Genomic DNA, 57,671 nt, shown 5'->3' on the forward strand with positions numbered 1-57,671 from the left:
CACTATTGTTTATATGTCGCCCGATTGACAGAGATCGGAACACTCACCATAGCAGTTCTAGATCGTCGTGCGCGATGCCGGAACAGTCGAGACGTTCTGCGCCAGTGCCTCCGAATGCTCACGTTCGAGCGCTCGCAGAAACGCCGGACGTTCCTGCAGCCGGTTCCAGTACGCGCGCACAGCAGGCGGGAATCGCTCGGAGAGATCCAGATGCGAGGCGAGCAGCAACGCATATCCAACAGATATGTCGGCTGCGGTGAAGCGCCCGGCACATAGATACGGTTGTGAAGCTACAGCAGCCTCGACAGCGCGCAGCCGGGCAAGAAACCAACGGGTGTAATCCTCCACCACCTGCGGCGCACGCCGCTCGGGTGGCTCGAACCGGCTGTAGCGAAGAACGAGCGTCTGGGGGAAAGTAAGCGTCGCCTCGCCGAAGTGCAGCCAGTTCAGGAAGGCGCCGAAATCCGCTTCGGTGGCCTTCACCTCCAGAGGCGTCGGCCCATAGTGCGCAACGAGATAGTGGCAGATGGCGGCCGACTCGGTCATGAAAACATGCTCGTCGCGCAGCGCCGGGATGGTGCCGAGCGGATTGGTTTCCAGATAGCCCTTTTGATGCACGCGAGGCGGGAACGGCAGCATCCGCAGCTCGTACTCCAGGCCCAACTCCTCCAATGTCCACAACGGCCGGAAGGAACGCGCGCTGACACAGTGATGTAGAACGATCATGTTTTGGCCCCCGGCGTTCAGTGACTTTGCGACTCGACGCGCTCAAATGTGGATCGCGTGCCCCAATCCTAGCAGCGCGGCCTCGTGAAAAGCTTCACTCAGCGTCGGATGGGCATGAATCGTTCCGGCGATGTCTTCCAGCACCGCCCCCTGCTCGATGGCTTGGGTGAACTCGCCCGAGAGCTCGGCAACGTGATCGCCGACCGCATGAATGGCGATCAATCGATGATCGTCCTTGCGGGCGATCACACGAACGAAGCCGCCGTGCTCACCCGCATCGAGCGTCAACGCACGGCCATTGGCCTTGAACGGAAAGACCGAGACGCTCGTTTCTGTGTCGCTGATCTCGCGCAACGAGGGTCCGACCGTGACGATCTCCGGATCGGTGAAGCAGACGGCAGGAATGGCGACCGGATCGAAGCGGCGGCGCTTGCCGGCGATGATCTCCGCAACCATTTCGCCCTGCGCGGAAGCCTTGTGCGCCAGCATCGGTTCCCCGACCAGATCGCCAATGGCCCACACATTTCGGGTGGAGGTGGCGCAACGCTCGTCCACGCGCACGAAACGGCCGTTCATGGCGAGCGCCATTTCTTCGAGCCCCCAGCCCTCGGTACACGGCTTGCGCCCGATCGTCACCAACACACGATCGGCCTGCAGATCGAGCGTCTCTCCGCTCTTGGTTTGCACCTGCACGGCGCCCGTGCTGCTCAGTCCGAGTACCTTGGCATCCAGGTACAGTTTCACATCATTGCGTTCCAACCAGCGCCGCACGGGCTCGACCAACTTGGCGTCATAAGTCGGCAGAATCTGCGATTGCGCTTCCACGATGGCCACTTGCGATCCGAGCTTGCGTAGCGCGGTACCCAGTTCGAGTCCGATGTAGCCCGCGCCGACGATCAACAGCCGCCGTGGCAATTCTTGGAGCGCCAACGCCTCGGTGGAAGAGATCACCGGACCGCCGAACGGTAGTGTCGGCAACGGCGTGGCGACCGAGCCGGTCGCAAGGATCACGTGTTCGGCCGAGATCTCCATCTCCCCTTCGCCGGTCTGCACGCGGCAGGTCTTGGCATCCGAGAACCTGGCCCAGCCTTCGATGACCCGAACCCTGGCACGAGTCAGCAGCGCCCGGACACCGCCATTCAAGCGATCCACAATCGAATCTTTCCAACGCACGGTGGCGGCGATGTCCAGCTTGGGAGATGTTTCCAGCGAGATCCCGAAGCGCGGCGCCTTTGCCGCAGCCGTCATGGCCTCGAACTGCCCGGCGGCGTGAATGATCGCCTTGGAGGGAATGCATCCGCGGATCAGGCAAGTGCCGCCCAAGCGGTCGCCTTCCACCAGCACGGTGTCGAGGCCGAGCTGTCCACAGCGAATCGCCGCGACATAGCCGCCCGGACCCGCGCCCACGACCAGCACTTTGGTATTCAGCTTTCGCGTCATGCTCATCAATCCACGAACAAATGTACCGGCCGCTCGATGAGCCGCCGCATGCGTTGCACGAAGCGAGCCGCCTCGTGACCATCGATGATTCGATGATCGAACGCGCAGGAGACATTCATGAGCAGGCGGAACTCCAGCCGCCCGTTCCTGACCACCGGCCGCTCGACCAGCTTGTTCGGCCCGATGATCGCCACCTCCGGATGATTGATGACGGGTGTGGCCGAGATTCCGCCCAAAGCACCGAGACTGGTAAGCGTTATCGTGGAACCGCTCAGCTCATCGCGAGTCGCGGTGCCGTTACGCGCGGCCGATGTCACTCGCGCCAGCTCCCGCGCGCAATCCCAAAGATCGCGCGCTTCAGCGTGACGCACGACGGGAACCATCAATCCCTGGCTCGATTGAGTGGCGATGCCGATGTGCACACCGTCATGAGTCTGCAAGACGCCCGCCTCGTCGTCATAGCGAGCGTTGAAGTTCGGGAACTCGGGCACGAGGGCGACGACGGCGCGCATGAAGAACGGCAGCAGCGTGAGCTTCGGCCGACTCTCATCGCGCTGCTCGTTCAACTCTTTACGCAGTGCCTCCAGCTCAGTCATGTCGAATTCTTCGACATACCCGAAGTGCGGAATGCGTCGCTTGGACTCCTGCATCTTCTCGGCAATCCGACGTCGCAGGCCGATCAACTTAGTGTCGCGAACGCCCGTGCGCTTCTCGTAGCGACGATCGGTGGCCGGCACGGAGCTGCCACGATCGATATAGTCCTGCAGGTCCTGCTCGGTGATCCGGCCGGCCGCTGCCGTACCGGTGACAAACTGCAGTGGAATGCCCAGCTCGTAAGCACGCCGACGAACAGCCGGTGATGCAAGCGGCGTCGCTGTTGCGGTCGCTGGATGCGGCCGCGACTCAGTGGATCGAGCAGGTTTCTCGCGCTTCGGAACATCAACGGGCGCGGCGACTGGAGCTTTCGCTTCAGCAGGCTTCGATGCTGCAACCTTCGGTGTCTCCGGCTGCACCGGCGCGCTCTGCTCACCCTCGCCCTCGACTTCAAACTCCACCAGTGTTGCACCCACCGCAACAAGCTCGCCCGGCTCACCATGCGTGGCCACGACGACACCAGCCACCGGCGAGGTCATTTCCACGGTGGCCTTGTCGGTCATCACATCGAGCAGCGACTGATCCTCCGCGATGCGCTGGCCCGCCTTCACGTGCCACGTGACGATCTCGGCCTGCGTGATGCCTTCGCCGATATCCGGAAGACGAAACAGGAAACGCGCCATGCTCAAGGCTCCATCGAACGTTGCAGCGCTGCGAGAACGCGCGCCGGGCCGGGAAAGTAGTCCCACTCGAACGCATGCGGATACGGTGTATCCCAACCCGCGACGCGTTCGATCGGAGCACGCAGATAGTGAAAGCATCGCTCCTGGACCAGTGCCGAAAGCTCGCCACCGAAACCGCCGAAGCGCGATGCTTCGTGAACGATGACGCAACGGCCGGTGCGCCGCACGGAGGCAACGATCGTTTCGATATCCAGCGGCACGATACTGCGCAGATCGATCAACTCGGCGTCGATGCCACTGTCCTCGATCGCCGCCAGCGCGACATGAACCATGGTGCCGTACGCCAGCACCGTGACGGCGGAGCCTGGCCGCACGATATCCGCCTTGCCGAGCGGCACGGTGTAGTAACCCTCTGGAACTTCGCCGAGCGGATGATCGGACCAGGCTTTCAACGTTTGCCCGTGCCGCCCGTCGAACGGACCGTTGTAGAGCCGCTTGGGCTCCAGCACGATCACCGGGTCATCGTCCTCGATCGCTGCTAGCAGCAAGCCCTTGGCATCTCGCGGATTGGAGGGAATGACTGTTTTCAATCCGGACACGTGCGCAAAGATCGCTTCCGGACTCTGGCTGTGAGTCTGCCCACCGTAGATGCCGCCGCCATAAGGCGTGCGAACGGTGATAGGCGCCCAGAACTCGCCTGCCGAGCGATAACGCAGACGAGCGGCCTCCGAAACCAGTTGGTCGAAGGCCGGCAGGATGTAGTCGGCAAACTGGATTTCTACGATAGGGCGCAAGCCATACGCGCCCATCCCGATGGCCGTGGCGATGATGCCGCTTTCGGCGATCGGCGCATCGAAGCACCGCTTCGCGCCGTGCTTCTGTTGCAACTTGTCGGTCACGCGGAAGACGCCGCCGAAATAGCCGACATCCTGGCCGAAGATCAGCGTGTCGGGATCGCGTTGCAAGGCCAGGTCGAGCGCCGCGTTCAGCGCCTGCACCATGTTCATCGTCGCCATGATCAGACTCCCAGCTCGCGCCGCTGTTCGATGAGACGCCAGTCGGGCTCTTTGTAGACACCCTCGAACATCTCGCGCGCGCTCGGCCGGGACTTGCCGAACGTCCCGATGGCTTCGGCTTGCTTGCAGGCATCGCGCACCGCCTGGCTGAGCTCTGCAACCAGTGCGTCGTGGCGCTGCTCGGACCATTCTCCGATCGAGATCAAATGTCGCTTGAGCCGTTCGATGGGATCGCCGAGCGGCCAGGCCGCGGCCTCGTCGCCAGGGCGATACTTGGTCGGATCATCGCTGGTGGAATGCGCCGCCGCCCGATAGGTGAACAGCTCGATGAGCGTCGGGCCACAGTTGGACCTCGCGCGCTGCGCGGCCCAATCGGTGGCAGCATGCACGGCGAGAAAGTCGTTACCGTCCACACGTAGCCCGGGTATGCCATAGCCGATCGCCTTGGCCGCGAACGTCGTCTGCTCGCCGCCGGCAATGCCATGAAAACTCGAGATGGCCCATTGATTGTTCGAGACCGCCAGGATGACGGGCGCGCGATAAACCGAAGCGAAGGTCAGGGCTTCGTGAAAATCGCCCTCGGCGGTGGTGCCCTCGCCCACGTAGCCCAAGGCGATCTTGTCGTTCTCCTTGTATGCGGAAGCCATCGCCCAGCCGACCGCGTGCCCGATGCGAGTGCCGACATTTCCTGACAGCGAATAGAAGCCGTAGGCTCGTGCTGAATACAGGATGGGCAGTTGCTTGCCCTTCAGCGGATCGGCGGCGTTCGAGAAGATCTGGTTCACCAGGTCGAGCAACGGGTAGTCGCGCGCCATCAACCAGCTCAGAACACGATAGGTGGGAAAGCACATATCGCCGCAGCCCAAGGCCAGCGACTGCGCCGCGCCGATCGCTTCCTCCCCGGTCGACTTCATATAAAAGGTGGTCTTGCCCTGGCGGTGCGCCCGGAACAGCCGGTCGTCGAAGATGCGGGTGAGCAGCATCGCACGCAGGCCTCGGCGCAGATGGTCAGGACTGAGGCCGCAATCCCAGGGACCGACCACCCGGCCCTCCTCATCGAGGACTCGGATCAATCCAAACGGCAGATCACGCAGCTGATCTTCGGGTGCAGTGACGTCCGGTCGACGCAGCGCGCCCGCGGGCGGAATCCTCAGATGATCGAAACTCACGGGCTCGCCAGGCCGCGAACGCGGCGCCGGAATGTGCAGACTCAACTTCGCGGCGTTGGACATGAGCTCCCCATTCCACTTGTGCTGGCTGGTCTTCAATCGTCGCACCGGCTCGGGCGGACGTTCGACCTAATTTCACTCACTGGACCCGCTCGTCTTAGGATACGATTCCTGTTGAACCGCCATTTCTGGAAATTATTTCCCCACGCCATGAGCACGCTCGACACCATCGACTTGAAAATCCTGCGCCTGCTGCAGCAGTCGGCCGATCTCGGCGTAGTGCAGATCAGCGAGCAGGTCGGCCTGTCTCACACTCCGTGCTGGCGGCGCATTCAGCGCCTGCAGCAGTCGGGCGTGATTCGCGAACGCGTCGCCATCCTCGATCCGGCGAAGGTCGGCCTGCCGGTGAGCGTGTTCGCGCAGATCACCATGCTCTCGCACAAGAAGGCCGCCCTCGCCTCGTTCGAACGCGCGGTGCAAAGCGAGCCGGAAATCGTCGGCTGCTATTCGATCACGGGGATGTCGGATTACCTGATCCAAGTGGTAGTGGCCGATGTCGCCGCCTACGAGCGCTTCCTGAAGGAACGCATCACGCAGTTGCCCAATGTCAATCAGGTGCACTCCACCTTTGCATTGCGAGAGATCAAGAACACGAGCGCATTGCCGATCTGAACAGCGCTGCATGTCGTCGAACGCCCGGGTTGACGGGGTTCGACAACTATATGAGTATTTGCTCATATGAAAGCAGCCACCAGCGAGAAGGCCACAGCTCGGCGGCTTAGTCCGAGAAAGATGCCCGCTCAATCGCGAGCGGCGGCGACCGTAAACGTGATCCTCGAAGCCGCGGCCACCATCCTCGAACGCCAGGGCCTGGACGGATACACGACCAACGAGATTGCCGAGCGCGCCGGGGTCAGCATCGGCTCGCTCTACCAATACTTTCCGAACAAGGATGCAGTCACCATCGCGCTCATCGAGCGCGAAATGGAAGGCATGGTCGAGGAGATCCAGGCGGCGCTCACCCTGTCGCCGCCCCGGCGCGCGTTGCAGGAAACCATTCGAGCTGCCGTTCGCAATCAGGTGCGCCGTCCTCAGTTGGCCAGGATGCTGGATTTCGAGGAGTTTCGCCTGGCGCCGCTCATGCCGGCGTACCGTGCCGCCAAGGTCATTCGTGATTCGCTCGCGGCATTTCTTCGGGAGAACTACCACCTGTCGGCGGCGGACTCCGAGACGGCGGCCGTCGACGTAATAGAAATTGCGAAGGCGTTGGATTACGCCAGCAGCCGCCGAGGCGAGATCGACGCACCCGCCCTGACGCGCTCCATCGAATCGGCCGTGTTTGGTTACCTGGCCGCAAAGGGAGCAACCTGAGCGAGCCGCTCAATCTTCCGGCGCAATGGTGACGCGCAGGCCTTCGAGCCTGTCGCTCATCTGGATCTGACAAGAAAGGCGGGACGTAGCCGTGCGGTGATTCGAGCCCTCCAGCAGTGCGTCCTCCTCTTCTCCCGGGGCACCCACCTGGCTGCTCCAGTCATCGTCGACGATCACATGGCAAGTGGCGCACGAACAGCAGCCGCCGCACACCGCGAGCACCTCGTCGAAACCAGCATCGCGGATGTTCTCCATCACTGACAAGCCTGCGGTTGCATCGACTTCCTTCTCCGCGCCCGAGCGATCGACAACGATTAGTTTCGGCATGCAATGTCCATGATGAAAGAACTCTCAGCGCTCACAGAGCCATATCGAGAAATTCCACCAGGCGCGGCGCGAAGCTCGCGGCCACGGTGGTTTTGTCCTGCACCGGCTCGCCAAACCAGAAATGTGAAGCGCCGAGTGCTCTATGCGTGCGCACGTTGAAGCGAGCTTGCTGCAAGGCCCGCACGAAAGATTCGGACTGCGCAGGATCGACAACGTCGTCCGACGTACTCCAGCTCACAAGCACTGGCATCGCGTTTCTGTACGACAGATGCCGCAAGGGCGATGCGTCGAAGAACGCTTGCTGGTTCTCATACGGGTCCGCGCCGATGAGGTCCCGGGCGATATTCGACTGCGGGTCCGGGTTGCGGCCCAAATCGTCCTGCCAATGACGGAACAGGTCATATACACCGCAAACTGCGACCAGTGCCTTCACGTGAGCGGGGCTGGCAGCAATCGCCTCGTTGTGCATTTCCTCGAACACCGGCGAGCCACTGCCCAAGGCTGCCAGCGACGCAAGATGTGCTCCGGCAGACGCTCCGAGAAGGCCGATGCGCGTGGGATCGATCGACAGTTGGTCTGCCGAACTGCGAACGAAGCGAACTGCTGCGAGCACATCCTGAACCGCCTCCGGGAATGCTTTGCGTGCACTGGTCGCGAGCCGATAGTCGACGACGAACAGGCCATATCCGTGGGCTGCGAGATAAGCGCCCCAGTGACGAAGAGCGGCGCGCACGCAGATGCGCCAACCGCCGCCCGGCACGCCGATCAAGATCGGGAACGGTCCCCTGCCCTCGGGCAAATAAAGATCGCCCTTCAGCTGGGTTCCGCCACGATCGCAGTAGGTGACGCCCTCTTTATATGTGACGTCACACGACGACTCAGATGCGCTCATGCATGTGCCCGGCTTACGCGCGCTGCGCCGCCTGCTCCTTGCTCGCCGCCAACCGGCGACGGAACAGTTCCGGGATGCCCGCTGGCGCAATGTTCGAGATGAATACATCTCCGTCGGCAAGCGTTTCGGAGATCGCCGCGGCCATGCGGTCGAGCATGCGAGTCTCGTACGCACGCAGAGCCTCGTTGACATCGGAGAACTGGCCGGATGTCAGATTCTCGGCGAGCTCGAGCGCGTCCAGCATGGCGAGATTGACGCCCTTGCCGGTAAAGAACGGCATCACGTGCGCGGCATCCCCAAGCAAGGTCACGTTCTCCCGCCCGAGCCACGCCGCCTGCCTGGGTGGATGCGTATAGAGCGAGCGAGGAATGAAAACGTCCGCCGCCCTGAACATCTCGCACAGGTGCGGCGCCCAACCTTCGAACATCTTCAGCAGCCCCTGGCGCGCCGAATCGAGTTGATCGAAGCAAATGCCCGAGCGCTGCGTCCAGTCCTCCGGCACGCGGAAGGCCACGTACACTCGAATGTTGCCATCGCCGTTGCGCTGGGCGATCAACGCCTTGTTGTCGCTGGTCGCCAGGAAAATGCCGGGGCCGACCAGCTCGGCCAGGTCTGGATGGCGGGTATCCACCGACTTGATCCAGACTTCGACGATGGTCATGCCGCAATAGTAGGGCCGGGTCGTGGTCACGAACGGGCGTACCCTCGACCAGGCGCCGTCGCAGCCGAACAGCAGATCCGTCTCCGTTTGCTGCCCACCGGCGAAGTTCAAGCGAAGCTTACCCAGCTCGGTCCGCTCCACGCTTTCGATCTGCCGTCCCCAGGTGATCGTGTCGGGAGCCAGCGAATCGATCAGCAAGCCCCGCAGCTGTCCGCGATCGATCTCGGGACGGCTCTGCGCATCATCCTGCGGCCGCAGGTCGACGAACATCTTGCCGTGTTTGTCGACCACCCGGATGGCCTGGCCTTCGGGACGGCACGCAGCAAGAAACTTCTCGTACAGGCCCGCCCTGCGCAGCGCGAGCTGCCCGGACTCCTCGTGCAGATCGAGCGAGCCTCCTTGATTGCGCACCGACGTCGACGACTCCACCTCGAAGACACGCACGTCCGCACCCTTCAACTGCAACAGCCGCGCCAGTGTCAGGCCGCAAGGCCCCGCGCCAGCAATGGCAATCCGCTTGCCACGCAGCAGCGCTGGCACTTCGCTCTTATTCATGGTCTCCCCTACCGTCATGATCGCGCTCCGGAATCGTTGGTTTCATGTTCGATGCTGTCTGGCTGGCTAGAACGCGGCGCTTGGCCGCTGCTCGAACCGCTCGTACCAGGCAGACAGGCGCGGGTAGCCGTCGGTGAGATCGGTGCTCATCCGCACTTTGAATGCCTGGGTGAAAGAGAACAAAGTGATATCCGCAATGGTGGGCTGCTCGCCCGCCAGGAACGGCTTCGCGCCGATATGCGCCTCCAGAACCGCCAGTTGCTGATTCACATTGAGGCGCATGGCGTCGGCCACCGCTGGTACTTGTTTGATATGACTGGCAAAGCGCGGGTGAGAGTGCTGCAGCATGATGCCCGAGACGATGGCCAGGTCGCTGGCGATGCGCTCCAGTGCGCGAACCTTGCCGCGCATCTGCGGCGTCGTACCAATCATCGAAGGCTCTGGATGGATATCTTCCAGGTACTCGACGATCGCGGAGGACTCCGGAATGTAGCTGCCGTCATCCAGCTCCAGCACCGGGATCAGTCCCGCTGGATTCTTGCCGCGAAATTCCGCGGTTCTATGCGCACCCGAAGCTACGTCGACCTCGACGAGCTCGACGCGCAAGCCCTTCTCGGCGAGGTAGATGGTCACCCGGCGGCAGTTCGACCCAACCGTGTTGCCGTAGAGTTTCATGGGGATCTCCCGTCGACGTGAGCATGGGTCTTCAACTCGGCAAAATCTTCCCAGCGAAACTCGGTGCAGTCCGCCGTGTTGCCCGATGCGTAACGCTCGATCTCCAGCTTCTTCAGCTCCACCCGCCGGATCTTCCCAGAGATGGTCTTGGGCAGCGTGGCGAACTCGATGCGGCGTATGCGCTTGTATGGAGGCAGTGCCGTGGCGATGTGCCGGAAGATGTCGAGGGCCGTAGCCTCGTCCGGGCGCACATTCTCCACCAGAGCAATGAATGCCTTGGGCAGCGTGAGCTTCATCGGATCCGGCGTCGGAACGACCGCCGCTTCGAGAATCAACGGATGTTCGATCAGGACACTCTCCAGCTCGAACGGACTGATCCTGTAGTCGGAGGACTTGAAGACATCGTCGGCTCTGCCGACGTAAGTGATCCAGCCATCCTCATCGCGCGAGGCGATATCGCCCGTTCGATAGTAGGCACCGTCCGGCCGCTGCAGCGTGGAGTCGTTGATATAGCCGGCCATCAACCCGGCGGGCCGGCGTGCAAGCTTGACCGCAATCTCTCCTTCGGAAGCTTCGGCTCCGTCCGCATCGAGCAGCACGATGTCGTAACCCGGCAGCGGCCTGCCGACCGATCCCGGTTTGACTCGCTGGCCTGGCGAGTTGCCGATGAGCGCCGTCGTCTCGGTCTGTCCAAACCCATCGCGAATGGTGAGCCCCCAAGCCTCCTGGACTACGCTCACGACTTCCGGATTCAGGGGCTCCCCCGCCGCGCAGGCATTCGTGAGCGCCACGGGGTAGCGATTGAGATCCTCCTGGATGAGCATTCGCCAGACCGTGGGCGGCGCACAGATCGATGTGACTTTCTCCGCAACGAGCGTATCGAGCAGCGCTCTTGCATTGAAGCGCGGCTGGTTGGCGATGAACACCGTGGCGCCCGCCACCCAGGGCGTAAAGAAACAACTCCAGGCGTGCTTGGCCCAACCTGGCGAGGACACGTTCAGATGCACATCTGCCGGCTGCAGCCCCAGCCAATACATCGTCGAAAGACTGCCGATGCCATAAGTGCGATGCGTGTGAACGACGAGCTTCGGCCGTGCAGTCGTGCCTGATGTGAAGTAAAGGAGGATCGGCTCGTCAGCGCTGGTGTCCGCGTCTGGAGAAAATGCGGCGCTTTCCTCTAGAAGGTTCTCGAATGCGACGGCGCCTGGCGTCGCGGCGCCGGTGACGATCCTGACGACATCGTTCGGTATTAGCGCCAGCTTCTCGACGCAGTCGTCGGACGTCACGACATGGCTCGCACCAGCTTGCGCCACGCGCATGCGCACGTCCTCCGGCGTACTGAGGGTCGTGGTCGGAATCGTGATCGCGCCGAGCTTCATCGCGGCCAGCAATGTCTCCCAGAGACTGACGCGATTGCTCAGCATCAGGAGAATTCGATCGCCGCGTTTGACGCCCAGCTTGCGCAGCCCATTGGCCACGCTGTTCGAGGAACGGGAAAGCTCGGCGAACGTACGGTTGGCAGCAGCGTCCCCCACAATGCGCAGTGCCGTCTTGTTCGCTGACGAGCCCTGCGCAAGTTCCGCGTCGAACCAGTCCAAGGCCCAGTTGAAGCGATCGACCTGCGGCCACCGAAAAGTCGCCACCGCGCGATCGTAGTCGGCGCGCAGCGCCAACAGTTCATCTCTGGCCGTCCGGAAATTCTCGCGCGCCGGGTTGGACAAGCTCATGACACCTCCCCACTATGACTGTCTGCTTGCTGTTTTCCTTTTCGGCCGCGCGCCAACACCAGGAGGAATATGGGCAACGCGATGTATGGCGCCACTATCACCACCGCCACGGTGCTGGCCGGATCGGTTTCGCCACGCGCGCCGAAGTAAGCATTGAGAAATCCGACGAGGACGCTGCCGATCAAGTTGCCGGCTGCAAAGCTCTTGAACGGCATGCGCGTGAGCCCCGCAAGGCACGCGAGAATCTCCGGCACCGCCGGAATGAAGCGCGACACGGCGATCGCCCACATCCCTCTGCGTGCGAAAAACTCGCTCAGCAATTCGATCTGCCTGGGCCCGGTGATCCATGAGGCCGCTCGCGGGCCGATGAGACGGCACAATGTGTAGCCCACCAGCGCGGCGAGAAAGCTGCCCAGACTGGCAACCACTCCGCCGAGCAGGGGACCATAGATCAAACCCAACGCCGCCATGATCGCGGGCGACGGCAGTGGGATGACCAGGTCTGCAACGATCAGTCCGACTCCCACCACGCCACTCCACGCTCCTTGTGCACGCACGAACTCCAGCGCCTTGGCACCATCCAGCGCCTCCTCGAAGCGCTCGCCGAAAACAATGGCCGGCACCGCCAGGACGCCCAGCACGGTCAACACCAGCAAGGCGAGTCGCGCAGGTGAGCCTTTGCGAAAGGCCGTTTTCAACCAGTTCATGACGCGCTCCGCGAGCGACCTTGGTCGGCGACGTCCTCCTCAATACAGATCATTCTTGACGCCATGGTTGTAATGCTCATCCACGGCAGCCACGCTGTCCGGCGGCGTGCCGGCGAGATCGCGCATGATGACGCCCACGCTGGGCAATTCTTTCCGGTCGATGCGCGACTCGACCTTCCAAAGCGCGGCACGGTTGACCGCTTTGCCGCAGTGGAAAATCAATTCTTTGATCGAGACCACGATGGCGGTCTTCGGCAGTCGGCCACCCTCGGCGACGCTGCTCAGTAGCGCCGGGTCGGTGCTGATGCGTGCGGTGCCGTTGATGCGAAGAAATATCTCCAGGCCCGGAAAGATGAAGCACATGGCCACCCGCGGATCGTGCACCAGATTGCGCATCGACTCGATGCGGTTGTTACCGGGCCAATCGCCAAATGCGATCGTCTGCTCGTCGAGCACACGAACGAAACCGGCAGGCCCGCCCCTGGGCGTCACATCCAGTCCTGCATCTCTTACGGTCGCGAACGAAAAGAAAGTCGCCTTCGCCAGGTAGGCACGATGGTGAGGATGCAGGCGCTGCGCGATCGCTTTCAGGATGGTTTCCGAAGGACGCGCGTACAGCCCATCGAGATCCGCATCGCTGGTTACATCGGTTCCATTCATCTTCATCTACCCTCTTCCAAGCTCGACTCGGGCGGCGCGCGCAGGTCGTGCAGCTGATCTTTCGGTCCATTATCGAACCGCCGGGCGGCCTTGACAGCTCGCGTTGCCGTGACGCGCCAGGCGTGCTGTGTAGCCGCATAAACATCGGAAAAACCAAACAATAGGTCGAGCGCCGAGGTGTGTCTTGCGGACGTTATCGCAGCGGCGGCTCACATTCTGCGCAGCGCTGAGCCGCCAGCTCGGCCCTCGAGCCTTGGCCTATTGGCCACGAGCCGACGTCTTCTCCACCGCCAATTGATAGAGCATCGGATTGCCGCGCATCCACGGGCTGTGGAAGCGCCAGCGATGGACCTTCCAACCCTCCGGATAGCGGCGCGAGCTGACCTGGTAGCGGCCGCCCAGCGAAACGCTGCGATCGCCGCGATCGGTGTTCAGAAAATGCTCCGCATACAGGTAACAATCGGTCGTAGCCTGATCGCCATCAATCGCATGGACCATGTTGGTCACATGATGCTGGGCGGTGTCGAAGCCCTCGATCACGGCTCTCTGTAAGGCAATGATCGTGTCGAGCCCAACAATGAGCTGGCGCGCCTCCGGCGGCGCGGCGCCGTGCTCGCGAAAATCAAAGATGACATCCTGCACGAACGAGGTGCCATAGGCGTGCCAGTCGCGAGCGTCCAGTGCATGCATCGTGCGATAGATCAGCTCGTCCAGCGCGCGTTTGTCCAGCAGTTCTTTCAATGGATCGCTCATGTTTCCTCACAGCGAGCAGCGCACGATCTCGCCACCCTTCATGATGACCGGGATGTTGGTCTCTGGATTCGCGAACAGGCCGAGATCCGCGAACGGATCGCCTTGGAGAACCAGGATGTCGGCGAGCGCTCCGGGCCGGATACAACCGAGCTCGCCGCTCTTCTGCAGGATTTCCGCACCGATGGAGGTTGCCGAGCGCAGCACTTCGATGGGCGATGAAATCTCGCCGCGCAGCTGCAACTCGCCCCCTTGCAGGTGATGAAACTCGTCCCCGAACAGATCCGTGCCCATGCCCAGCTTCACGCCCGCCCGCGTCAGATTCTCGATCGAGCGCGCGGTGATCTCGGTAACGCCCCTCAATTTCTCCACGCCGGCCGGTGGCAGGCCAACACGTGCTCCATGTCGGGAAAGAACCGCGCCGGCCGATAACGTCGGCACGACATAGGTACCGCAATCGGCGAGAAAAGCTGCCGTTTGCTCGCCGATGTCAGTCCCATGCTCAACGGTGCGAATGCCCAGCGTGGCGCAGCGCCGGGCGGCATCGTCGGTATGTGCGTGCGCCATCACATATGTGCGGCGCGTAGCGGCTTCGTTGACCGCAGCCGATATTTCTTCGTCAGTGAACTGCGGCATCCACATCGGGTCGGTTGGCGATGTCACGCCGCCCGATAACATGAGCTTGATCTGAGTGGCACCCCTGCGCAACTCGTCTCGCACCACCCATCGAATCGCATCTGCACCGTCGACCACCAACCCGTTCGCACCCGCATAGCCCACGCAACCGCATTGGGCGACATGATCGGCCGCTCGGTTGTCGGAGTGGCCGCCAGTCTGCGATAGCGCCTTGCCCGAGAAAAAGAAGCGCGGCCCTTCGATTACACCCTGCTCGATCGCCAGAGCGAGTCCGATGTCGCCGCCGCCTGCGTCACGCACACTCGTGAAGCCACGATGCAGCGCGCCCCGCAGCCATCTCGTGGCGTGCGCGGCGAGCAACGATGCCGGCATGTGATCCGCGACCTGCAGATTGAAGGTCGGCGAATAGGCATGTACATGACAGTCGATCAGACCGGGCATGAGGTAGCGGCCGCCACAGTCGATGACGCGGGAGTTGCTAAACCGAACCGCGCCGGTTGCGACCTCGCGAATACGATCCCCTTCAATCACCACTGCGCCATTTTCAATGAGCTCTTCGGAGTCGCCGTCGAAGATCGTGGCGTTGGCCAGTACAGTGATCACGGTAACCTCACCATGCGGCTACTCCACCATCACTGCGCGGATCAACCGCCCCCTCGAGCGCACCGTCGGCGTGACGGACGATCGCGCCAGCATGTCCCATCCTGATATCGAACGGCGCGACCAGCTCGACTGAATGTCCGGCCGCGCGCAATTCATCGTAGAGCGTCGGATCGAATCGGTCTTCGAGCTTCAGTGTCGTGCTCGGGTCGCCCCAGGCGCGGCCGAGCAGCCAACGCGGCGAGGTTACCGCTTGCTGGAGCGACATGCCGAAGCGAGCGTAGCGAGTGAACACAGCTGCTTGAGTCTGCGGTTGTCCTTCGCCACCCATCGTTCCGTAGGCCATTACCCGGCCGTCATCGAAGCGAGCCAGCGCGGGATTCAATGTATGAAATGGCTTGCGGCGCGGCTTCAGCGCATTCCATCCGTCCTCGACCAGCCGGAAGCTCGCGCCTCGGTTCTGCCAGACGATGCCGGTTTGCGGCAGCACGACGCCCGAACCGAATTCGAAATAGAGACTTTGAATGACACTGGCCGCGCGGCCCTTGGCATCGATCGCAGCGAACCAGGTGGTGTCGCCAGCCGAAGGCGGTTGTGGCCAAGGCAGCGCCCGATGAAGATCGATGCGCGCCGCCATGGCATCGAGCGCGGCACTATCATTCAACAATGCCTGCGGATCCAACGTCATCCAGGCGGGATCGCCAACGTGCGCGTCGCGAACCAGGAAAGCCTGCTTGGTCGCTTCAACCAAGCCATGCACGTGCGCGAAACCTCCCTCTGCATTGCGCTGGTCGATGCCAAGCCGATCGAAAAGTGCAAGGATCAGCAATGAAGCGAGACCTTGTGTCGGCGGCGCTGTGTTGAAGAGGCGCACCCCCGCAAGGGCAATCGACAGCGGCTCGGGCCGCATGCGAATCGCCGCATGCTCATGAAAATCATCGAGCGTCAGCGGACTGCCGAGCATCGCGAGGTCCGCCGCGATAGTCTCCGCCAATCGGCCGCGATAGAAGCTGTCGAGGCCCTCGTCGGCCAATTGCTGCAACGTCGACGCCAGTGCTCGCTGTACTACCCGATCGCCTTCACGTACCGGACGCGCGCTTGGTTCGAAAATGTCGGCGTAGGCGCCGGGTTGCCCTCGAACTCCATTCGTGACAGCGGCGGCTTGCCAATTGTGAGTAACGAAAGTGCCCGCATCGGCGTAATGGATTGCATCGCGCAGCAAACGCCCGAGTGGCAGTCCGCCGCTGCAGGTTTCAAGCGCAGCCGCCCAACCTGAAATCGTTCCTGCAACCGTGTTGGTGGCAAGCGGCCCGCGCCAGGGAATCTCCTCGAGTCCCTGGTAAAGCGGTAACTGCGCCCGCAGGGCCGAACGTCCGCAAGCATCGATCGCTCGCGTTCGGCCATCGGGCTCGGCGATCAGCCAGAAACCATCGCCGCCGATGCCGGTCATGTGCGGATAAACAACCGCGAGGCAGGCAGCGACGGCAACCGCCGCCTCGACGGCATCGCCTCCTTCCTTGAGAACATCCAGACCGGCTTGGCTGGCGAGATGGTGGGGTGAAACCACCATCCCGCGCGCTGATCGTGCAGTGAACTGCATCTGGCGCTGCAATCCCTAGAACGAGAAGCCGAGCGTTGCGCCGATGGTGCGTGGCTGTATCCGCGACGCCGTGACCAGATTGCCGGGCCGGGTCTGGAATTCGCCGGCGTCGATCAAGCCGTCCGAGTCGGTGACGTTCTTGGCATACAGAGTCAGGATGAATCTGTTGAAGTCGACACCGGCTCGCAGCTCGAGCGTCTCGTAGCTGTCGATGACGAGCCTGCGCCCGAACGCCGCCCGGTACGCCGGATCGAAGTCGGTCTTCTGCTCGCTCACCCAGCGGACGCTGGCACCGACGAACGCCATGACGTTGCTCGCGAGGTTCCATTCGTAGTCCGCCGATGCAGACGCACTCCACTTCGGCGCAAACGGCAACTGATCGCCGTCGATGCCTGGCACCACTGGCGGTTCGCCGATCGGCGGCAGATCATCTTTCAACTGCGCATCGTTGTAAGCCGCGTTGAGGAGAAGGTTGAGCCCTCGCGTCGGCCGCCACGCCGCCGTCAACTCCGCACCGGTGCTGCGAGCCTTGCCGCCGTTGCCATCGAGGTCGATCGTGCCGAGATTGTCATCCTCGTAAGTGACGACGACCTGAACGTTGCGCCAATCGAGATAATAGATGGATGCGTCGTAGGAGAACGTCCGATCCTCCGTTTCTCCACGAATGCCGGCCTCGTAGCTGATGAGCGTATCGGATTCGAACTGGTTCGGAATGTTCGCGGGCGCGGATGGCGGCACCACATTGGGACCGCCGGGACGATAGCCCTTCGCGACACGCGCATACAGCGAGACTCGATCGGTCACCTCCCACAGCGGCGAGACCGACCACGTGGAGATGTTCTCCGAGGAACGGGCACTCAACACCGAGGTTCCGAAACTCAACAGGCCGTCCAATGTCTGCACGGTCGATACGTTGTTATGGCTGTACCGGGCTCCGGTGGTAATTTCGAACTGCGGCGTGATGTGCCAGGTGAATGAACCGAAGGCCGCATACTCCCGGTACTTCGAATCCACGTTGGCGACGATGAAGCGGTCGAACGTAGCCGCCTGCTCGAAAAGGGGCGGCCCGACGGTGATGGTCTGGTCGATGTAGCGATGAGACGCGATGTCGAACGGCACATAGGAAAGAGTGATCCGGCCGGGCTCGCGGGTGTAGTAAGCGCCGAACAGCCATTCGAGCTTGTCCGAGTCGGGCGATGACAGCCGAAACTCCTGGGTGAACTTCCTCTGGTTGACCCGCGCGGTCTGGGTGGCGCCCAGCGGATCGGTCACCCCGGCGAACACTCCATACAGCAATGAAGTCACGTTGCCGAGCAGCCCCAGCTCCGTGTTCTCATACGAGGCATCTACGTTCTCCTGCTGCACGGTCTCGCCATAGCTGGTCACCGACGTGAAATTGGCGAAACCCAGGTCCCAGTCGACGGTTGCGTTGTAGAGGCGATAGTCGACTTCCTGCTCGTCGGGCAGGGTTTGAACGTGCGTGAGTCCTTTGATGGAATCTCCGGTGATCGGATCGACTCTCACCGGCTCCAGTGTCAGCGGATCTGCATCGAAGGCTGGCCCCGCGTCGGAGTGGATGTTCTGCGCCAGCGCAGTCAGGCGAACCGAAAGTCCATCGAACGGACTGGCCAGCAACGAGAAACGGCCGCCGCTGCTGCTGAGATCATTGATGTCCCGGGCTCGTTGCGTTCCCGAAGCCTCGATGTAACCCGGCGTTTCCCGATAGAACCCGCTCGCTCGGACGGCGAGCGAAGCGCCCAGCGGTACGTTGAGGACACCATTCACCGACGAACCGACGCCTCCGGCGCCCTCGATCGTCTCGACGCCCGCCTGACCGCGAACTTCATATTTTCCCAGCACAGGGGGCGCAGTGATGAAGCGCAGCACGCCGCCGAGTGAGTTCGCACCATAGAGGGTGCCTTGCGGGCCGCGTAGCACTTCGACACGCTGCAGATCGAACGGATCGATGTCGGCCGCAAGCGTTGCGCCATTCGTCAGACCGGTGCTCGATCCGAAAGGCGTCTCATCTATATAGATACCCACGGTCGGGCTCGCTCCGCCGGTGTTGATACCACGCAAGATGATGCGCGATTCACCAGGATTCGATTGCTGCAGGCTCAGGCCAGGCGCCAGCCCGGCAAAATCCGCAAAGCTCGTCGCGTGCTGTCGCTCCAGCAAGTCACCGCCGACGACGGAGATCGACTGCGGCACCTCCAGCAACGTCTGCTTGCGCTTCTGCGCGGTGACCACCACTTCTTCCAACAGTGCGCTGTCTACATCCGGCGCCGCGGTTTCAGCCAACGATGCAGGTGTAACAGTCAAAGCCAGCCCACCTGTGGTCGCCGCGAGCACGACGCGGAGAAAAGCAGCGCCCGTGCGACTCGAAATTTCTTTCGCCTTCATTTTGCCCCCATCATGCCAACCACGTGCCGGAGAGCGCAGCCGATACTTCTGGGAGCATGGTTGCCCATGATGTATCCACGCTGCTGTCGTGGCACGCCCCACCCTAGCGAGCCTGTCTCGAGCGGCGAGCAGGCGTCTTGAGAACGTTTATCGGCAAGTTTATTGAACGCCCGGCGGACCGGTACTCGCATTGCCGGGACGCGCTTTTTCCCGGGAATTCGGCCTCCAACGCGAGGGGACTCGTAGCTCGCTCACATTTCGACAGCTCTCGCGGCGACTCGTACCATCCATGGATGAATTCGCGGGATGAATTCGCGGGATGAATTCGCGGCGCCCCTCCGGCTACCGGCGGTACTCCACCCACGTCTGCCAACGCCCAATGCCACCAAGTGCCGGAATCCTGCCGGGTGTCGGCCGGTTGGCCGCGCCACACGTTGCCGACTATTCGCTAACTTGGCTCCTCAGCGGATTCATGCGATATATCGCAATCGGCCGCAGACTCGGCAACCCAAGGACGCCCTTATGACCAGCAATGCAGTGAAGCAAACGATCGCAGTGACTGTCGCTGCGCTGTGTGGATATGTGCTGACGATGACTCTTGCTGTCACGACATGCGTGGCCGCAGAGACAGAGCGAAAGCCGGACTATCCTCTGCAGCCCGACTCGCTGGTCCAGCCTGGCGTCCCCCAGGGCAGCTTGCTGGGACCTTTGGAGTTTCACAGTCGCATTTTCGCCGGCACGGTCCGTCGCTACTGGATCTACGTGCCGGCACAGTACGACGAGGCCAAGCCGGCCAGCGTGCTGGTGTTTCAGGACGGTCAACGCGCCACCAATCCACAAGGCTCGCTGCGAGTGCCGACGGTGCTCGACAACTTGATTCACCGGCGCGACATTCCCGTCACTATCGGCATCTTCATCACGCCGGGCCACCTCGCCGAGACCTATCCGGATACGCTTGGCATGAGCAATCCGGATCACCGCGCCGAGGAATACGATGCGCTGGATGCTCAATACGCGAAGTTCATCGTCGAAGAAATGCTGCCAGGTGTCGCCAGCCGGTACAACTTGACGGACGATCCGCGGCAGCGCGCGATCGGCGGCACGAGCAGTGGCGCCATTTGTGCTTTTACAGTGGCCTGGCACCGGCCGGACGTATTTCGCAAAGTGATCAGCATGATCGGCAGCTATGTGTCGATCGGTTATCGCCCGGCACAGGATGGAAAGCCGTTGGTGCCGGGCGGCGATCTCTACCCGGGACTGATCCGTAAGAGCCCGATCCGTCCGCTACGAATCTTCCTGCAGGATGGCTCGAACGATCTCGACAACGAACACGGCAACTGGTTTCTCGCCAATCAACAGATGCTGGCGTCATTCAACTGGGCCAACGCCGAGGCCGATCGGCAGGGATCCACTGGTCCGCGCTACGAAGTAACTCATGTCTGGGGCGATGGCGGTCATTCGGATGCACACGGCGGTGCCTTATTACCCGATATCCTGCGCTGGCTGTGGCGTGAGGAGCGCGTGACACATGCACAGCGCTGAGCTCCTATTCGAGCGGAACGATCGCAACCGCGTCGTTCGGGTTCATGGGGATGAAGAGCTGCCGCTGGATGGAGTCGTAACACATCGAAGCGGCACTCGGGATTCCCGATGCAATGATCTGCGCGGGCTCGCCGGGGCGAATTCTCGACACGCTGCCGAAGCGCACGCTGCTGACGTACTTCGTGCCGTCTTCGGTAATGATCAGGCCGTCGTTCCCGCCTTCCACGGTGTGCTCGGTCTTGAGCAGCTTGCCCTCGGGACTGAAAGTTAGGACGGCATCGTCGCCGACGTTCACGACCACGATGTTGCCATCACCGTCAATGGCCACGCCGTTCGGCATATTCAACGGTGCGCCTTCCAGGAACACCGAGACCTTGCCGTCCTTGGTGACCCGAAACACGCGATACTCCTTCCGGGTGTTGGAAATATAGGCAGTGCCATCGGCCGTAACGGCAACGCCGTTCAGGAACGTCGCGCCCGTCACCTCGACCGACTTCAACGGCTGACCGCTCTTGAGATCGAAAGAGCGCAGCAACCCGGAATCGACGGTGTACAGCACGCCGTTGCTGATCGCGCTACCGAACGGATCGTTGAGCGTGAGCCCATCGCGGCTGGCGCCAATCCACTTCGAGGTATGCACGCTGCCATCGGGATGAATCAGCGAAACATAGCCGTCGTTGGGCTGCAGCTCCTGTTTCACGCCCTGGTTCATCACCACGATGAGATTGCGCTCCTTGTCGAAGGTGCAGCTCTCGGTGAAGCGAAAGCTGCCGTACACCTTCACGTTCGGCGACAGCGGCGTGAACTTTCCCGCCTCGTTGGTGGCGCCGAGCGGCTGCCCCACCTGGATCGACTCGGCCCCTGCCGGCGCAGTGGCGCCCAGGACCAGGACCGTCAGCAACATCGGCACTGTTGTTCTCATTCGCGCGATTCTCCAGGAGGGTTCGACTCGGTTTGCGAGCCACTATAACGCAGGTTGCAAAAGTGTCACGCCACTGTGTCACGAGCTCGTGACACTCGACTCCGTCGCCTGCATTTTTCCGACGTATGCGCGCGCCGATTGCATCGAGACAACGACATCCAGCTTTGTCACTCTATGCATGCAGACCGGGCAATGGGCTGGCACAGCACTGGCCCGTCACTTGCTTCCCGGATGGCGAGGACATCAGGAGACTGACGACACAACTACAGCACGCAGCGGCCGGCGCTCGCCGGCCACCGGAGGACTCATGAGTACCGTAAGTGAAATGGTAACGTTGGGCGCAGGCGTCAAGGCATTCGTCGGACGGCCACATCAGGCCCTGATCGACGAGCAATGGCAACCCGCCCGCTCGGGCAAGACCTTCGAGATCTACGATCCGGCCAGTGAGGACGTGATCGGACACGCGGCCTCGTGCGACAAACAGGACGTTGACCTCGCGGTCGCGGCCGCCCGTAAGGCCTTCAGCAAGGGCCCCTGGACGAAAATGAACGGAGCCCAGCGCGGCAAGATCCTGTGGAAGATCGGCGATCTCATCGAGCGGCACTTGGAAGAGTTCGCCCAGCTGGAATCGCTGGACAATGGCAAGCCCATCGCCGTCGCGCGCGCCGCCGACGTGCCGCTTGCGGCAGATATGTTCCGCTATATGGCCGGCTGGGCAACCAAACTGGAAGGTCACACGCTCTCGCTGTCCGTACCCTACACGCCCGATGCGCAGTATCACGCGTTTACCCGTCGCGAGCCGATCGGCGTGGTCGCGCAGATCATTCCCTGGAACTTTCCGCTACTGATGGCGGCCTGGAAACTCGCGCCAGTGTTGGCCACGGGCTGCACGGTCGTGCTCAAGCCAGCGGAGGAAACACCGCTGTCCGCCCTACGCCTCGCCGAGCTCTGCCTGGAAGCCGGCCTGCCGCCCGGTGTACTCAATGTGCTCACAGGCTTCGGCGAAACGTGTGGCGCGCCACTGGCGGCTCATCCTGATGTCGACAAGGTGGCGTTCACGGGTTCCACCGAAGTGGGCAAGCTCATCGTCAAAGCCGCGGCCAACGATCTGAAAAAAGTCACGCTCGAGCTGGGCGGCAAGTCGCCCAACATCGTGCTCGACGACGCCGACCTGGACATCGCCATCAACGGCGCCGCCAGCGCGATCTTCTTCAATCAGGGGCAGTGCTGCTGCGCCGGCTCGCGCCTGTTCGTGCAAGATAAGGTCTATGACAAGGTTGCCGAGGGCGTGACCCAATTTGCCCAATCGCTGCGGGTTGGCCCCGGCTTGAATCTGAATACGCAGTTGGGACCGCTGGTCTCGCAGACACAGTTCGATCGGGTGTCGAGTTATCTCCTGTCGGCTCGCGAGGAAGGCGCCCGCCTCGTCGGCGCCGCACAGAAGGACAAGGCTCCCGGCAGCGGTTACTTCGTGCAGCCCACGGTGATCGTCGACACGCGCGATGACATGAAGGTGTACCGTGAAGAAATCTTCGGCCCGGTGGTCACCGTCTCGCCCTTCAAGGAAGTCGACGACGAGTTGATTCGTCGCGCCAACGACACGATCTACGGCCTCGCCGCCGGCATCTGGACTCGCGACATGGGCCGCGCGCACCGAATGGCCAACCAGCTTCGCGCCGGCACGGTCTGGGTGAACTGCTACAACATCTTCGACGCCTCCATGCCGTTCGGCGGCTACAAGCAATCCGGCTGGGGCCGCGAGATGGGGAGTGAGGTGTTGAACAACTATCTGGAAACGAAATCGGTGTGCATGAGCATCTGATCGCTCACGGCAGACACCTGCAGCAGCTCATGCCGACTGACCTTACTGCAGGAAACACGGAGTGCCGGAAGCCCCGCTCGAATCCTCGAGCGGGGCTGCGAGCCGGCGATCGGCCTCAGTACTTCACTTCTCCATCAACCACGCGCGGCGCGGCACTGATAGTCGGCTTCGGACCGATATAGGCTGCCGACGCAGGATCGCTGGGGTTCTGCAAGCCGGCGCTGGTCGGCAACGACACGTTTTCCGGCAATTCCAGGCCGGCGCTCTCGCACACACTCAATGCCTTGGGCGCGAAACGAATCTCTCGCTCCAGCCACTTGACGAGATAGGTGTCCGCGCCCGAGACGACCTGGCCCTGGGTCGCGTTGAACGGGATCGTGAAGCTGGCGACGTAGCGCGAATCCTCGCCCTCGCATGACACCACTGCATTGGTCGCCCGCGACACACAGTGCCCGGGGATGCCCCACAGATCGCCGAAGCCACCATACTGCAGTACGAGTTGTTGACCGGCGTACTCTCCGTAGGCCTCCTCATCAGGCACGCTGTAGTTGACCTGCAGCGGCGCATCGAACTCCACGAAGGTATCGTTGGAATCCTTGACGGCCGCGAACTGGTTATAGCTGCCGGCGCCGGTCTCCCAACGATAGTAAACCTCCTGTTCGCCGGCCTTGGTTTCGCAGTACGTGCCCGAACCTTCGCTGCATTCGGCAGCGGCGAGATCCGTGAACAGCACACCGGTGCGCACGCCGTGGCTGTACTGGCTGCTCTGCATTGCCTCGGCATCGGCGAAGGTGACCGGCTGGTCGGCTGCGTCCTCTAGCACGGCTGCCGCTGGGTTGGCGTGATACGTGACTTGACTGCCGTGGCTGACTGGCGAGAAGTTGTTATAAGTGCCGGTGACGAACGGCGATTCGTCCAGCGAGGCCTCCGTGAAATAACTGGACAGCGACGCGCTCGTCGGGCAGTCGCGGAGACAATAAAGCGTTTCCGGCATCTGCGATGGATACACCAGGTCTTCCACACGATAGACAACGTCGACCGACGCGGAGTCCGCCACGCTGGCCGCGCCGTTCAACGCGATGAAGAGCTCCCCGCCCAGGGAATTCGAGTAGCCAAACACGCCGTTGTACGCTTGCCAGTAGGCGACGTCGACCTCCTGCTCGGTCGGCAGGGATTGCTTGGTGCAGCCGCTCGCATCACAAGCCATGAAAGCGGTGGCCCGAAACGCACCCGTGGCCTCATTCCAGTAGAGCTCATAGTTGGTGTACGCGGTTGCGCCCGCAAACAAGGTCGCCCCGTCGTGGCCCACATACGTATCGAACTTCACCTTGTCGATCTCGCGCAGGCTGCGAACCTTGCGCGTCAGCTTCTTCAGTTTTCCTTCCGCTCTGACCACGGTGTAATCCGTCTTGGTCGGCTCGTCGTCACTCTCGTAATCGACCTTTTGCACGGTGTCGCCGCTGCTCAGCGTGGCTAGCGCGGACGCGGGAAGCGACAGGCCGTAATATCCGAGATAGCCGTGGTGGGTCACGCCGGCGCTCGTGTACTCGATCGGGAAGCCCGAGTTCCGCGTGACTCTCGCACCGGTGTCACTGTCGTAGAGCCCATAGCGCCACACGGACATGCCAGTCTCCGGGTCGCTGGCATCGCGCGTAAAGCACTGGTCGTCGCTGCCTCTCTTGCGGCGAAACAAGGTCGAGTCGTAGGCGAAGTCGAAGGGCGAGGCTTCGTCATCGGCCAGCATCCGGCCGCTGCCGCTGGTCGTGCCGACCGAGTTCAATTGAACGGCCTTGGTGCGCGGCTCGTCGCCGTCATCTTCCGGCGCTTCGACTTCGAAATAGCGCAGTCCGGTGTCGTCTGCTTCGAGATAGCCATTCATGATGCATTCGGTAGCGCCCTCGGCGAGCCCGCAGTAGTCGAGTCGAAACTGGCCGTATGGGTTCGCTGCGCTCGGCGCCTCGGTGGCGGACAGATGCACGAAGATCGTGGCCTTCTCGCCATCCTGCTCGTCGTCGAGCCAGATTTTCGCGATCATCGGCTCGTCGTTCGAGGCACGCGTGGAGTTTACGCGGGCGGTGTAGAAGTCGTTGCCTCTTCCTTCGGCCTGCGCTCGAGTATCGCATTTGGTCGCATCGACGAGCGCCACGTAGTCGCCCTGGTTCACCAGCGCGTCCGGCCGCATCGAGCTCATGAGGCAGGTGATGAAATTGACCTGGGCGACGCCGTCGGAGGTTGCATCCTCGACGTAGCTGCGCTGCACGTCGGTGAAATAGCTCGAGTCGGCTGCCGGATCGGCCGCGGCCAGCGTGGCATGAACCGCGAGGGCCAGGATGGAAAGTCGTAGCGTGTGCTGGTACATCAACCTATCTCCTCGGCGGATCAATCGGCGTTGGTGGCGGTCACGACCGAGACGCTGCTCGGCGTCGCAATGCCCTGCACGGTGGAGGGATCATCGGTCGGCGGCAGCGGATCCGAAGGCGGCGAGGAACTCGTCGGAGGAGGCGTCCCCGCGCCGGAGGAACCGCCGCCGCAGGCGGCAAACCCCACGCAGAGGATCAACGTACCTGAAACCATGAGAAGCTTTCGCGCGAGGCGGATCATTCAAAATCTCCCGATCTGTTGTCGTTCATGCCTCCAGACCGGAGGCGGCGATCGAGTCCGCGGAGCGACTCGTTGCGCGATACGGACTACCAGAGCCTTAGCGACGCTCACCGGCAAAAACTTCAGGGGAAAAGGCGCTGGCGGCGAATCGGCTGCTCAGAACCCGACGCAGCTCACAGTTGCCAGTTGCTGCCACAGTTGCGACCACAGTTGCTGGACACCCATCAGTTGCTGGACACCCACCAGTTGCTGGACACCCATTGCAGTTGCTGGACACCCATCGGTTGCCAGTTGCTGGACACCCATCACAGTTGCTGGACACCCATCGGTTGCTGACGCAACCTGGACGCCCAGCCGTGACGGAACGTTGACACCCATGGACCGACGCCGGAACGTGGACACCCACCTGACGGAACGTTGACACCCAAACGCCGCAACGTGACACCCATGGACGGGAACACTTGCCGAAGTCTTCGAGAGGATGCACGCATTCTCGACAGACCCGCCTAGGCTGAGTAGATCTCGCCCGCGAAAGGACTATTTGGTTTTCTTGTCTGGCAGGCGGGCCATCCCTCCTGGACAGCCATCACTCTCCATACTGCCGCCTCGGACGCGAACCCGATCCACTGCCCTCATCCGAATCCGATGCTCGCTAGCGAAGTGCCGCGATGGGACGTTCGACGTATGCGACGTTATGCATGTTTCAGCCTACGTGCCGCCTGCACCCCTCGAATCCAGGACTGGCCCAAGTTGCTGGCGTGAGATAGTAGCCGCTGCCATCGTCCGATGGCGCGCCCAAAGCGATTCCCGCCCGGTTGCATCATCTGCAACCAAGCATCCGGATCAATCTGCAACCGAGCGAGTACTGAAGGCAGGTCCTGCTTGACCACCCCACGCTTGCCTGCTCGGCGCTGTCGCCCACTCCAATCGAGCAACTGCACGTAGTCCAGAAACTTCATTGGAATGCCGCGGTGATCGCTCGATTCGCTGAATGCAAGCAACGGCGGCGCTCTCCGCGATCTCCTGTCACATATCGATGGTCGTCGCATCGGTGCTTGCGACAGCAACTCACGTCGCACTTCTTGCAGGCGTGCATAAATCGAGGTGAACTCGGACTCTTCAGGCGCCGCCGCAATACCTGCTCGCACTGGATTAAGGTCGACATAGGCCATGGCCATGAGCAGGCCCGCCTCATCGAGCAGCGCCTGAGACTTGAATCGTCCTTCCCAGAACCGGCCACTGCACTGATCCTCGGCATTGGCACGCCGCGCCAGGTACTCATTCAAACAACGCATATACCAGCTGATATCGATTAGCCTCAGGCGCCAACTCTCTATCAGTTCTTCTGCGATGATACGTTCGGCGGTAGTTGCAGTGCCGTCCTGCCAGCGCTGGATCAAAGGTGGCGCGCTGAAAACCTGTGTCCACCGAGCCACGACATCGGCATGACTCCAACTCGCCATTCGTTGCCGATCCACCCGCAGCACCAGATGATAGTGATTGCTCATGATGGCGTAGGCGCACAGATCGATCGCAAAGACATTGGCAAGACATCGCAGACGATGCAGCACCCAGGCCTTGCGATGCGAATAGTCTTTGCCTGAGTACGCGTCGTATCCCCACAGCCAAGCACGACGGACACAGCGTGCAACGACGTGGTAGTACGGCGTGTCCTCAAGGCTGATGAGTGACTTGCGCGGATAGGCCATGAATCCAGCATGCCACCGAAGCTGGCACTAAAGATTGGTATTAGCAGGGGAATTGACGAGAAATTCGAATGAAAACGGTATCCAAACACTGGTCTGAACTTCCCCGGTGGGTGTCCAGATAAGGGGTTTAGGCGACGCCGGGTGGGTGTCCAAATAAGGACGCTGGTCTGAACTTCCGCGGTGGGTGTCCAGACAAGGAGGCTGGTCTGAACTTCCCCGGTGGGTGTCCAGACAAGGGCCATCCGGGTGGGTGTCCAGATAAGAGGTGGGTGTCCAGATAAGGGGAGATAAGGGACGGTGGGTGTCCAGATAAGGGGTTTGCGCGACTGTCAGCGAACGTCCGCTAAGACGCTCTCAGCTTCGTCACTTTCGCCCGCCCACCGACCGCGACCCGGCGCATACCCCAGAGGACCAGGCCGACGGTGATCGTCACAGCAATGATCGTGAACATCGCCAGTCCCCACAGATCGATCAGCGGCACCGCCAGCGCGGTCAGGAAGCCGCCACCGACGATCGGCCGGGTGATGAGCTGGCGATAGCTATAAGCTCGGGCGACATCCGTGTTGCGCGCGGGGTCCACCATGTCCAGCATGACGAAACCGGTAGCGACATTGCCCTGCGATTCGCCGAACTCGGCCATGGAATGCTCGAACCAATGTCGCGGGAAGATGTGCCTGCCGATGACCAGCGCGAGAAAGATGCTCCAGGCCACGGATGCGATCGCCAGGAGGATCAGCGGACCGAGATTCGCCCCGAGCGCGCCGAGCGACAGCGTGCCGATGGCGCAAATGACAATGCCATCGATCGCGATACCGCCGAGCCCTTCCACCGCCCGCCGATTGACTGCCCATTGAAACGAGAAACGCGTCGCGAACAATTGCACCAGCACGCCGCCCAGGATGGTGAAAGGAAACAGCGGGAACTTGTCGAAGAACTGCGAGCCGGCCAGATTGAACACCCAGCGAAACAGCCCGAGCATGGCGATGCCGACTGCGATCGACACTCCTATGAATACCGCCGCGGCCGTCACCTGGGTCATGCCGTGCCATTCGTCCATCGGCTCATCGTCCGGGCCCGGCAAATGATGGTCGATGTCCAGATCTTCCTCGGGCGAGGTCGGATTCTGCCGCGCGATGGGAATCGAAGGTGACTTGATGCCGTAGTTGACCAGCATCGTGCCGACGATGATGCCGGTCACCATACCGATGGTGGCCAGGCCCAGTCCGACATCGAGCAGATCCTCGGCGCCGTACTCGACCAGCACCGGCGTCAGGCCGGCGAGCGTGCCGTGCCCGCCTGCGAACGCCATCTCGATGAGCGCGCCGGCCTTGGCATTGAATCCGAACACCGGCTCGAGCAGGAACAGGACTAGAACGCCGGCGACGGCAAACTGGCCGGCGGACATGATGCCGGCCATCATCACGTGCGGCCCGGAGATGTTCCAGATGCTTTTCAATGGCGGCAGCCGCTCACCGAGTAGCAGTGCCGCGCACATTACATTGATCAGCAAGCCGGGCAGTTGCTTCCAGATCGCGAATACATGCTCCGGAAACAAGCCGGCCCCGCCGGTCAGACGCCCGAGCCCTTCGGGACCCAGCCCCAGCACCAGAAATCCGCCGATCACGGCGGTCGGCATGAACAGCTTGCGCAGCAACTGCGAGCGGCGCCGAATCATGGCCGCGCAGGCAAACACGAGAGACAGCGCGACGAGCGACAGGCCGATATCTTCGGTGCTGTTCATCGTCGTCGACTCGTGCGCGGGTGGGTACGCATCAGATCGCAGCGATCACGAACACTATCAGCATGATCACCAGCCAGATTCCCAGCAGCGGCAGCATGAACTTGACGTATTTGTTGAAGCCGACCGACGCCAGGCCCAATCCTGCCATCAGGATGGCGTTGGTCGGCAGGACGTTGCCGAACCACGCGCCGATGGCGTTGTACACGGTGACGATCAACGAGCGATCGATGCCGGCGAAGTCGCCGAGCGGCGCGAATATGGGCATGATCAGCGCGTTGGCGGCGGAGGCGTGACCAACCAGAAACGATAGCGGAACCGTCACGAGCGACAGTCCCGTCACGAATATCACGTTGGAGGTTCCCTCCACGACGCGCTCCATCGAATACAGCACGGTATCGATGCTCTGCGTGTTGTTCAGTATGACGGCGACGCCGCGCGCGACTGCAACGAGAATGGCGGGACCGGTGAAATCGACGAGTCCCTTGACGAACGCACGCGCGGCCGCGGGCTCGCCGAGGCGCGCTACCACCGCAACGACGATGGCCATAACACAGAACATCACCGACAACTCCGGCAGCCACCAGCCCAACTCCCATGGAAAAGCTTCGGTGATGGTCTCGTGCGTTTTCGGGTCCACCAGCGTGTTGTGCAGGATGGAGCCCCACGGCACGATGGAGAACGTCAGCAACAGAAACGTGAACGCAACGATGCCGATGACCAGCTTGTGCCGCAGCGACAAGGGCTCGAGATCGTCGCGGGCGCCTTGCCTGGCAAGCTCGGCGTCGGCCTCGGTGATACCGACCAGCGATGTCGAGGGATCCGCCTTGACCCGGTTCGCGTAACGCACCGTGTACAGGATCGCCGCGGCGGTCGCGAGCACCAGCAGTACGAGGCGCAATCCAATGCCGTCGCCCAACGAGATCGCTGCGGCATCCGAGCCGATGCCGATCTTGAACGGGTTGACAGTGGAACCAATGATGCCGGCGGAGGGTGCGACGAAGATCACTGCCAGAGCGACCATTCGATCGTATCCGAGCGCCAGCATCAACGGGATCAGCAGCGGATACATTCCAAGCGTTTCATCGCTCCACGACATCACCGAGCCGAGCAGCGCGAACAGCACGCTCAATGTCACGATGAGCGCCGTGCCTCGTGCCCGGAAGCGATGCGCGAGATGCGCGATGCCAAGATCGAGCGCGCCGGTGGCGAACACGACTGTCATGAATCCACCGATCGTCAGGATGAAAACGAATACCTGCGCGGCCCCGAACAAGTCGCCGTTGTTGAACGGTCCGATATGGCCGGTCTCCGCATCCTGGACGCCATAGAGTCCGTTGATCGGCGCCAGCAGCAGATCCGACACGCGTTCGGGAAAAGTAAGCGGAGACTCGACCTGTGTGTAGCTGCCTGCAATCGGCCGTCCGTCCTCATCGAGCTGATACTCGCCCGCAGGAATGAACAAGGCCGCCACCCAGACCAGCACGGTAACGATCAGCAGGATGGTGAGCGTGTGCGGAAACGTGCGCTGCGGCTGTTCCGCCGCGCTCGCCTTGTCCTTCGTGTCCGGAACATTCAGCTCCGACGTGCCCGTCCGATGCTCGACGCTCATGCGCTTGGTGCTCCACAGATCAACCAGGGCGGCACGTGCCGTCCGAGTTTCACGACGTATCCGAGAGAATGCGTCGCAAGGAAGCATGAGCGTGGAACGTTGGCACTCGAGTCGTCCTACGACGATGGGACCTTGGTCCAAGCACGCGCGTATTGGTCCAAGGTCCAGCTGAAGTGTGCCCGCTTCCGCGGTAGCACTGCCGTGCCCAGCATGAGAAGAGGAGTTCAGACCGTGGCCACCACCAACACCCTCGCGAGCACCGGGCCGCCACCTTTCCTGAAACCGGCCGCAACACCGATCGTGTCGGTCTCCAGCGCGCCCACCCCGAACGCTACGGCGATCGCAGTGGCCGTGTTTGAAACGGGAAAGCCGCCGAACCTGCTGGGTTTCGCAAGAGAGCAGTTGACGATGGCGGGATTCAAGGGCGAACCGGCATCCACGCTCGCCATCCCTCGCGCCAGCGGACCCATTATGGTTGCAGCAGGCATGGGTGCCGAGGCCGATCTGGATACCTCCCGCATTCGCGACAGCGCGGCCGCTTTTGCCCTGCTCGTGCCCACGCACGGCCGGCTCGCCTTCCACCTGGAGGGGCTGGCTAACGTGCCGGTCGATGCAGCAGCACAAGCCGTTGTCGAAGGCATCCTGCTGGCACGTTACGAATACTTCGGCTTGCGTCGTGAACGCAAGGCAAGTCCCGTAGATGAGATCGTCCTCGTCACGAGCAACGAACAGCAGGCCGCCGCGCGTGCCGGAGCGGCACTCGGTCAAGCGCATGCCAGAGCCACCATCCTGGCGCGCGATCTAGCGAACACGCCGCACAGCCATCTCAGCGCAACGCGGTTCGCCGAGCTTGCTACCAAGCTCGGCGAGCAGAACGGCTTTGACGTGCAGATATTCGGCCAGCCGGAACTGCAGCAGATTCGCTGCGGCGGATTACTCGCCGTCAATGCCGGCAGCGTGGAACCTCCCTGCATGATCAAGCTCTTCTATCGGCCAGAGAGACCACCGGAACGACCGTCCACCGTGAAGCTGGCGCTGGTCGGCAAGGGCATCATGTACGACTCCGGCGGCATCAGCCTCAAGCCCAGCGATCCGGTGCATGCGCGCATGAAGAACGACATGAGCGGCGCCGCGGCGGTGTTGGCGACGATAGCCGAGCTGCGCGCGCTCGGATGCCCGACAGCCGTGACCGGCTATCTCATGTGCACCGACAACATGCCCTCAGGCACCGCCACCGCGCTTGGCGATGTTTTTACCACCCATGGCGGCAAGACGGTCGAAGTGTTCGACACCGATGCGGAAGGGCGCCTGGTGATGTGCGACGCGCTGGAGCTCGCCGCGGAGGAGAAACACGACGCCATCGTCGACATCGCCACGCTCACGGGATCTTGTGCACGAGCACTCGGATCGGAGATTGCCGGCGTGTTCGCCAACGAGCGCGCCCTGCTTGATCAGATCGAGGCAGCGGCCAAAGCCACTGGCGAGCCCGTGTGGCATCTGCCTCTGCACAGGCCCTATCGCAAGATCATCGAGTCCGATGTGGCGGACCTGCGTAACTGCGGCCCCGTCGGCAAGCCCGATGCAATCGTCGCGGCGTTGTACCTGTCGGAGTTTGTCGGCGATGTGCCCTGGGCGCATATCGATATTTGCGGTACCGCGTGGAACGAGACGGATGCGCTGTGGCAGCGTGCCGGCTGTTCGGGATTCGGCGCGCGTCTGATGCTCGATCTGGCCATGCACTTCACGCCAACATCCCGGGAAACTCGCCATTGAAGGTGCCGCGCTAAAGCCGGGCATACGCATGACAGTTCTCGAAAGACACTGCAGCGCGTGACGGAATTCAGCGTAGTGCTCTCGATCGTCTCCGCCGTCGTACTGTTCTGGTACGGGTTGGAGGCGTTTGGCCAGCAGATTCAGGCCGCCAGCGGCGCGGCATTGAGAAAGTGGCTGGCCCGGCTGACCAGCAAACGCTGGCTTGGATTGCTCACGGGCGCCGCCGCCGTCACGATCATACAGTCCAGCGGTGCGGTCACCGCGCTTGCGGCAGCGTTCGTTGAGGCTGGCACGATGTCTTTTCGCGCCAGCCTCGGGGTAGTGCTCGGCGCGAACATCGGCACCACCTCGACGGGGTTTCTGGTTTCGGCGAACCTCACCGACATCGGGCCGTTCTTCATCGTACTCGGTGCGGTGCTCGGAGCCATTCCTTCCCGGTTCAAGCTCGCTGGACGAGCCGCGTTCTATTTCGGGTTCGTGCTGTTCAGTCTGGAGGTGCTGGGACTTGCGCTCGAGCCGCTGGCGGATCACGAGCTATTCGGCCGCTTGCTGGGTCAGGCGAGCGCACCCTTGACCAAAGTGCTGGCGGGCATGCTGGTGGCGGCCGCCGTGCAATCCGGGAGCATCACGACCGGACTGAGCATCCTGCTCGTGCAACAGGGTCTGCTCGCAGCAACGGCAGCGATTCCCATCGCCGTAGGCGCCAACATTGGAGCAGCGGTGCTGCCGTTGCTGGCGACGTCGACAATGCGGCCCGACGCCAAGCGCGTCGCCCTGGCCAATCTCGGCTTCAACGTCTTCGGCGTGGCGCTGTTCGTGCCGTTCCTCGAGCCGTTCTCGCAGCTGATGCTCAAACTCGCCGGCAACCCCGGCATGGCGGTGGCATGGGCACAGCTGATCTTCAGCATCGCAATGTCGATCGCGGTGCTGCTGGCGCTGCGTTTGCTCGAGCCGCACATGAAGTGGTTCGTCGCGGGTCCTTCGCCCTCTTGAGTCAAGCTCGCCCGCGGGCAGCCCGCTGCTGCCTGTCCAACGGCAGCAGCAAATGAAAGACCGCTCCGGTGTTGGGGCCCCGCTCCGCCCATAGCAGGCCCTGATGGGCGGCAACGATCTTGTGCGAGATGGACAGGCCCAGGCCCAGCCCGCTCGACTTGGTGCTGACGAAGGGCTGAAAGATCCGCTGCAGCATGACTTCATCGATTCCCGGGCCGGAATCGCGCACCGTCAGCTCGACCGTGGTTTGCGAGTGCAGCGATGTGCCTATCCACAGACGGCGCTGCTCGGGCGGCACGTTGGCCATGGCATCGCACGCGTTGACGATCAGATTGAGGATCACCTGCTGGATCTGCACCTTGTCGACCGGCACCGGCGGCAGGTCGCTGGCCAGATTCCGGATCACCATGACCTGCCGCCGCGCCAGGTCGGTACGAGACAACGCGAGTGTTTCGTTCACCAGCTCGTTCAACTGTTCGGGCTTGCGCTCGGCCTGACTGTAGCGAAGCATGGATTGCATGCGCTTGATGACCTGCGTCAAGCGGTGATTGTCCGCGATGATGTCGCCGATGATCGGCTCGATCTCGCGCACATCGGCCGTGTCGTTCGAAAGCAGGGCCGCGGCGGCCTCTGCATTGGCGAGCATCGACGCCAGCGGTTGCCGGATCTCGTGCGCCAGCGCGCCGGACAGCTCCCCCAGCGTTGCAACCCGCGACAGATGCGCCAACTGCTGATCCCTGCGCGCCGCCTCCGCAAACGTTGCCTTGCGCTCTTGAAGGAGGGCCGCCAGCATCAGCAGCGGAATGCAGATCACGTTTAGAAACAACACGGTGGTGAGTGCATTGCGCACCGGCGCGTGCTGCACGAACGGCCCGACATCCTGCAGCACGCCCCAGGTCGCAAAGGCGCCGATGAGCAGCACCGAAGCGCAGACGCCAGCTATCTCGTAACGCACCGTGGCCCAGATGAGCAACGGCATCGGTGCGTACAGCAGCGCCGAGACGCGCTCCTCGCCCGAGCCCGGCCAGACGAAGACATACACACAGACCGCCGCGAGGCAGATGCCGATGAAGGAGGCCTCGATCACCGTGCGCGGCTCGGGGGCACGCCAGCCGTCGGACCGCGTGGCGAAATGAAGAATCAACGGCACCAGCGTGATGGTCGCGAACGTATTGGTGCTGGAGCGGGCCACCACGGTCAACCAGAAATTGTCGGTCAGCCCCAGGGGCACGAAGGCCATTGCCATCGCAACGCTGGTGAGCAATGGCGCCACGATGCCACCGATCAGCACCAGGTTGGTCATCGCGCCCAGCTGTCCCAGTTGTTTCAGCTGCCCTGGCGAGCGCCACCCCCCCTGCAGTCGCAGCAATGCCGCCGCACCGATCAAGGCCTCGGCGCAGTTGAAAATGTACTGCAGCCCGATCTGTACCCAGGGGGTTCCGGACGCCTGCGCCAGCACATGCACCGGGAGCACCGCCGCCAGATAGATCCACCAGCGCTGCGGCGGCGCCAGCAACAGCGCGGCGAACAGAATCGCATTCGGTGCCCAGAGCGCCGAGACCGGCGCCGAAGGAAAGGCCAGCGCCTCGCCCAGCTCGGCCGCCACCAGATACGCCAGCGAGGTGACCAGCGGGCCGGCAATACGATGTGCCCCGCTCCCACGGATCCCGACAGGAGCCGATTGATTCGTCATCGACGTGTGGCGCCAAACAGTTTCGTCCGTCCGGTCATGCACGCCCGCGGCTCCCATCTGCCGTTGATCTGCCAGCGACACGCACTCGCGCCGCTGCTGAGACATTTCAGCAAAAAAGGTTCGATAACGATGCTTGCATCCGGGCCAGGCAACACGGCCCGGAACAACAGCACGAAGAGACAACGGTGCGAAGATATCTGATTCAACGACCGCAGGTCGATGCAGTTTGCGGTTGCCAGCGCACGCGAGGCATGCAATTAGCCCTTGGGCCAAGATGCAGCACCGCGCCGACAGGCTTAAATCGAGCACTCCCCCGATGTCGATGCCCTTGCCGATGCTTGCCTGTGGAGGTACGGATGACCATGCAATCGCAGCAGCTGGTGAGCCCAGGTGTCTCTTTTACTTGCTATGCGGCGGCGGACGAAGAAGGTCACCTCACGACCGATACTCTGCCGTCACCCGATGCGGGCGTGCTCGAACAGGCCTTCGAGAACAGTCATGACTGCATCGCGCTGGTCGACCTGCAGGGTTGGGTCATTTATATGAATCTGCCGGGTGCCTGCCTAATGGGCCTGGACGGGCGTCCGCCGCAGCAGCCGGTGTCCTGGCCGCAGTTGTGGTCGCCCGAGCATCGCGATCTGGCGGATTACAGCATCGAGGAGGCGCGCTGCGGGCATCAATGCCGCTTCCTCGCCTGCCGGCGCATGGCCAACGGGCTGCCCAGATGGTGGGACATCGCAGCCAATCCGGTGTTCGACGCGCATGGCGCGCCTACCCAGATGTTTTGTGTATGCCGCGATGTGACGGCGCTCAAGCAAGCCGAGTGTTCGCTGCAACAGCAGGTCGATGCCAAACAACTGTTGCTGGCCGAAGCCAGCCACCGCGTCAAGAACCATCTGTCAGTCATTGCCGCGGCGCTGGCCCTGCAGGCTCGCTGCAGCGACAACGAGGCGGTGCGCGCCTCGCTGCAACAAGCGCAGTCCAGGATTCAGGCCGTGGCCTGCATTCACCGCCGTCTGCAGCAAGGCGCGGGCGGCGAGCCTCTGGAGCTGAGCGGCCCGCTCGCGGAGATCGCACGCCAGGCCATTGCGGCATTGGGCGTGGAAGATCATATTGCCGTGAAGATCTCGTGTCCGCAGCGGCTCGCCATGGCCACCGACCGTGCCGTGGCTTTGTTGCTGATGACCACGGAATTGATGACCAACGCGTTGAAACATGCGTACCCGGATGGCCGCACCGGATCGGTGCAGATCACCGTCAATGGCACCAAGCGCGAGCTGATGTTGCTGGTCGACGACGATGGCCGCGGCCTGCCTCGCGATTTCGATCTGCACGCCGGCAGCGGACTGGGAATGAGGATTGTCGAAGGTCTCGTCGCACAACTGCACGGTGAATTGCAGATCGAGCCGCGAGCACCCGGAGCACACTTCCGGGTACAGCTGCCCACGGACGAGGCCTGGAATGGAACCAGAGATGTGGTGTGGGATGCAATGAAGCAAGCCGCCGAGGTCCGCAGCGGAGTGTCCTGATCGTTTGTTGGGAATGACTGCTCGATTGGCGCGGCGCGGCTGCCGCGCCAGGCTCATGTCCGAGAGGAGAGCAACGTTGAGCGGCAAAGTAACGTGGAATTCTGACCACGCAGGCTCGGCCGTGCGCATCCCAACCGCGGCGGCGAGCCTGGCCCTGTGCGGGTTGCTTTATTACCTGGCGGCCGGCCTGGAGCTGGCGTTGCGGCTGCCGGACAGCACTGTCGCGGCGTTGTCGCCACAACAAGGCGTGCTGGTCGCACTGCTGATGACCACCCGATACCGCCGCTGGTGGTTGATCGCCCTCCCCGTGCTGCCTGCTCATCTGGCCGCGTATTGGGATATTGGAGTGCCGCCGTGGCAGCTGGCGTGGCAGGCCGCTCACACGATTGTGCTCACCATCGGCATCGTCGCGGCCTTGCGCTGGCTTGGAATAGCCAACCCGTTTGAGAGCCTGCGGGAATTTCTGCTCTACCTGCTGGTGATCCTGCTGGGACCCGCGCTGCTGAACATCGGCTCGCCGGGCGTGGCATTGGCAACGGGCGCGAATCTGGATCTGACGACGTTGACATGGCAGGCCGAGTCCCTGTCGAGCGCACTCGGCATTCTCACCTGGGGCTCGTGCATCATCCTGGGATTGCTGTTCGCAGCTGGCTGGCCGGGACAGCACACTCCGGCGCGCTACATCGAGGCGCTGCTGGTCGCGGCCGCTCTGTCTGCTTCTTGTTATCTGACGATCGGCGCTGCCAGCCAGCAGGTGCCGCTGGTGTTGGTCTTTGTTCCATTGCTCTGGCTCGCGATCCGCTTTGGCAGCACAGCTACCGCCGTCGCCCTCGCACTGGTCGCCACGTTCGCCGCTGCCGCTGCACAGATACCGCAAGACGCAGTGGTCGATCTCCAGATGTTCTTGATCGTGCTCGCTTTCACATCACTGGTCGTCGCCGTCCTGGGCGAAGAACGCCAGCGTGAAGCTCAGACAGCCTCCGCTCGGGCAACGCTTGCCAAACGACAAAGCGATGAACGCATATCGCTCATCCTCCGCGCCGCGCGCGATGCTCCACATGAGAGGGACATACCGCACGACACAGACGCCGCGCTGAGAACGATCGGCACGATGACCGATCGCAGCAGCCGCAAGGATCTGCGCACCAACCGAAACCTGGAGCGTTTCGCGAGCCTGGCCATGGTCGGTCAGATCACGGCATCGATCGCCCACGAGATCAATCAACCGCTGGCCGCGATACATCACAACGCCGAGGCGGGATTGCTGCTGCTAGCCGGCAGGCCCGTTGATCGCACCGAGCTTCAGGAAATCTTCAATGACATCCGCGGCGACAACCGCCGCGCGGTCGAGCTGATAGATCAATTGCGCGAGCTCATGCAGGAACATGAGCTGCGGCTCGATCCCATCGACATCAACGAAGTCGTCGGCGATGTCGTCGAGCTGTTGCGTGTCGAATCACGGCGGCGGCACATCCAGCTCGAAGCTCGATACGCGAAACTGCCCGTTCTACTCGGCGATTACGTTCGCCTGCAACAGGTGCTGCTGAATCTGATTCTGAATGCCATGGATGCAATGGAGGGCCTGCCCGAATCGCGTCGGCGCATCGTCATCCACACCTCGCGCAGCGACGCCACCCACATCCAAGTTCGGGTGGTCGACCGCGGCAAGGGCATAGATCCGGACAATCTGCCGAAAATCTTCGACTCGTTCTTCACCAGCAAGCAGCACGGCATGGGCATCGGGCTGGCCATTGCACGTTCCATCGTGGAGGCGCACGGCGGACGAATCTGGGCGCGGAACAATGCCGACATGGGCGCGACGCTGGCCTTCGAAATCGACAGTGTCGGCTCCAAAGTGATGATGCCCTATCCCGGTCCCACCGACCGGTATGGCGCGCGGCTGAACTGAATGTCACATAAGAATCTCACATAATCAAAATTTGTACGTCCTGGCCCGGCAATGCTGTTGCACCGGTTCGCGATAATGCGTACACAGGATCGAGAACCCGGTCGCGCTGCCAACGTGGACGTGCGCCGTGTACGTCGGTAACGGACGACAGGGTCCTGGTGACCCGCACAGCAAACTACACTGCACACATTTCCGAGGTGATCCGGTCTCTGGCGCAACAGTAACGGCCTGCGCAAAGCCCGTTGGAAAGCAAAGATGAGTGCGATCGTTCTGCTGATCGACGATGATCATCGGATTCGCAGCAGCCTCGGTAGACTGCTGCGGGTTCTGTCGTACCACGTCATCGAAGCCGCCGACTGGAACGCAGCGCTGCAGCTCACTGCCGCGGATCAGCCGAATGTGGTGGTCACGGATCTGCACATGCCCGAGCGCAGCGGCATCGATATCGCTCGCCTGGTGCGCAGTCATCCGCAGTTCAGTCACATCCCCATCATCGCGTTGACCGCTACTCCGCCGGGTGACGACGAAACCATTGCGCTGTTTCACGCAATCTTGGAAAAACCTTGCACGGCGGACGAGCTGAAGCGCGTGCTGGAGGACGCGCTGCAGCCTGGCCCCTAGTGTGCGGTCCCGGCGATGTCGGGCTGCCGTCCGCGCTTCTGTGCGTATTCTTCCATCACATCCGAGCTCTTGGCCTCGGCCCACTCCATGCCCTCGTCCACCTTCTTCGCCGCGGTTCGCGCCGTCCCGGCCAGTCCTTCTTCAGCCGCCGCCACCGTATCCTTCGCGGCATCGAACCCTTCCTGCAGATTTCGCTCCATGACGTGCCGAACTTCCTCGGCAATCGCGGTAGCGATCTCGCCCAACGTCTTGCGCTCGCGCACGCCAAAGTACAACAGCGCACCGCCGGCGCAACCTGCGAGCACGCGGCCAGTGGTGCTCCAGCCGCTGCGTCCTGCCGCCGATTTGAAGGAATGTCCGTTGTCTACTAAAGAATATTCGCCGTTGCCACGACGCTCGCTCAGATGATCGGTGATCAAGATCACACCTGGCTGGCGGCGCACTTCATCGAGCACACGCTGATGCTCGTGCGGCTGCAGCTTGCCCCGCAGGATCACATGTCCATGATCCACAGCGACCGAGACGTCTTCGGGATGGGAGACGGCATGGCGCACGGCGCCGCAGACGTGTTTGCTCACTTTCCTGTCAGATGCAGGTTTGGGGACGGCACCGGCTCGTGCTCCAAAGTAGTGGGAGGGCCCGGATGCATCTCGCCGCAGATTGCGCGTACTCCATTCGACTCGTCGCGCCGCGCGCCGGCAACCATCCTGCAGCAGCAGCCGGCGTTGATGGCCGTTCGCTGGGTCCATGAAGTACACGGCCGCAGCGGCCACCGCGGCGCCAACGATCGATCGTGCCAGAGAGTTCATGTCAATTCTCCTTTCAGGTAATGCCGGCCACACACGCCGCCTGCAGCGATGCTACCCAGCCGCCCGCCGAACGAAAGATGGACCAAGGGCTAACGCCGGATCAGCTTCAAGCCCGACACCTGCGCCTTTGAGTCTCGGGTGCGGGCGTGCTCGATCGTCGCGGTGGACTGCAGACCGCTGCCATCGAATGGCCAGTAACTCCAGGACGCACAGATCATGGCTGCAGCCCGGCCGGCCCATCCCGTCTTCTGTCCCGCGTTCGCGGCGCCCCGCTCATACACGCTCTCGCAGAACCCCAACAGCCGGTCGCGATGGACTTCGGCTACGCGAGCGGCAACATGTTGACGAACGATCCATTGGCTCAGCTCGGCGCAACTCATCATCGCGCCGCCTGCAGAGGGACATCGCACGCGAATCGCGCGTCCATACAATGCATCGATCTGCCACAGCGCGCGCAACAACAGCATACCTGACGGCCAACTCTGCCAGACCGAACTGCCAAGCGCGCCAAACACCCGCTGCAATACGCCTCGCAAGTGGGTTGGCCTGCAGATGCGATCCGTGTGCTCGCGATGAATCGAGCGCACCCGCTCGCGGAATCTCGGCAAGCTCGCGAGCGCTCCGGCCCGAAACGCCACCGCCCCATTCAACGCCATCGAACCCAGCGAAGACAGCACCTGGAAATGCATCCGGTCGCTGATGACCAGCCGCAATCCCGGATCGTCGTCGGCCCCTTCGCAGGGGCTATCCAACAAGGTTGCCTCGCAATCCAAAGCCGCCACGGCGGCGACGAACAGCACATAGCATTCGATCGCGCGCTGTTCATAACGAGCATCGTGAATCGCCAGCTCCAGCGCTATGTCGAGCATGCTTTGCGCATGTATCGCGGTCCAGCCGCCGCCTGCTGTCTGCGACGACAATGCTTCGAAGTTGTCCGCCAGGTCGGCGCGGGCATGTCTCGGACGGCGCGGCCTTTGCAGCCGATACATCAGCAGCGCCGCCCACGGTTTGAGCGCCTGCCATTCATGATGCATGGGGACGACCCCGCAACTGCGATATTTCAATGTCCCGTTCAGCAGCCACTGCAGCTGACGAGCCGCGAGATCAGCATCGATGCATGCGAGTGCCAGGGTGTGCAGCAACCACGCGGGCGACTCGATATGCGGGCACTCTCGCTTGTCGGGCGATGCGACCACCTGGGCAACTTCCAGCCGGAACGAGGCAGGCCCGCGGACCACTCCTGGCCGCTCGGCGCTCGGCCGCCGGTCGAACGACCATCCCGTCACCGCCGACATCCACACCGCTTTGTTCCATAGCATCTTGCAGAAGGCGCCTCGTGCATCGAAGGCTCCGGCAGTGCCGTCGCACGCATAGGTGACGACCGCGAAGAATTCGTTCGCGTCCTGCCGATGCTGCTTGAGGCTGGCGAACAGCTTGTCCAGCGAGGGTTTGGCCATGGAGGCCGTGCTGTCGGTCAACAGCATCCGAATGCGTTGCACGCCGCGCGGCGCGAGAATCAGCATGTAGTGAGCGGCGGCTCGCGTACCGGTGAAAAGAAACGAGCCCGCCAGCTCGCAATGCAGATAGTACGAACCCAGCGCCGGATGACGCACGGCCAGGCATGGCACGTCGATGCCCCCCATGGCCCGCTCCATGACGGCCTGCGAGCTGGCGACGGCGCTCGCATTCGGACCCAGCCAGAGTTGTGGCAATACCTGCAGCGTCGCCGTTTCCTGGCCGGTATTCTTCACTTCGAGCTGAATCAGGATCTCCTCGGGCGCGCACTTCGCATACTCCACCACCACGTCGAAGCAGGCCGCGTCACGGCTGGTTGGAGCCCTCCCCTGCTGCAGGTAGCGCTGGCGAGCACGTATATATGAGTGTGTCGGCAGGTTGTCGGCCTGGTTGCAACGTCGGGTTACCGGCATGACCAGCAACCGTTCCTGCAAGCCGCAGTCGTTGCCACCGCGAATGGCAATGCCAAAGCACAACCGCATCTGGTCATCGCAAATGCCGGCCGGCCCGTCGGCGCTGCTTTGATAGGCCCACGCGACCCAGGGCTCTTGTTTGATATCCTGTTTCGCGGGCCGGTTGCTGTGGGAGCGCTCGCGGCCGCCAGGGGCGGCGCAATCTCGCAAGTAGGGGCCCCACTTGCGCCACGGCACGCCGCGCTCATCGGCTTCGCGCAGACGACCATGCTCGGCGGTCATGGCTCCTCTCTCTGTTGGAAGGACGCGTTGGCGGGACTGTCGCCGTGCTGCGTCACAGGCGGCAATGCCCCCTTGGTCCAATTTCGATTGTCGAGCTGTACGCGGATTCGCCGAGGAAAATCCTCGGCCGCGCCGGCTCCCCGGGCCACCTCATTGATCCATGCGCTTCTGCGCAGGTCATCGAACGGCACCGAGGTATCGAGCAAGCTGCGCTGATACAAATAGCCGTCGAACAGACCGTTGAGATAGTGCCGGATGTCGAAGCCCGCGCCCGGGCCGACCGCGTTGGCGTAACGCACGATATTGAGAGTGCAGTTGTTGCTCAGCAGATGATAGAACTCGGCGCGCTCCGCCAGCTGGTTGAGCCGCTCCAGGTAGATCAGAAACAAGCGGCGCGCATTCTCGTCGGTGGTGCTGATCCGGTAGAGATAGACATTCTCACCCCGGTGATTGGTGCGCACCCCGACCACGTCCCGCTCCTGCCCCACCACATAGATCAGCTCGAATTGCTTGAACAACGAACCGACCGGCGCGAAGCCTTCGTGCGCCTCGGGCCGCGCCTCGATCGAGATGCTGATGGGCTGCTGATCTTCGAACATGAAGCTGAGGAACGTGTGTCCGATGGGACCGGGCATCCAATAGGAGATATAGAAATCCACTCCGGTCAGCTGCGAGAGCCGGACCTCGCGCTCCACATAGCGTGGCGTGAAATCGTTCTGGCTGCGATAGTCGAAATCGCGCACGCCGACGATGCGCACTACATCGCCCTTGATATAGGCCCGCGGCAAGACGGCCACATCGGCACGCCAGTCACGATCCAGCCGCGGGCGGATGGTGCTCCAGCCGAGCACCAGCACGACGAACAACGCCGCGAAGGTCAGCCAGACGCGGCGCGAGCGAGTACGCCAGAGTGCGTAGATGCCAAATGCCGCGAAGCCGATCGCCGCCGCCAGCCGCAAGGCCGTCGACTGCACCGGCCAGAACCAGAGAGCCAGCGCGCCCCACAGGACCAGCAGCGCTTGAATCAAGTGACCCGTGATGCGCGCCAGCCACCCCAGTACCAACCGCGTGCCGTGCCGGGCCACGCAAGCTCCTGCACATCAGGCGCGCGCTTGCACGGCGCGCTTCAGCAGAAACTCCGACAGCAGCGGGACCGGTCGACCCGTCGCTCCCTTGCGATCGCCGCCCACCGAAGCGGTCCCCGCGATGTCCAGGTGCGCCCATCGGTAGTTTTTCGCGAAACGGGACAGGAAACAGGCGGCAGTCACCGCGCCCGCGGGCCGGCCACCGAGATTGCTCATATCCGCGAAGTTGCTCTTCAACTGTTCCTGGTACTCCTCCCACAGCGGCATGCGCCACGCGCGGTCGCCGGTATCCGTCCCACACATCAGCAACTCATCCGCAAGCGCGTCGTCGTTGGCGAACAGACCGCTGGTCTGCGATCCCAGTGCAATCACGCACGCCCCGGTGAGCGTAGCGATGTCGATGACGCACGCGGGCTGAAATCGCTCGGCGTATGTCATTGCGTCGCAGAGCACCAGCCTGCCTTCGGCATCGGTATTGAGAATCTCGATGGTCAATCCGGACATCGACCGGACAACATCGCCCGGACGGCTGGCACTGCCGCCGGGCATGTTCTCCACCGCTCCCACGATTCCAATCACGTTCAACGGCAATGCCAGGCGAGCGACCGTCTTGATCGCGCCGAACACGCTGGCCGCGCCACACATGTCGTACTTCATCATGTCGAGGTCTTCGCCGGGCTTGAGCGAAACGCCGCCGGTGTCGAATGTCACCCCTTTGCCGATCAGCACGATGGGCTTCTCGTCCGCTTCGCTGCCGAAGTACTTCATCACGATGAAGCGGCAAGGCTGCTCGGAAGCGCGACCTACGGAGAGCGCGGACCCCATGCCCAGCTTCGCCATATCCTCGCGCTCCAGCACTTCCACCGCGAAGCCGAGCTCTTTGCCGAGCGCGCGAGCTGCGTCGGCAAGATAGCCTGGATGACAGACGTTGCCGGGCAGATTTCCCAGATCCTTGGTGAGAGCCATGCCTTCGGCGATCGCACGGCCGGCACGCGCCGCGTATTCGAGCTCGGGTGTGACCTCGGCCTCGATCATCAGCGACAGCTGCGGAGTCGCGTCGCTCTTCTGTGCTCCCTTGGGTGCATCAGTCGATGTCGCCTGCGATGACTCCGGCGCTGTCACTGGCGCCGCGAACTTGTAGTAGCCGTCCGAAACGACGCGGCTGGCCTGTTGCACACGCCATTCGTCCGAATGCTTCTTGTCCGGCAGATCCGGCACGAGCATCTCGATGCGACGGGCATCGCTCGCGGCCAGCGCTCGGGCGGCCGCTGCCAGTGCCTTCAGATAGGCCTTGGCATCGAGCTCGTTGCGCGGCCCGAGGCTGACCAACAGAACACGCCGGGCATCATCGCCGGAGGCGTAGTACAGCATCATTGTTTCGCCAAGCTTGGGCGGCAAGTGAGCCTGTTTCGCCAGCTCCTGCAACCGTCCGCTCAGAGCGGCATCGAACGGCTGCGCCGCCCGCGGCAACGAGCCGTCGGCGAACACTCCAAGCACCAGCACGTCCGCTCTGCCGATCTGTGACGCCGACCGCAGGTTGATTTGTACCGGCTCGCGCTGCCGTACCAGATCGGCCGGCCGGGCATGCGATGAAACACCGGGCATACTGGCAGATTTTGCGCGAGCGGCCATCTCAGCACCTCTCCAACGAGTTACGGACTTGACGAGCTACAGACCCCACGGAATCCCCAACAAGTGCCAGGCGGCGAGCAGCGCGATCCACAGCACCAGCACCACGATCACGTACGGCAGCATCAGCGCGATGACGGTACCGACGCCGGCCTTGGCGTCGTACTTCTGCGCGAATGACACGATCAACGCGAAATAGGCATTCAACGGCGAGATCGCATTGAACGGACCGTCGGCAACGCGATAGGCGGCCAGCACCGCTTCGGGCTCGACGTTGAGCCGCATCAGCAGCGGCACGAACACCGGCGCGAAAATGGCCCACTTGGGAATCGCGCCGGTCATGATCAGATCGAGCAGCGCCACCACCACCACGAATCCGATCAACAGGGTGAGCGGCCCCAGGCCGGCGTTCTCGAGCATGTCGCCGAGATTCACCGCGGCCAGCGTCGCCATGTTGCTGTAGTTGAAGAACGCCAGGAACTGGCTGATGACGAACAGCAGGAACAGCAGCCCGGCGAGGCCACGGATGGCCTTCTCCATTGCATTCACAACGTCGACGGTGCTGTTCATCGTACCCGCGCCCTTGCCATAGGCCCAGCCCGCGGCCAGAAACAAAATCATGATGAACACGATCAGCCCGTTCATGAACGGCGAGTCGCCGATGAGCGCGCCGGTTTCCTCATTGCGTAGCGGGGCGCCGGGTGGCAGCGAGAGCAGCGCGAACACCGCCAGCACCGCGAGCAATGCATAACCGGAAAAGCGCAGCCCGCGCGATTCCTCCGGACTCATGGCACTGCGCGTCACCGCGGGCTCGCCCCCGGCATATGTCCCAAGCCTTGGCTCGACGACTCGCTCCGTGATGAACGCCACAGCCAAGGTCAGCAGTACAACGGAGGCCACCGAGAACCAGAAATTCGCCGTCAGATCGATCGACAGCCCGGGGTTGAGCAGATGAATGGCATCGTTGGTGATGCCGGTGAGGATGCCATCCAGCGGTTTGATCAGGATGTTCACGGTGAACACGGCGGCGACGCCCGCGAAAGACGCGGCGAGGCCAGCGAGGGGGTGCCTGCCGAGGCTCAGGAACGCCGCCGCCGCAAGCGGAATCAGCACCAGATATCCGGCATCCGCGGCAATGCTGGAGAGGATGCCGATGAACACGAGGATGTAGGTCATCGCCGCGCGAGGCGCGACGTTCACGAGTTTGTGTATCAATGCCTTGATGAGGCCGGACTCCTCGGCGACGCCGACACCCAGCATGGCGACGATGATCACGCCGACGGCGTTGAAGTCCATGAAGTTCTGCACCACGCCTTCGAACATGAAGCGCAGTCCGTCGCCGGTCAGCAGGCTTTGCGCCTGGGTCGTCACCTGCTCGACGTCGCCGGTCTCGGCATCGATGGACTGATAGGTGGCGCTCGCGCCGAGCATGTAGAACAGGTGCGAGAGCAACATCACGACGCCGATCAGTATCACGAAGATGATGACCGGGTGAGGAACCTTGTTCCCCACCCGCTCGACCACATCGAGGAATCTCTCGAAAATGGATTTGCCGGCCGGGCCGTGCCGCGCCTCGTCGTGCGCGGCATCGAGCTCGTCGGGACTCAACGTGTGGCTGCGCTTCGGCATATGGGTTCGCCAGCCGCTCAAGCGGCTTCGAGTGCCTCACGCAGCGATTGTTCGCTGTCCTTGTCGAGCGAGGTTTGATACACCTTGCCCTTACCGGCGAACTGCTTCAGTCCGGCCACCACTTTGTCGACCGTGGCGCGGCGCACGAGCACGAACAATGCCGAGGAGCCCGGTTTGAACGACTCGGCCATCTCTTTCATCATCTGGTTGTTCAGCCCGATATCGGTGAATTTGGCCGACACGGCGCCGGCGGTCGCGCCGATGGCCGCGCCCAGCAGCGGATTCAGGAAGATCAGGCCGATCAGCATGCCCCAGAAACCGCCGCCAATGGCGCCCGCGGAAGTCAGGCTGGTGGCTTGATCCAGCTTGATCTTGCCGGCCTCGGTCTTGGTGACCACCACCGAATCCTCCAGGTCGATCAGATGCTCCTTCTGCATCTTCAGCAGCGAGGCGCGCATCTCGAACGCCGTGGTCGGATCATCGAATACTACTGCTATCAAGGTACTCATCGGGCGTCTCCCTGGTAGGTTGGACCGGTAACGCCGTCGAGCATGAATCACCGCGCCAGAAGTTCCATTGGGCCAAGGCCCAACGAAACGGCGCGCCGCCTGGCCCATGCTCACCACACGCGCCGCGCCACCCCTGCAAGAGGCCCTGCGTGACTGGCACATCGCGATTTCAGTGGCTGCCGCTGGGCGTTCTCGCCAGCGCCCAGGCGTTGCTGGTCTTCAACATCGCCACGCTCAAGATCTCCATCGAGGGCATCGTCACCGCCTTCGATACCAGCTCGGGCACGGTGAAGACCGCCATCATCATGTATTCGCTGGTGGTCGCCGCCAGCGTCCTGGCGAGCACCCGGCTGGCCATCCTGGTCGGCGCGCGCCGCATCTTCCGGATTTCCCTCGCGCTGTTCGGTGCTGCCATGGCGGTCATGGCGTGGAGCCCGAACGCGGGCGTGCTGGTCGGCGCTCAGATGGCGGCTGGCGCCGCGGCCGCGGTGCTGACACCCGCGTCGGTGCAGTTGATTGCAAACCACTACAGCGGTGAGCACCGCGCCATCGCACTGGGCCGGCTGAGCGCCATTCGAAGCCTGAGCCTGGCGCCGGCCTTCCTCATCGCCGGCGCCATCGACACCTGGATCGATTGGCGGATCACCTTCACGCTGTTGTTGTTACTCGCCACTGTCATCTATGTATGCAGCTCGTTCTTGCGGCAGGACCGAGGCCTGCTACTGCGTCCCATCACCGCCACCGAATGGACGGGCCTGGCGGCGGTCGCGCTCGCCCTGCTGCTCATCGGCCTGGGCAGCGACAATCTCACCAACTGGGGCGTGTTCAGAGCGAAGCCGGAGGCGCCTTTCAGCCCACTCGATCTCTCGCCTGCGCTGCTGGGCATGGTGTTCGGCACGGCGCTCATCAAACTGGTGCTGGTGTGGCTGCGCAGGCGCCACGTAGGCGGCTGGCTCGGTGCCATGCAACTGCTGAACACACCGGAGCAACGCTCCATGCTGCTGTCGATCTTCACGATCGCGGCGGTAAGCTCCGCGGTGACGTTCCTGATCCCTCTTTATATAGAGATCGTGCAAGGGCGCAGCAGCTTGCACACCGCTTACGCTCTGGTTCCCTTCACGGTCGCGAGCTTTGTCGGCGCTTTGCTGGTTGGCCGGTTCAGCAGCTCCCCGGTGATACGCAACGCCACTCGCCTCGCCTTCATTGCCGTAGGCATGGGACTGGTGTGGCTCGGAGCGATCGTACGCAACGACTGGAGCGATGCATCGGTGGTGCTCAGCCTGGCGCTCGTCGGTCTGGGTGAAGGCGCGCTCGCGACGATGCTGTTCAAGGCACTGGCGGCGGCTGCTCCTATGGAAGTATCGGCCGATGTCGAGCCGCTGTGCTCGGCGACCAGTCACTTCGCAGCCGCGGTCGGCGCCGCTCTGGCTGGTGCGATGGTCATTGGTGTGCTCAGTCTCAATGTGAATCAGCACCTGGCACGCAATCCGGCCATCGACAGCGAGCTGCGGGCGCATCTCGACTTGAACCGCGTCGCTTTCATCAGCAACGATCGCTTGCAACAAGCCCTGGAAAACTCGCCGCTGACGCCCGAGCACATTGCGAACGTGGTCCAGATCAACACCGACGCGCGACTGTTCGCGCTCAAGCTGTCGTTCTTCGCGCTCGCCGGGCTGACCTTCGTCGGCTTGCTGCCCCTGGTGCGAGTCAGAACCGACACGTCGCGGCGACGCCGGTCTCACAGGGCATCCGTTCCCGCGGAACCACGATGACCTGCCCTTTCATTCGCAACACCATCCCGGCGAGATCGCTCAACACGTCGCCCACTTCGGGATCGCACAGCACGCCCTCCTCGATCTGGCCGGTCAACGGATCGACTCGACCCGCAATCTGCCGGTCGGCCTCGACCAGCAATACCTGCACTCGCCCGGCCACCGCCGCGGCCGCGACCTCGGACGGCTCCTGAAAGCCGAGCTGGCGCGTTCGGGCCAGTTCGTGCTCGCTGATCAAGGATGCGAGGCGCTCCAGATACAGCGGCTCCATCCGCTCCCAGGCGCGCGCACGCAACTGATCGAGACTCATGGCGCCCGGGTCGGCCTCGATGCCCACGCTCAACAGACAGGGATTGCGGCTGACATTGCGAAACGGCGTGTGATATTCCGTCAACGCCACCAGCATCAGCGGCAGCCCGGTGGGCTTGGAGTGATTTTCCGTTACGCCACGATCGACGGCGCGGAAGAACCGGTCACGGTCCCGATCCACTTCTTCTTTCTTCTGTCCCACGCCGTGATAGATGGGCGTCTGGCCGGACGCCGAACGCACCGATTGATGCTGCGGAGTGACTTCGGTGCCGAGCGCATCGGCGAGCGTCGCCGGAGTGTCGATCAGATCCACCGGATCGAGCGTGTCGCGATTGCCTTCGAACAACTGCACCCGATCGCGCGTCAGGCACAGCAGCTGGAAGCGATCGGCCGACTGCGCGATGCGCAGCAACGGCTTGAGATAGAAGGTGTCGGCGACGATGAGGTATTCCTGCACCGGCCGCTGCAGCTCGAACATTTCGAACAGGTCGGGCGCGGCCAGCAGCGCCAGCCCATCGGTGCGGTGATTCCAGAACTCGCCGTCGTGGCTCAGCGGTTGAAACCGCTCCAGCAAGGGGCGCACCGTGCGCTTGTCGTACTTCTGCAGCAGCGAGCCTTCCATCTGCTTCAACAGGTTTCGATAGCGGATGGGGTCCTGCAAGCTGTCCGGATGGTGCCGATGCGTGTACTGATACAGCGAAATGCACGGCGGACCATGCCGGTCCAGCAACGAGAGCAGCTGATTGGCCGAGTATTGACGCATGAGATCTCTCCTGCAGGGGCTGCCCGGCGACCTGTCAATGTTTGCGCTGCTCGCCGGTCAACCGCTCGACCGTGACCAGCGATGAAACCTGCTCGCGGCTCAGCAACCCGGACGCGACGATCGCCTCAACGATGTCACCGCCGTCGGCCAGCACCTGTTTCGCCAAACGCGCCGCTGGTTCGTAGCCGATGTAGGGAATCAACGCGGTGATCACGCCAACGAACGATTCCGCATGCCGTTCGAGGCGCTCGACGTTCGCCTGCACTCCGACGATGCAGTGCTCGCGCAGTGTCGCCACCGCTGCGGTCAGCCACTTCAGATTCTCGAACAGCACGTGTGCCATCACCGGCTCGAAGGCGTTGAGCTGCAGCTGACCGGCTTCGGCCGCCATGGTCAATGTCACATCGCCGCCGGCGACCACGAACGCCACCTGGTTGACCGCCTCGGGAATCACGGGATTCACCTTGCCCGGCATGATGCTCGAACCGGCCTGGCGTGCCGGCAACGTGATCTCGCCCAGGCCCGCCTGCGGCCCCGAGCTGAGCAGCCGCAAATCGTTGCAGAGTTTCGAGAGCTTCATGGCACAGCGCTTCAACGCGCCGGACAGCTCCATGAAACATCCGACATCGGTGGTGGCCTCGATCAGATCCGGCGCGGTCCGCAGCGGATAGCCTGTGATATCGGCGAGATGCCGCCGGGCCGCGTCCGCGTAGCGTGCATGCGCGGCGATGCCAGTACCGATGGCCGTCGCGCCCAGGCTGATCTCGCACAACTGTCTCATCACGTGTTCGAAGCTGAGACACTCCTCGCCGAGCGACACCGCGAACGCCTGGAATTCCTGGCCCAGAGTCATCGGCGCGGCATCCTGTAACTGGGTGCGGCCGATCTTCACGATGCCGGCGAACTCGGCGCCCTTGGAGTGCAGCGCCGTCGCCAGCAGGGCCAGCTCGGCCTGCAGGCGATCCAGCGCCAGATGCAAACCGATTTTCAATGCGGTGGGATAGGTATCGTTGGTGCTCTGGCTGCGATTCACGTCGTCATTGGGATCGATCCGCCCGTAGTCGCCCCTCGCATAGCCGGCGATCTCCAGCGCACGATTCGCGATCACCTCGTTGAAGTTCATGTTGGTCGACGTGCCCGCGCCGCCCTGCATGATGTCCACCACGAATTGATCGCGCAGCGAGCCCTCGCGGATTTCCATACAGGCCCGATCGATGAGATCGGCCTTCCAGCGCTCGAGCACTCCGATCTCGGCATTGGCGCGCGCCGCCGCCTGCTTCACACACGCGTAGGCGTAGATGAAGTCCGAATACACGGAGATCGGCCGGCCGCTGATCGCAAAGTTCTCCAGCGCTCGCGACACGTTGGCCCCCCAGTACGCTTCGCTGGGAATCTGCCGCTCCCCCAGGCTGTCCGCTTCACTACGCAAGCCGCCGCCGGAGCGCAGCTGGGTACAGATGCTCCTGCGAAAAGCCTCGTCCGCTCGAGGATCATTCATGGTTCGCCCTCATGGCCGATGCAAAACCAGCGGTGCCCCGCTAGTACTGATAAAAAGCGTTCTGAACCGCACTGCTATCCAAGTGGTGCGCCAGACACAACTGCAAGAGCACCCGGCTCTTCTGCGGATTGAGCTGATCGGACACCACGAATCCCAAGGCATCGTCATCCAGCTCGACACCGCGCTCCACGTCTCCGTTGCCGACGCGAGCGCTACGGACCACTCTCACACCCGCCTCGACCGCTTCTCGCAACGCATGCACCACCGGGCCCGGCACATTGCCGTTGCCGACGCCGGCAACCACGATGCCACGCGTGCCGAGAGAAACGCTTGCACGCACCAGGTCCGGACTCATGCCCGCGTGCGCGTACAAAACATCCACTCGCGGCAAGCGGCCTTCGTTGCCGGCCGTGAAGATCGAGTTCAAGGTGTGCCGCCGCACCGGTCGCCGGTAGTAGCGAATGCGGCCCAATCGCGCCGTGCCGAGCAATCCGGCCCCCGGCGAAATGAATGTCTGCACGTCCGTCGTGCTGGATTTGGTCACGTCGCGAGCGCTGTGCAGATCATCGTTGATCGCAAGCATCACGCCGCGATTGCGCGCTTCGAGATCGGCCGCGACCGACACGGCGTTGTACAAGTTCAACGGCCCGTCTGCGCTCAATGAAGTCGCCGGACGCATCGAGCCGGTGAGTACCACCGGCCGACTGGACTTCACCGTCAAGTGCAGGAAGTAGCCGGTCTCCTCGGCAGTGTCCGTGCCATGCGTGATCACGATGCCATCGGCGGCTTCGGCTTCGAACAACTCGTCGATGCGATTGGCCAGGCCCTGCCACAACAGCTCGTTCATGTCCTGGCTGCTGACCTGCGCGAACTGCTCGCCCGTCACCTCGGCCAACTGGTCCAGGCCGGGCACGCTGTCGATCACCTGCTGGATCATGACCGAGCCGGGTCGATAGCTGGACGACGTGTCGGTCGCGCCCTGGCCCGCGATGGTGCCGCCGGTGCCGAGGATGTGCACTCTGGTCATGATTTTTTCATCTCGCACACTGCATCTCGCCCATGCATCGGGGCCGCCTCGGCATGACACCGGGCCGTGAAAGCGCTGATACGGTGCCCAAGCTCGCACCCGGAACGCCCGCTCGCAATTAGCCCCTGGTCCAATGAAGCAGCGCGGCCGGCAGCACGTAATCTGCACCAGCGCGATTGCACCGGGTTCGCCGGGAGAGCGAGATGAAAGCTCGATATGTGCCGACGCTGGCGCTGCTGTTTGGCCTCGCGTCCATCGCATCCGCCGAGGACGTGGTGTTGGTCGATGGCGGCAACCGCATGACCGGTACGATCACTGAACTGTCGCGTGGCGAGTTGCAGTTCTCCATCGCTGGCGCGGGCGGCGTCGACATCGACTGGAGCAACGTCCTCGAGCTGCGCAGCCCGGATCGTTTCTATATCGAGCTCGCCTCGGGCGAGCGTTTCACCGGCACCCTGGAGGCGAACGCGGGCCGGGTAACGATCACCGAGAATGGCATGACCCGACGCGTCGCCATGAGCGAAGTATTGCGGATCGAGCCCAGCTCCAAGAGCCGGTTCGTCGAGCGGCTCGGCGGCTCCGTCGATGCCGGCTTCGATTTTCTGTCGGCCAACGACGAGATCGACTGGACCCTCAACGCGACGCTCGAACATCGCACCAAACGTCACCTGACCGAGGCTTCGATCAGTTCCCTGCTGCGCCGGCGCGATAGCTCGACCGCGCAGCGGCGCAATCATTTCGATATCGCATCGCGCCGGCTGCTCGAGAACCGCTGGTTCGTGCTGAGCAAGGCGATCATCGAAGAAGACCGCGAGCTGGACCTGGACTCCCGGGCGCTGCTGGGCCTCGCGCTCGGCCGTACCCTCAGCCAGTCACATCGCGCGATCTTTTCGATGTATGGCGGCGTGGATGCCGATCGCGAGAAATTCCGTGGACTGGACAGCGATACCCTGTTCGAAGTGCACGCGGCAATCGAGTGGGACTGGTTCGATGTGGGCGGCGACAATGAACTGCAGTTCGAAGCCACCACATACTATGCGCCCGACGATTCGCGCGTGCGCGTCGAAGTGCAGAGCAGCCTGCGCCGGGAAATCGTCAACGATTTCTACTGGGCGCTGTACCTGTACGAGAGCTACAACAGCGATCCGCCGCAGCAATATGAAAAGAGCGATCTGGGCATCGGCATCACCATCGGCCGGTCGTTCTGACAAGGGTTCGTTCTGAGCGGGCCGCTCACCAGTGAGCGGCGCCGTGCCCGAGCGAGCGGCGGCCGTCCTTCGGCTCCAGCGCCGCATTGAACGGCAGCTCGGCCACGGGTTCGGGGCCACGCTTCTGACGTTCCAGTACGACCCCCGATGCAGAGATCAGCTTCACCAGCTGCGCGAGCGAGCGCACGCGCATCTTGTGCATCACTCGTGCCCGATGCACCTTGATGGTCTTCAGCACGGTGCCGAGATCGCCGGCGATTTGTTTGTTCATGCGGCCTTCCACCACGTGCGCCAGCACCTCGCGCTCGCGGGGCGTCAGCGTCGCGATCCGCTCCTGGACGATCTCCTTGAGACTGGTGGCGCGACGCTGCTCCTCATCCAGACGCAGCGCTTCCTCCAGCGCGGCCAGCAATTCCTCGTTGTCCACCGGCTTGGTGAGAAAGTTGATGGCTCCGGCGCGCATCGCGACCACACTCTCGGCGATGCTGCCATGGCCGCTCAGGAACACGATGGGTCGATGACAATCCTCTTCGGCCAGCGCCGATTGCACTTCCAGCCCGCTGCGATCGGGCATCGCCAGATCCAGCAACAGACAACCGGGCACGCTCGGATCGTGATGTTCCAGGAACTCCACCGCAGAACCGAACGAGCGCGTGTTGTATCGAGCTGCGGACAGCAGGCGGGCCAATGCTCGCCTCACATCGGCATCGTCATCGACGATGAACACGGTTGGAGGTGTCCTGCTCACGAGATCTCCCTCGCCAGTCGGCAATGGCCAGTCGCTATGACTTGGGCCGAGCACGTCTCGACCCGAACCCTTCCAATGCGATCCCATGCTTCCTTGCCCCACGACCACGGTCGCCATGCACGCGACGATATATCTCGCGTTGCATGCACAGTGCCGGCATCGCCACCGGTATCAAACCCAGCACACGATCGGGCAGCAATGCCCGCTGCTTGCAACCTGCCATCTCCGCCATTCGCGAGACACCATTGCAGTCAAGGACTTCCGCAGCGATCATGCGGCAGCTACTAACTCGAGTAGATCAGCAATTGCCGAATCGCAAGCCGCTTTCCGAGCCGGTCCGCTCCATGACCCGGATATATCGGCAATGTCCCGGGATACTGTTGCCCTACAGCGCAGTAGCACTTTCACCAGGCCACCATCACTGTTCCGGTGTCACCGCGATCGCCGTGGCCTCGGTGTAGGTGACTCGTACCTCGTCGCCGGGGTTCAAGTTGTGGATGAATTGCGATGCTTTCGGATCCTCCACTGCAACGGTACGCACGATGCCGTCGGGCCGCTTGAACGTCACCGTGTCGAATGACTGATCAACAGACTCGATGACGACATCGGTCGATACTGTCGCACCGACCGCGGCGGCCGGCCGCTCGCCCGGCGCGGCGCGACTCTTCGCGACACTGGCACGCGGCTCGCTGGATTCCGAGCCTTTGGGCAGCACTTCGGCCAGAATCGCTTCGCGATACGTCGCCGATACTCGATCGCCGGGCTCGATCTGTTCGAAGTTGCGAACTTCCGGACCGACGACCAGCAGCGTGCGGTCACCTTCGGAGTTGCGCAGCACTAGCGATCTGGCGTCCTGATCCACGGACTCCACGGTCGCCGACGTCTTGGTCACGTTGGCTGAGGAGAACTTTTGGGGATCATCCTGTGCCAGCGCCGCAACGGACAGACACGCCAGCGAAGCAAGCAAAGAAACAGCCGGAAATATCCTTGTCATGATCGGACTCCTGCAAGGTCATGAGAAACGCAGTGCTCGCAAGCAGAGCGCTGCACACGCAAACACCACACTGAAGAGGGCGAACACCGGCCCGGGACCGGCGGTAGCGGGCATCTCGGGATCAGTGGCCTCGGCCAACCGGGTTCGATCGGTTGCCATTTCTTCCCCGGCGCCTTGCTCCGCAACCTGCTCGACCGCCAGGGGCACGATCAGCATGCGCTGCGACGTATCGGCCGGCTCCAGCGCAACCATGGGACGGCTGACTTGCACGTACGCTTTCAGATCCTGATTCGGCGCAACGTCGCGTATGCGCGTCGGCTCGCCGTTGATGAGGACACGGAAGTCGCTAGGAGCCGCGATGGACGTGGTCGGGCCGAGCGAGCCGTCGGGATGCTGGAAGCGCACCCGCATGGTGTTTCCTCTGACCTGTGTGAGCCTCGCGTTGAAAACCGCGTACTCCTGACCATCGCGGGATATCACGTCGAGGCAAGCCTCGGGCGCCCGTGGAAAGCGCTCCAGAACCTCATCGCTGAATGTCACGGCGGCACAATCCCGTGGATTCTGTGCGAACGCTGCACTGGCAACGAAAGCGAGCGTCGCGGCCAGGAATGCGCGAGCAATATTTACGCGCGATGGAATACCCATGATCGTCTCCTGTTCGTTGTGTCCTAAAGAGCTGCCGTTCTCTGCCCGGCGGCGATGCTGCCGGGAAAGACCGACCCGGGTGCGAGCAACTCGCGAGTCGAGTCCAGCCGGCCACGCACCACGAAGCGCTTCGGTGCGGGCCCGACGAAACGGAAGGGGTAGCAGGTCACGAGCGTGATGGAGGGTTCGGCGGTACGCCGCAAGAGAGCGGCATCGGCGCGATCCACGATCGCGATCGACGCGACACGATAGACGTAGTGAGAGCCGGGGGTGCGCACTTCAATCGCATCGCCGACTGCAATTCTCTCCAGCGGGCGGAAGAAGCCGTCGCGATGTGCGGCCAGGCCAAGATTGCCGCCCTCACCCGGTCGGGCCATACCGCGAATCAGCCCAGCGCCGCGATTGAGATTGATCTCGCTCGTATCCGGGTACAGCGCGGTGCGCAGCTCGAGAGAAGGAATTTCCAATAAACCCAGCGGGCCGTTCTCCGGAATGATCCTGGGCGCCGGCGCGCGAGGCACGGCAAGCGCCTTCACCGGCGCTGCATTCGATGTGGCTTGTGCCAAAGCGGCGCTCCCGCTGACGGCCGCATCCGTTCGCGCCGTAACATACATCGCCATCCATACGCATGCGAGGAGCCAGCACGCACGCTCTATCACTCTTGTAGCGCCACTCCAGCCCAAGCGAGACATTGGTCCAGCCCTGGTGTTCTTCTGAGGCTGGAGAGCGTCGGCTCGCATCGTCCAACCATCAATTAGCCCAAGGTCCAACCGTGCACATGTGCATACGCATGCAAGATCGTTCGCAAGTCTGCTCAACGAATCTCAGGTGATCGCGCGTGACTGCATTCTCACCAACAGAAGTCATCGATCCGTGCACACGCGGCGCGCTCACCGCAGTTTTCAACTTACCCCCATTTGAGGCAGCGGCGCTCACTCCTCAGTTCTACGCGCTCATTTAGCCTCGCCGCCGCCGATGGCAATTCGCCCGAAGCGCCCCGGCGGCGTGACTTTGTCTGCCCGCGATTTCTGCGGAGCGACTCCGCAGATTCCCGCATACGCCTGGCTGCCGGCACAGTCACACTGATGCCTGGCAAGTCATCGAGAGCAGGCCAGTGAGGCGCCGGGTTCGCTGCGTCGTCATCGCATTGTGTTTATTTTCAGGATGGATGTCGCACGCA

At 62.6% G+C, this 57,671-nt stretch carries 48 protein-coding genes (1 of these 48 cut by a window edge); 12 read left to right on the forward strand and 36 right to left on the reverse strand.

Features of this window, described 5'->3' with window-relative positions; translation table 11 throughout:
• Window positions 1-57: 57 nt before the first annotated feature.
• Genes VGE08_RS00700 through VGE08_RS00720 form a run of 5 tightly spaced genes read right to left on the reverse strand, consistent with a single transcriptional unit; the run spans window position 58 to window position 5,691 of the window.
• On the reverse strand, window positions 58-726 hold the full coding sequence (locus tag VGE08_RS00700) for a glutathione S-transferase family protein (RefSeq protein WP_331065921.1): 669 nt from the start codon (window positions 724-726) through the stop codon (window positions 58-60).
• Window positions 727-768: 42 nt separating this feature from the next.
• The gene (gene lpdA, locus VGE08_RS00705) at window positions 769-2,166 is read right to left on the reverse strand and encodes a dihydrolipoyl dehydrogenase (protein WP_331065922.1); all 1,398 of its coding nucleotides are present in this window, start codon (window positions 2,164-2,166) and stop codon (window positions 769-771) included.
• Window positions 2,167-2,171: 5 nt separating this feature from the next.
• A complete protein-coding gene (locus VGE08_RS00710) occupies window positions 2,172-3,443 on the reverse strand; it encodes a dihydrolipoamide acetyltransferase family protein (RefSeq protein ID WP_331065923.1) in 1,272 nt (423 codons plus the stop codon).
• Window positions 3,444-3,445: 2 nt separating this feature from the next.
• Window positions 3,446-4,459 (reverse strand): alpha-ketoacid dehydrogenase subunit beta, encoded by a 1,014-nt coding sequence (locus VGE08_RS00715; RefSeq protein WP_331065924.1) that lies wholly within the window; start codon window positions 4,457-4,459, stop codon window positions 3,446-3,448.
• Window positions 4,460-4,461: 2 nt separating this feature from the next.
• A complete protein-coding gene (locus VGE08_RS00720) occupies window positions 4,462-5,691 on the reverse strand; it encodes a thiamine pyrophosphate-dependent enzyme (protein ID WP_331065925.1) in 1,230 nt (409 codons plus the stop codon).
• A 147-nt stretch (window positions 5,692-5,838) separates the two neighbouring features.
• On the opposite strand from VGE08_RS00720, the gene VGE08_RS00725 reads away from it, so the two are divergent.
• Together VGE08_RS00725 and VGE08_RS00730 are read left to right on the forward strand one after the other, a co-directional pair.
• Complete coding sequence (locus VGE08_RS00725) at window positions 5,839-6,300, forward strand: Lrp/AsnC family transcriptional regulator (protein WP_331065926.1); 462 nt, start codon at window positions 5,839-5,841, stop codon at window positions 6,298-6,300.
• 120 nt (window positions 6,301-6,420) lie between these two features.
• Entirely contained in the window at window positions 6,421-6,999 is a 579-nt protein-coding gene (locus tag VGE08_RS00730; RefSeq protein WP_331065927.1) for a TetR/AcrR family transcriptional regulator, read from the forward strand.
• Window positions 7,000-7,008: 9 nt separating this feature from the next.
• Here the strand turns inward: VGE08_RS00730 and VGE08_RS00735 are convergent, their stop codons facing one another.
• The 11 genes from VGE08_RS00735 to VGE08_RS00785 form a co-directional block, all read right to left on the reverse strand.
• Entirely contained in the window at window positions 7,009-7,326 is a 318-nt protein-coding gene (locus VGE08_RS00735) for a 2Fe-2S iron-sulfur cluster-binding protein (RefSeq protein WP_331065928.1), read from the reverse strand.
• A 31-nt stretch (window positions 7,327-7,357) separates the two neighbouring features.
• Window positions 7,358-8,218: an alpha/beta hydrolase gene (locus VGE08_RS00740; RefSeq protein ID WP_331065929.1), complete on the reverse strand. Its 861-nt coding sequence runs from the start codon at window positions 8,216-8,218 to the stop codon at window positions 7,358-7,360.
• A 13-nt stretch (window positions 8,219-8,231) separates the two neighbouring features.
• Complete coding sequence (locus tag VGE08_RS00745; RefSeq protein ID WP_331065930.1) at window positions 8,232-9,434, reverse strand: NAD(P)/FAD-dependent oxidoreductase; 1,203 nt, start codon at window positions 9,432-9,434, stop codon at window positions 8,232-8,234.
• Between the two features lie 66 nt (window positions 9,435-9,500).
• Window positions 9,501-10,109 carry a glutathione S-transferase family protein gene (locus VGE08_RS00750; protein WP_331065931.1) on the reverse strand — a complete coding sequence of 203 codons (609 nt, stop codon included), beginning with the start codon at window positions 10,107-10,109 and terminating at the stop codon, window positions 9,501-9,503.
• Complete coding sequence (locus VGE08_RS00755) at window positions 10,106-11,836, reverse strand: AMP-binding protein (protein WP_331065932.1); 1,731 nt, start codon at window positions 11,834-11,836, stop codon at window positions 10,106-10,108. The genes VGE08_RS00750 and VGE08_RS00755 overlap by 4 nt, the downstream gene beginning before the upstream one ends.
• Window positions 11,833-12,543: a VTT domain-containing protein gene (locus tag VGE08_RS00760; RefSeq protein ID WP_331065933.1), complete on the reverse strand. Its 711-nt coding sequence runs from the start codon at window positions 12,541-12,543 to the stop codon at window positions 11,833-11,835. The genes VGE08_RS00755 and VGE08_RS00760 overlap by 4 nt, the downstream gene beginning before the upstream one ends.
• A 39-nt stretch (window positions 12,544-12,582) precedes the next feature.
• Window positions 12,583-13,203, reverse strand: a complete 621-nt coding sequence (locus VGE08_RS00765; RefSeq protein WP_414717437.1) for an MSMEG_1061 family FMN-dependent PPOX-type flavoprotein — start codon at window positions 13,201-13,203, stop codon at window positions 12,583-12,585.
• A gap of 258 nt (window positions 13,204-13,461) precedes the next feature.
• Entirely contained in the window at window positions 13,462-13,956 is a 495-nt protein-coding gene (locus VGE08_RS00770; protein WP_331065935.1) for a nuclear transport factor 2 family protein, read from the reverse strand.
• A gap of 6 nt (window positions 13,957-13,962) precedes the next feature.
• The gene (locus tag VGE08_RS00775; RefSeq protein WP_331065936.1) at window positions 13,963-15,192 is read right to left on the reverse strand and encodes an amidohydrolase family protein; all 1,230 of its coding nucleotides are present in this window, start codon (window positions 15,190-15,192) and stop codon (window positions 13,963-13,965) included.
• Between the two features lie 7 nt (window positions 15,193-15,199).
• Window positions 15,200-16,789, reverse strand: coding sequence for a gamma-glutamyltransferase family protein (locus VGE08_RS00780; protein WP_349258580.1), 1,590 nt, complete (start codon window positions 16,787-16,789; stop codon window positions 15,200-15,202).
• A 15-nt stretch (window positions 16,790-16,804) separates the two neighbouring features.
• Window positions 16,805-19,192, reverse strand: coding sequence for a TonB-dependent receptor (locus VGE08_RS00785; RefSeq protein WP_331065938.1), 2,388 nt, complete (start codon window positions 19,190-19,192; stop codon window positions 16,805-16,807).
• Window positions 19,193-19,714: 522 nt separating this feature from the next.
• Here VGE08_RS00785 and VGE08_RS00790 point away from each other — a divergent pair.
• Complete coding sequence (locus VGE08_RS00790; RefSeq protein WP_331065939.1) at window positions 19,715-20,734, forward strand: alpha/beta hydrolase; 1,020 nt, start codon at window positions 19,715-19,717, stop codon at window positions 20,732-20,734.
• Window positions 20,735-20,738: 4 nt separating this feature from the next.
• Here VGE08_RS00790 and VGE08_RS00795 read toward each other — a convergent pair whose 3' ends face one another.
• Window positions 20,739-21,656 carry an SMP-30/gluconolactonase/LRE family protein gene (locus VGE08_RS00795; RefSeq protein WP_331065940.1) on the reverse strand — a complete coding sequence of 306 codons (918 nt, stop codon included), beginning with the start codon at window positions 21,654-21,656 and terminating at the stop codon, window positions 20,739-20,741.
• Between the two features lie 307 nt (window positions 21,657-21,963).
• Here VGE08_RS00795 and VGE08_RS00800 point away from each other — a divergent pair, with 307 nt between their 5' ends.
• Window positions 21,964-23,478 carry an aldehyde dehydrogenase family protein gene (locus tag VGE08_RS00800; RefSeq protein WP_331065941.1) on the forward strand — a complete coding sequence of 505 codons (1,515 nt, stop codon included), beginning with the start codon at window positions 21,964-21,966 and terminating at the stop codon, window positions 23,476-23,478.
• A 115-nt stretch (window positions 23,479-23,593) separates the two neighbouring features.
• On the opposite strand, the gene VGE08_RS00805 is transcribed toward VGE08_RS00800, so the two are convergent.
• The 5 genes from VGE08_RS00805 to VGE08_RS00825 form a co-directional block, all read right to left on the reverse strand.
• Entirely contained in the window at window positions 23,594-25,837 is a 2,244-nt protein-coding gene (locus VGE08_RS00805) for a hypothetical protein (RefSeq protein ID WP_331065942.1), read from the reverse strand.
• Window positions 25,838-25,857: 20 nt separating this feature from the next.
• On the reverse strand, window positions 25,858-26,079 hold the full coding sequence (locus VGE08_RS00810) for a hypothetical protein (RefSeq protein ID WP_331065943.1): 222 nt from the start codon (window positions 26,077-26,079) through the stop codon (window positions 25,858-25,860).
• A 692-nt stretch (window positions 26,080-26,771) separates the two neighbouring features.
• Entirely contained in the window at window positions 26,772-27,788 is a 1,017-nt protein-coding gene (locus VGE08_RS00815) for a hypothetical protein (protein WP_331065944.1), read from the reverse strand.
• A gap of 343 nt (window positions 27,789-28,131) precedes the next feature.
• Window positions 28,132-29,529, reverse strand: coding sequence for a sodium/glutamate symporter (locus tag VGE08_RS00820; protein WP_331065945.1), 1,398 nt, complete (start codon window positions 29,527-29,529; stop codon window positions 28,132-28,134).
• A 31-nt stretch (window positions 29,530-29,560) separates the two neighbouring features.
• Complete coding sequence (locus tag VGE08_RS00825; RefSeq protein ID WP_331065946.1) at window positions 29,561-31,138, reverse strand: hypothetical protein; 1,578 nt, start codon at window positions 31,136-31,138, stop codon at window positions 29,561-29,563.
• Window positions 31,139-31,369: 231 nt separating this feature from the next.
• Between VGE08_RS00825 and VGE08_RS00830 the strand changes: the two genes are divergently transcribed.
• Both VGE08_RS00830 and VGE08_RS00835 read left to right on the forward strand, forming a co-directional pair.
• Window positions 31,370-32,911, forward strand: coding sequence for a leucyl aminopeptidase family protein (locus VGE08_RS00830; protein ID WP_331065947.1), 1,542 nt, complete (start codon window positions 31,370-31,372; stop codon window positions 32,909-32,911).
• 57 nt (window positions 32,912-32,968) lie between these two features.
• Window positions 32,969-33,904 (forward strand): Na/Pi symporter, encoded by a 936-nt coding sequence (locus VGE08_RS00835; RefSeq protein ID WP_331065948.1) that lies wholly within the window; start codon window positions 32,969-32,971, stop codon window positions 33,902-33,904.
• A 1-nt stretch (window position 33,905) separates the two neighbouring features.
• On the opposite strand, the gene VGE08_RS00840 is transcribed toward VGE08_RS00835, so the two are convergent.
• The gene (locus VGE08_RS00840) at window positions 33,906-35,597 is read right to left on the reverse strand and encodes an ATP-binding protein (RefSeq protein WP_331065949.1); all 1,692 of its coding nucleotides are present in this window, start codon (window positions 35,595-35,597) and stop codon (window positions 33,906-33,908) included.
• 356 nt (window positions 35,598-35,953) lie between these two features.
• Between VGE08_RS00840 and VGE08_RS00845 the strand changes: the two genes are divergently transcribed.
• The 3 genes from VGE08_RS00845 to VGE08_RS00855 all read left to right on the forward strand — a co-directional run bounded on the left by VGE08_RS00845 (window position 35,954) and on the right by VGE08_RS00855 (window position 39,656).
• Window positions 35,954-37,126, forward strand: a complete 1,173-nt coding sequence (locus VGE08_RS00845) for a sensor histidine kinase (RefSeq protein WP_331065950.1) — start codon at window positions 35,954-35,956, stop codon at window positions 37,124-37,126.
• Window positions 37,127-37,202: 76 nt separating this feature from the next.
• Entirely contained in the window at window positions 37,203-39,035 is a 1,833-nt protein-coding gene (locus VGE08_RS00850) for an ATP-binding protein (RefSeq protein ID WP_331065951.1), read from the forward strand.
• Between the two features lie 255 nt (window positions 39,036-39,290).
• A complete protein-coding gene (locus tag VGE08_RS00855) occupies window positions 39,291-39,656 on the forward strand; it encodes a response regulator (RefSeq protein ID WP_331065952.1) in 366 nt (121 codons plus the stop codon).
• Here VGE08_RS00855 and VGE08_RS00860 read toward each other — a convergent pair.
• From VGE08_RS00860 to VGE08_RS00885, 6 genes are all read right to left on the reverse strand, one after another.
• Window positions 39,653-40,465 (reverse strand): hypothetical protein, encoded by an 813-nt coding sequence (locus tag VGE08_RS00860; RefSeq protein WP_331065953.1) that lies wholly within the window; start codon window positions 40,463-40,465, stop codon window positions 39,653-39,655. The two genes, VGE08_RS00855 and VGE08_RS00860, sit on opposite strands and share 4 nt — an antisense overlap.
• Window positions 40,466-40,554: 89 nt before the next feature.
• Window positions 40,555-42,675 carry a hypothetical protein gene (locus tag VGE08_RS00865; RefSeq protein WP_331065954.1) on the reverse strand — a complete coding sequence of 707 codons (2,121 nt, stop codon included), beginning with the start codon at window positions 42,673-42,675 and terminating at the stop codon, window positions 40,555-40,557.
• Window positions 42,672-43,760, reverse strand: a complete 1,089-nt coding sequence (locus tag VGE08_RS00870) for a DUF4105 domain-containing protein (protein WP_331065955.1) — start codon at window positions 43,758-43,760, stop codon at window positions 42,672-42,674. The genes VGE08_RS00865 and VGE08_RS00870 overlap by 4 nt, the downstream gene beginning before the upstream one ends.
• A 15-nt stretch (window positions 43,761-43,775) precedes the next feature.
• Window positions 43,776-45,392, reverse strand: a complete 1,617-nt coding sequence (locus VGE08_RS00875) for a leucyl aminopeptidase (protein WP_331065956.1) — start codon at window positions 45,390-45,392, stop codon at window positions 43,776-43,778.
• A 36-nt stretch (window positions 45,393-45,428) separates the two neighbouring features.
• Complete coding sequence (locus tag VGE08_RS00880) at window positions 45,429-47,018, reverse strand: AbgT family transporter (RefSeq protein WP_331065957.1); 1,590 nt, start codon at window positions 47,016-47,018, stop codon at window positions 45,429-45,431.
• Between the two features lie 17 nt (window positions 47,019-47,035).
• Complete coding sequence (locus VGE08_RS00885; protein WP_331065958.1) at window positions 47,036-47,527, reverse strand: DUF1269 domain-containing protein; 492 nt, start codon at window positions 47,525-47,527, stop codon at window positions 47,036-47,038.
• 149 nt (window positions 47,528-47,676) lie between these two features.
• On the opposite strand from VGE08_RS00885, the gene VGE08_RS00890 reads away from it, so the two are divergent.
• Window positions 47,677-49,299, forward strand: a complete 1,623-nt coding sequence (locus tag VGE08_RS00890; RefSeq protein WP_331065959.1) for an MFS transporter — start codon at window positions 47,677-47,679, stop codon at window positions 49,297-49,299.
• On the opposite strand, the gene VGE08_RS00895 is transcribed toward VGE08_RS00890, so the two are convergent.
• Genes VGE08_RS00895 through VGE08_RS00905 form a run of 3 tightly spaced genes read right to left on the reverse strand, consistent with a single transcriptional unit; the run spans window position 49,235 to window position 52,956 of the window.
• Entirely contained in the window at window positions 49,235-50,371 is a 1,137-nt protein-coding gene (locus VGE08_RS00895; RefSeq protein WP_331065960.1) for a hypothetical protein, read from the reverse strand. The two genes, VGE08_RS00890 and VGE08_RS00895, sit on opposite strands and share 65 nt — an antisense overlap.
• Before the next feature lie 34 nt (window positions 50,372-50,405).
• Window positions 50,406-51,869, reverse strand: a complete 1,464-nt coding sequence (locus VGE08_RS00900; protein ID WP_331065961.1) for an aspartate ammonia-lyase — start codon at window positions 51,867-51,869, stop codon at window positions 50,406-50,408.
• Window positions 51,870-51,909: 40 nt separating this feature from the next.
• Window positions 51,910-52,956 carry an asparaginase gene (locus tag VGE08_RS00905; protein WP_414717434.1) on the reverse strand — a complete coding sequence of 349 codons (1,047 nt, stop codon included), beginning with the start codon at window positions 52,954-52,956 and terminating at the stop codon, window positions 51,910-51,912.
• 143 nt (window positions 52,957-53,099) lie between these two features.
• Here VGE08_RS00905 and VGE08_RS00910 point away from each other — a divergent pair, with 143 nt between their 5' ends.
• Window positions 53,100-54,104: a DUF481 domain-containing protein gene (locus VGE08_RS00910; RefSeq protein ID WP_331065963.1), complete on the forward strand. Its 1,005-nt coding sequence runs from the start codon at window positions 53,100-53,102 to the stop codon at window positions 54,102-54,104.
• A 25-nt stretch (window positions 54,105-54,129) separates the two neighbouring features.
• Here VGE08_RS00910 and VGE08_RS00915 read toward each other — a convergent pair whose 3' ends face one another.
• From VGE08_RS00915 to VGE08_RS00930, 4 genes are all read right to left on the reverse strand, one after another.
• The gene (locus tag VGE08_RS00915) at window positions 54,130-54,852 is read right to left on the reverse strand and encodes a response regulator transcription factor (RefSeq protein ID WP_331065964.1); all 723 of its coding nucleotides are present in this window, start codon (window positions 54,850-54,852) and stop codon (window positions 54,130-54,132) included.
• Window positions 54,853-55,270: 418 nt separating this feature from the next.
• Complete coding sequence (locus VGE08_RS00920; protein WP_331065965.1) at window positions 55,271-55,846, reverse strand: hypothetical protein; 576 nt, start codon at window positions 55,844-55,846, stop codon at window positions 55,271-55,273.
• Between the two features lie 18 nt (window positions 55,847-55,864).
• Entirely contained in the window at window positions 55,865-56,491 is a 627-nt protein-coding gene (locus tag VGE08_RS00925) for a hypothetical protein (RefSeq protein WP_331065966.1), read from the reverse strand.
• 23 nt (window positions 56,492-56,514) lie between these two features.
• Window positions 56,515-57,057: a class D sortase gene (locus tag VGE08_RS00930; protein ID WP_331065967.1), complete on the reverse strand. Its 543-nt coding sequence runs from the start codon at window positions 57,055-57,057 to the stop codon at window positions 56,515-56,517.
• A gap of 602 nt (window positions 57,058-57,659) precedes the next feature.
• Here VGE08_RS00930 and VGE08_RS00935 point away from each other — a divergent pair.
• A protein-coding gene (locus tag VGE08_RS00935) for a L,D-transpeptidase family protein (protein WP_331065968.1) crosses the window boundary here: on the forward strand, window positions 57,660-57,671 show its 5' portion. Its footprint extends 1,461 nt past the window's final position; only the first 12 of its 1,473 coding nucleotides appear in the window; the start codon lies at window positions 57,660-57,662; its stop codon lies beyond the right edge, outside the window.

Origin of the sequence: Steroidobacter sp. (genome assembly GCF_036406195.1) — a bacterium.
Taxonomy (GTDB): Bacteria; Pseudomonadota; Gammaproteobacteria; order Steroidobacterales; family Steroidobacteraceae; genus Steroidobacter.

What these genes read in the sequence shown, in the direction of transcription:
- VGE08_RS00700 (WP_331065921.1), bottom strand. Translation starts at nt 726, where the DNA reads ATGATCGTTCTACATCACTGTGTCAGCGCGCGTTCCTTCCGGCCGTTG.
- lpdA (WP_331065922.1), bottom strand. Translation starts at nt 2,166, where the DNA reads ATGACGCGAAAGCTGAATACCAAAGTGCTGGTCGTGGGCGCGGGTCCG.
- VGE08_RS00710 (WP_331065923.1), bottom strand. Translation starts at nt 3,443, where the DNA reads ATGGCGCGTTTCCTGTTTCGTCTTCCGGATATCGGCGAAGGCATCACG.
- VGE08_RS00715 (WP_331065924.1), bottom strand. Translation starts at nt 4,459, where the DNA reads ATGGCGACGATGAACATGGTGCAGGCGCTGAACGCGGCGCTCGACCTG.
- VGE08_RS00720 (WP_331065925.1), bottom strand. Translation starts at nt 5,691, where the DNA reads ATGTCCAACGCCGCGAAGTTGAGTCTGCACATTCCGGCGCCGCGTTCG.
- VGE08_RS00725 (WP_331065926.1), top strand. Translation starts at nt 5,839, where the DNA reads ATGAGCACGCTCGACACCATCGACTTGAAAATCCTGCGCCTGCTGCAG.
- VGE08_RS00730 (WP_331065927.1), top strand. Translation starts at nt 6,421, where the DNA reads ATGCCCGCTCAATCGCGAGCGGCGGCGACCGTAAACGTGATCCTCGAA.
- VGE08_RS00735 (WP_331065928.1), bottom strand. Translation starts at nt 7,326, where the DNA reads ATGCCGAAACTAATCGTTGTCGATCGCTCGGGCGCGGAGAAGGAAGTC.
- VGE08_RS00740 (WP_331065929.1), bottom strand. Translation starts at nt 8,218, where the DNA reads ATGAGCGCATCTGAGTCGTCGTGTGACGTCACATATAAAGAGGGCGTC.
- VGE08_RS00745 (WP_331065930.1), bottom strand. Translation starts at nt 9,434, where the DNA reads ATGAATAAGAGCGAAGTGCCAGCGCTGCTGCGTGGCAAGCGGATTGCC.
- VGE08_RS00750 (WP_331065931.1), bottom strand. Translation starts at nt 10,109, where the DNA reads ATGAAACTCTACGGCAACACGGTTGGGTCGAACTGCCGCCGGGTGACC.
- VGE08_RS00755 (WP_331065932.1), bottom strand. Translation starts at nt 11,836, where the DNA reads ATGAGCTTGTCCAACCCGGCGCGCGAGAATTTCCGGACGGCCAGAGAT.
- VGE08_RS00760 (WP_331065933.1), bottom strand. Translation starts at nt 12,543, where the DNA reads ATGAACTGGTTGAAAACGGCCTTTCGCAAAGGCTCACCTGCGCGACTC.
- VGE08_RS00765 (WP_414717437.1), bottom strand. Translation starts at nt 13,203, where the DNA reads ATGAATGGAACCGATGTAACCAGCGATGCGGATCTCGATGGGCTGTAC.
- VGE08_RS00770 (WP_331065935.1), bottom strand. Translation starts at nt 13,956, where the DNA reads ATGAGCGATCCATTGAAAGAACTGCTGGACAAACGCGCGCTGGACGAG.
- VGE08_RS00780 (WP_349258580.1), bottom strand. Translation starts at nt 16,789, where the DNA reads ATGCAGTTCACTGCACGATCAGCGCGCGGGATGGTGGTTTCACCCCAC.
- VGE08_RS00785 (WP_331065938.1), bottom strand. Translation starts at nt 19,192, where the DNA reads ATGAAGGCGAAAGAAATTTCGAGTCGCACGGGCGCTGCTTTTCTCCGC.
- VGE08_RS00790 (WP_331065939.1), top strand. Translation starts at nt 19,715, where the DNA reads ATGACCAGCAATGCAGTGAAGCAAACGATCGCAGTGACTGTCGCTGCG.
- VGE08_RS00795 (WP_331065940.1), bottom strand. Translation starts at nt 21,656, where the DNA reads ATGAGAACAACAGTGCCGATGTTGCTGACGGTCCTGGTCCTGGGCGCC.
- VGE08_RS00800 (WP_331065941.1), top strand. Translation starts at nt 21,964, where the DNA reads ATGAGTACCGTAAGTGAAATGGTAACGTTGGGCGCAGGCGTCAAGGCA.
- VGE08_RS00805 (WP_331065942.1), bottom strand. Translation starts at nt 25,837, where the DNA reads ATGTACCAGCACACGCTACGACTTTCCATCCTGGCCCTCGCGGTTCAT.
- VGE08_RS00810 (WP_331065943.1), bottom strand. Translation starts at nt 26,079, where the DNA reads ATGATCCGCCTCGCGCGAAAGCTTCTCATGGTTTCAGGTACGTTGATC.
- VGE08_RS00815 (WP_331065944.1), bottom strand. Translation starts at nt 27,788, where the DNA reads ATGGCCTATCCGCGCAAGTCACTCATCAGCCTTGAGGACACGCCGTAC.
- VGE08_RS00820 (WP_331065945.1), bottom strand. Translation starts at nt 29,529, where the DNA reads ATGAACAGCACCGAAGATATCGGCCTGTCGCTCGTCGCGCTGTCTCTC.
- VGE08_RS00825 (WP_331065946.1), bottom strand. Translation starts at nt 31,138, where the DNA reads ATGAGCGTCGAGCATCGGACGGGCACGTCGGAGCTGAATGTTCCGGAC.
- VGE08_RS00840 (WP_331065949.1), bottom strand. Translation starts at nt 35,597, where the DNA reads ATGACGAATCAATCGGCTCCTGTCGGGATCCGTGGGAGCGGGGCACAT.
- VGE08_RS00845 (WP_331065950.1), top strand. Translation starts at nt 35,954, where the DNA reads ATGACCATGCAATCGCAGCAGCTGGTGAGCCCAGGTGTCTCTTTTACT.
- VGE08_RS00855 (WP_331065952.1), top strand. Translation starts at nt 39,291, where the DNA reads ATGAGTGCGATCGTTCTGCTGATCGACGATGATCATCGGATTCGCAGC.
- VGE08_RS00860 (WP_331065953.1), bottom strand. Translation starts at nt 40,465, where the DNA reads ATGAACTCTCTGGCACGATCGATCGTTGGCGCCGCGGTGGCCGCTGCG.
- VGE08_RS00865 (WP_331065954.1), bottom strand. Translation starts at nt 42,675, where the DNA reads ATGACCGCCGAGCATGGTCGTCTGCGCGAAGCCGATGAGCGCGGCGTG.
- VGE08_RS00875 (WP_331065956.1), bottom strand. Translation starts at nt 45,392, where the DNA reads ATGGCCGCTCGCGCAAAATCTGCCAGTATGCCCGGTGTTTCATCGCAT.
- VGE08_RS00880 (WP_331065957.1), bottom strand. Translation starts at nt 47,018, where the DNA reads ATGCCGAAGCGCAGCCACACGTTGAGTCCCGACGAGCTCGATGCCGCG.
- VGE08_RS00885 (WP_331065958.1), bottom strand. Translation starts at nt 47,527, where the DNA reads ATGAGTACCTTGATAGCAGTAGTATTCGATGATCCGACCACGGCGTTC.
- VGE08_RS00895 (WP_331065960.1), bottom strand. Translation starts at nt 50,371, where the DNA reads ATGCGTCAATACTCGGCCAATCAGCTGCTCTCGTTGCTGGACCGGCAT.
- VGE08_RS00900 (WP_331065961.1), bottom strand. Translation starts at nt 51,869, where the DNA reads ATGAATGATCCTCGAGCGGACGAGGCTTTTCGCAGGAGCATCTGTACC.
- VGE08_RS00910 (WP_331065963.1), top strand. Translation starts at nt 53,100, where the DNA reads ATGAAAGCTCGATATGTGCCGACGCTGGCGCTGCTGTTTGGCCTCGCG.
- VGE08_RS00920 (WP_331065965.1), bottom strand. Translation starts at nt 55,846, where the DNA reads ATGACAAGGATATTTCCGGCTGTTTCTTTGCTTGCTTCGCTGGCGTGT.
- VGE08_RS00925 (WP_331065966.1), bottom strand. Translation starts at nt 56,491, where the DNA reads ATGGGTATTCCATCGCGCGTAAATATTGCTCGCGCATTCCTGGCCGCG.